Annotated in this window: 48 protein-coding genes and 8 pseudogenes (2 of these 56 cut by a window edge); 17 read left to right on the top strand and 39 right to left on the bottom strand. The window is 59.8% G+C overall.

The window, feature by feature from the left end; all coding sequences use genetic code 11:
* The 8 genes and pseudogenes from metG to AC0L4F_RS04710 all read right to left on the bottom strand — a co-directional run.
* Nucleotides 1–1,256 (bottom strand): annotated as a pseudogene (gene metG / locus AC0L4F_RS04745) (methionine--tRNA ligase) (it extends 462 nt beyond the left edge of the window).
* 132 nt (nucleotides 1,257–1,388) lie between these two features.
* Complete coding sequence (gene trpB, locus AC0L4F_RS04740; RefSeq protein ID WP_244685869.1) at nucleotides 1,389–2,621, bottom strand: tryptophan synthase subunit beta; 1,233 nt, start codon at nucleotides 2,619–2,621, stop codon at nucleotides 1,389–1,391.
* A gap of 180 nt (nucleotides 2,622–2,801) precedes the next feature.
* Nucleotides 2,802–3,240 (bottom strand): annotated as a pseudogene (locus AC0L4F_RS04735) (F0F1 ATP synthase subunit epsilon).
* A gap of 72 nt (nucleotides 3,241–3,312) precedes the next feature.
* Nucleotides 3,313–4,736: pseudogene (gene atpD, locus AC0L4F_RS04730) on the bottom strand (F0F1 ATP synthase subunit beta).
* Between the two features lie 17 nt (nucleotides 4,737–4,753).
* A complete protein-coding gene (locus AC0L4F_RS04725; RefSeq protein WP_244685867.1) occupies nucleotides 4,754–5,635 on the bottom strand; it encodes a F0F1 ATP synthase subunit gamma in 882 nt (293 codons plus the stop codon).
* Between the two features lie 12 nt (nucleotides 5,636–5,647).
* Entirely contained in the window at nucleotides 5,648–7,186 is a 1,539-nt protein-coding gene (atpA, locus tag AC0L4F_RS04720) for a F0F1 ATP synthase subunit alpha (RefSeq protein ID WP_244685864.1), read from the bottom strand.
* Entirely contained in the window at nucleotides 7,187–7,753 is a 567-nt protein-coding gene (locus AC0L4F_RS04715; RefSeq protein WP_244685862.1) for a F0F1 ATP synthase subunit delta, read from the bottom strand.
* A 305-nt stretch (nucleotides 7,754–8,058) separates the two neighbouring features.
* Nucleotides 8,059–8,804: pseudogene (locus AC0L4F_RS04710) on the bottom strand (methyltransferase domain-containing protein).
* 63 nt (nucleotides 8,805–8,867) lie between these two features.
* Here AC0L4F_RS04710 and gloB point away from each other — a divergent pair.
* From gloB to AC0L4F_RS04695, 3 genes are all read left to right on the top strand, one after another.
* Nucleotides 8,868–9,638: a hydroxyacylglutathione hydrolase gene (gene gloB, locus AC0L4F_RS04705; protein ID WP_244685860.1), complete on the top strand. Its 771-nt coding sequence runs from the start codon at nucleotides 8,868–8,870 to the stop codon at nucleotides 9,636–9,638.
* Between the two features lie 175 nt (nucleotides 9,639–9,813).
* Complete coding sequence (clpA, locus tag AC0L4F_RS04700) at nucleotides 9,814–12,144, top strand: ATP-dependent Clp protease ATP-binding subunit ClpA (protein WP_244685857.1); 2,331 nt, start codon at nucleotides 9,814–9,816, stop codon at nucleotides 12,142–12,144.
* Nucleotides 12,141–13,091 carry a M23 family metallopeptidase gene (locus AC0L4F_RS04695; protein WP_244685855.1) on the top strand — a complete coding sequence of 317 codons (951 nt, stop codon included), beginning with the start codon at nucleotides 12,141–12,143 and terminating at the stop codon, nucleotides 13,089–13,091. The genes clpA and AC0L4F_RS04695 overlap by 4 nt, the downstream gene beginning before the upstream one ends.
* A gap of 68 nt (nucleotides 13,092–13,159) precedes the next feature.
* Here the strand turns inward: AC0L4F_RS04695 and AC0L4F_RS04690 are convergent, their stop codons facing one another.
* From AC0L4F_RS04690 to AC0L4F_RS04670, 5 genes and pseudogenes are all read right to left on the bottom strand, one after another.
* The gene (locus AC0L4F_RS04690) at nucleotides 13,160–14,686 is read right to left on the bottom strand and encodes an ATP-dependent DNA helicase (protein WP_244685853.1); all 1,527 of its coding nucleotides are present in this window, start codon (nucleotides 14,684–14,686) and stop codon (nucleotides 13,160–13,162) included.
* 61 nt (nucleotides 14,687–14,747) lie between these two features.
* A complete protein-coding gene (locus AC0L4F_RS04685; protein WP_244685851.1) occupies nucleotides 14,748–15,380 on the bottom strand; it encodes an acyl-homoserine-lactone synthase in 633 nt (210 codons plus the stop codon).
* Nucleotides 15,381–15,464: 84 nt separating this feature from the next.
* A complete protein-coding gene (locus AC0L4F_RS04680) occupies nucleotides 15,465–16,193 on the bottom strand; it encodes a helix-turn-helix transcriptional regulator (protein ID WP_244685849.1) in 729 nt (242 codons plus the stop codon).
* Nucleotides 16,194–16,603: 410 nt separating this feature from the next.
* Nucleotides 16,604–17,895, bottom strand: a pseudogene (gene ccrA, locus AC0L4F_RS04675) (crotonyl-CoA carboxylase/reductase).
* 132 nt (nucleotides 17,896–18,027) lie between these two features.
* Nucleotides 18,028–19,401, bottom strand: a complete 1,374-nt coding sequence (locus AC0L4F_RS04670) for a 1-acyl-sn-glycerol-3-phosphate acyltransferase (protein ID WP_244685847.1) — start codon at nucleotides 19,399–19,401, stop codon at nucleotides 18,028–18,030.
* Nucleotides 19,402–19,537: 136 nt separating this feature from the next.
* On the opposite strand from AC0L4F_RS04670, the pseudogene AC0L4F_RS04665 reads away from it, so the two are divergent.
* A pseudogene (locus tag AC0L4F_RS04665) lies at nucleotides 19,538–21,509 on the top strand (methylmalonyl-CoA mutase family protein).
* A gap of 14 nt (nucleotides 21,510–21,523) precedes the next feature.
* On the opposite strand, the gene AC0L4F_RS04660 reads toward AC0L4F_RS04665, so the two are convergent.
* Nucleotides 21,524–22,969 carry a bifunctional diguanylate cyclase/phosphodiesterase gene (locus AC0L4F_RS04660; protein WP_244685845.1) on the bottom strand — a complete coding sequence of 482 codons (1,446 nt, stop codon included), beginning with the start codon at nucleotides 22,967–22,969 and terminating at the stop codon, nucleotides 21,524–21,526.
* Nucleotides 22,970–23,129: 160 nt separating this feature from the next.
* Between AC0L4F_RS04660 and deoD the strand changes: the two genes are divergently transcribed.
* Nucleotides 23,130–23,837: a purine-nucleoside phosphorylase gene (gene deoD / locus AC0L4F_RS04655; protein WP_244685843.1), complete on the top strand. Its 708-nt coding sequence runs from the start codon at nucleotides 23,130–23,132 to the stop codon at nucleotides 23,835–23,837.
* 68 nt (nucleotides 23,838–23,905) lie between these two features.
* Here the strand turns inward: deoD and AC0L4F_RS04650 are convergent, their stop codons facing one another.
* The 15 genes from AC0L4F_RS04650 to AC0L4F_RS04580 all read right to left on the bottom strand — a co-directional run bounded on the left by AC0L4F_RS04650 (nucleotide 23,906) and on the right by AC0L4F_RS04580 (nucleotide 33,956).
* On the bottom strand, nucleotides 23,906–25,090 hold the full coding sequence (locus AC0L4F_RS04650; protein WP_244685840.1) for a type III PLP-dependent enzyme: 1,185 nt from the start codon (nucleotides 25,088–25,090) through the stop codon (nucleotides 23,906–23,908).
* A gap of 164 nt (nucleotides 25,091–25,254) precedes the next feature.
* Nucleotides 25,255–25,491 (bottom strand): hypothetical protein, encoded by a 237-nt coding sequence (locus tag AC0L4F_RS04645; protein WP_280520450.1) that lies wholly within the window; start codon nucleotides 25,489–25,491, stop codon nucleotides 25,255–25,257.
* Nucleotides 25,488–25,814 (bottom strand): hypothetical protein, encoded by a 327-nt coding sequence (locus AC0L4F_RS04640; RefSeq protein WP_244685838.1) that lies wholly within the window; start codon nucleotides 25,812–25,814, stop codon nucleotides 25,488–25,490. Before AC0L4F_RS04640 ends, AC0L4F_RS04645 begins: the two co-directional genes overlap by 4 nt.
* Before the next feature lie 67 nt (nucleotides 25,815–25,881).
* Nucleotides 25,882–26,595 (bottom strand): ZIP family metal transporter, encoded by a 714-nt coding sequence (locus AC0L4F_RS04635; RefSeq protein WP_244685836.1) that lies wholly within the window; start codon nucleotides 26,593–26,595, stop codon nucleotides 25,882–25,884.
* Between the two features lie 18 nt (nucleotides 26,596–26,613).
* Nucleotides 26,614–27,393 carry a succinate dehydrogenase iron-sulfur subunit gene (locus AC0L4F_RS04630; RefSeq protein ID WP_244685834.1) on the bottom strand — a complete coding sequence of 260 codons (780 nt, stop codon included), beginning with the start codon at nucleotides 27,391–27,393 and terminating at the stop codon, nucleotides 26,614–26,616.
* A gap of 10 nt (nucleotides 27,394–27,403) precedes the next feature.
* Entirely contained in the window at nucleotides 27,404–27,856 is a 453-nt protein-coding gene (locus tag AC0L4F_RS04625; protein ID WP_244685832.1) for a hypothetical protein, read from the bottom strand.
* 9 nt (nucleotides 27,857–27,865) lie between these two features.
* Nucleotides 27,866–28,192: a hypothetical protein gene (locus AC0L4F_RS04620; protein ID WP_244685830.1), complete on the bottom strand. Its 327-nt coding sequence runs from the start codon at nucleotides 28,190–28,192 to the stop codon at nucleotides 27,866–27,868.
* Nucleotides 28,193–28,456, bottom strand: a complete 264-nt coding sequence (locus AC0L4F_RS04615; protein WP_244685828.1) for a hypothetical protein — start codon at nucleotides 28,454–28,456, stop codon at nucleotides 28,193–28,195. It abuts the gene before it with no gap.
* A complete protein-coding gene (sdhA, locus tag AC0L4F_RS04610) occupies nucleotides 28,456–30,261 on the bottom strand; it encodes a succinate dehydrogenase flavoprotein subunit (RefSeq protein ID WP_244685826.1) in 1,806 nt (601 codons plus the stop codon). The genes AC0L4F_RS04615 and sdhA overlap by 1 nt, the downstream gene beginning before the upstream one ends.
* Before the next feature lie 16 nt (nucleotides 30,262–30,277).
* Entirely contained in the window at nucleotides 30,278–30,649 is a 372-nt protein-coding gene (sdhD, locus tag AC0L4F_RS04605; protein ID WP_244685824.1) for a succinate dehydrogenase, hydrophobic membrane anchor protein, read from the bottom strand.
* Between the two features lie 12 nt (nucleotides 30,650–30,661).
* Nucleotides 30,662–31,051, bottom strand: a complete 390-nt coding sequence (gene sdhC / locus AC0L4F_RS04600) for a succinate dehydrogenase, cytochrome b556 subunit (RefSeq protein ID WP_244685822.1) — start codon at nucleotides 31,049–31,051, stop codon at nucleotides 30,662–30,664.
* Nucleotides 31,052–31,305: 254 nt separating this feature from the next.
* Nucleotides 31,306–32,337, bottom strand: coding sequence for a MaoC family dehydratase (locus AC0L4F_RS04595; protein ID WP_244685819.1), 1,032 nt, complete (start codon nucleotides 32,335–32,337; stop codon nucleotides 31,306–31,308).
* Complete coding sequence (locus AC0L4F_RS04590; RefSeq protein WP_244685817.1) at nucleotides 32,338–32,541, bottom strand: DUF1737 domain-containing protein; 204 nt, start codon at nucleotides 32,539–32,541, stop codon at nucleotides 32,338–32,340.
* A gap of 7 nt (nucleotides 32,542–32,548) precedes the next feature.
* Complete coding sequence (locus AC0L4F_RS04585; protein ID WP_244685815.1) at nucleotides 32,549–33,094, bottom strand: NnrU family protein; 546 nt, start codon at nucleotides 33,092–33,094, stop codon at nucleotides 32,549–32,551.
* 4 nt (nucleotides 33,095–33,098) lie between these two features.
* On the bottom strand, nucleotides 33,099–33,956 hold the full coding sequence (locus AC0L4F_RS04580) for an HpcH/HpaI aldolase/citrate lyase family protein (RefSeq protein WP_244685813.1): 858 nt from the start codon (nucleotides 33,954–33,956) through the stop codon (nucleotides 33,099–33,101).
* Nucleotides 33,957–34,319: 363 nt separating this feature from the next.
* Here AC0L4F_RS04580 and AC0L4F_RS04575 point away from each other — a divergent pair, with 363 nt between their 5' ends.
* Complete coding sequence (locus AC0L4F_RS04575; RefSeq protein WP_473446070.1) at nucleotides 34,320–34,613, top strand: hypothetical protein; 294 nt, start codon at nucleotides 34,320–34,322, stop codon at nucleotides 34,611–34,613.
* A 78-nt stretch (nucleotides 34,614–34,691) separates the two neighbouring features.
* Here the strand turns inward: AC0L4F_RS04575 and AC0L4F_RS04570 are convergent, their stop codons facing one another.
* Nucleotides 34,692–35,447, bottom strand: a complete 756-nt coding sequence (locus AC0L4F_RS04570; RefSeq protein ID WP_244685811.1) for a sulfite exporter TauE/SafE family protein — start codon at nucleotides 35,445–35,447, stop codon at nucleotides 34,692–34,694.
* Nucleotides 35,448–35,607: 160 nt separating this feature from the next.
* On the opposite strand from AC0L4F_RS04570, the gene mdh reads away from it, so the two are divergent.
* From mdh to lpdA, 7 genes and pseudogenes are all read left to right on the top strand, one after another.
* On the top strand, nucleotides 35,608–36,570 hold the full coding sequence (mdh, locus tag AC0L4F_RS04565; protein ID WP_244685809.1) for a malate dehydrogenase: 963 nt from the start codon (nucleotides 35,608–35,610) through the stop codon (nucleotides 36,568–36,570).
* Between the two features lie 349 nt (nucleotides 36,571–36,919).
* Complete coding sequence (sucC, locus tag AC0L4F_RS04560; protein ID WP_244685807.1) at nucleotides 36,920–38,113, top strand: ADP-forming succinate--CoA ligase subunit beta; 1,194 nt, start codon at nucleotides 36,920–36,922, stop codon at nucleotides 38,111–38,113.
* Nucleotides 38,114–38,207: 94 nt separating this feature from the next.
* Nucleotides 38,208–39,095 (top strand): succinate--CoA ligase subunit alpha, encoded by an 888-nt coding sequence (gene sucD / locus AC0L4F_RS04555; RefSeq protein ID WP_244685805.1) that lies wholly within the window; start codon nucleotides 38,208–38,210, stop codon nucleotides 39,093–39,095.
* Between the two features lie 99 nt (nucleotides 39,096–39,194).
* A pseudogene (locus tag AC0L4F_RS04550) lies at nucleotides 39,195–42,163 on the top strand (2-oxoglutarate dehydrogenase E1 component).
* 3 nt (nucleotides 42,164–42,166) lie between these two features.
* Nucleotides 42,167–43,675, top strand: a complete 1,509-nt coding sequence (odhB, locus tag AC0L4F_RS04545; RefSeq protein ID WP_244685803.1) for a 2-oxoglutarate dehydrogenase complex dihydrolipoyllysine-residue succinyltransferase — start codon at nucleotides 42,167–42,169, stop codon at nucleotides 43,673–43,675.
* A 64-nt stretch (nucleotides 43,676–43,739) separates the two neighbouring features.
* A complete protein-coding gene (locus tag AC0L4F_RS04540; protein ID WP_244685800.1) occupies nucleotides 43,740–44,150 on the top strand; it encodes an MAPEG family protein in 411 nt (136 codons plus the stop codon).
* A gap of 102 nt (nucleotides 44,151–44,252) precedes the next feature.
* A complete protein-coding gene (gene lpdA, locus AC0L4F_RS04535; protein WP_244685798.1) occupies nucleotides 44,253–45,647 on the top strand; it encodes a dihydrolipoyl dehydrogenase in 1,395 nt (464 codons plus the stop codon).
* Nucleotides 45,648–45,771: 124 nt separating this feature from the next.
* Here lpdA and AC0L4F_RS04530 read toward each other — a convergent pair whose 3' ends face one another.
* The 3 genes and pseudogenes from AC0L4F_RS04530 to AC0L4F_RS04520 all read right to left on the bottom strand — a co-directional run bounded on the left by AC0L4F_RS04530 (nucleotide 45,772) and on the right by AC0L4F_RS04520 (nucleotide 48,127).
* Nucleotides 45,772–46,548 (bottom strand): lysophospholipid acyltransferase family protein, encoded by a 777-nt coding sequence (locus AC0L4F_RS04530; RefSeq protein WP_244685796.1) that lies wholly within the window; start codon nucleotides 46,546–46,548, stop codon nucleotides 45,772–45,774.
* Nucleotides 46,548–47,453: pseudogene (locus tag AC0L4F_RS04525) on the bottom strand (cell division protein FtsX). The gene AC0L4F_RS04530 and the pseudogene AC0L4F_RS04525 overlap by 1 nt, the downstream one beginning before the upstream one ends.
* Nucleotides 47,450–48,127 (bottom strand): cell division ATP-binding protein FtsE, encoded by a 678-nt coding sequence (locus tag AC0L4F_RS04520; RefSeq protein WP_244686348.1) that lies wholly within the window; start codon nucleotides 48,125–48,127, stop codon nucleotides 47,450–47,452. The pseudogene AC0L4F_RS04525 and the gene AC0L4F_RS04520 overlap by 4 nt, the downstream one beginning before the upstream one ends.
* Nucleotides 48,128–48,291: 164 nt before the next feature.
* On the opposite strand from AC0L4F_RS04520, the gene AC0L4F_RS04515 reads away from it, so the two are divergent.
* The gene (locus tag AC0L4F_RS04515; RefSeq protein WP_244685791.1) at nucleotides 48,292–49,293 is read left to right on the top strand and encodes a zinc-ribbon domain-containing protein; all 1,002 of its coding nucleotides are present in this window, start codon (nucleotides 48,292–48,294) and stop codon (nucleotides 49,291–49,293) included.
* A gap of 198 nt (nucleotides 49,294–49,491) precedes the next feature.
* Here the strand turns inward: AC0L4F_RS04515 and AC0L4F_RS04510 are convergent, their stop codons facing one another.
* The 5 genes from AC0L4F_RS04510 to argH all read right to left on the bottom strand — a co-directional run bounded on the left by AC0L4F_RS04510 (nucleotide 49,492) and on the right by argH (nucleotide 55,414).
* Nucleotides 49,492–52,158, bottom strand: a complete 2,667-nt coding sequence (locus tag AC0L4F_RS04510; RefSeq protein WP_348524066.1) for a TIGR02302 family protein — start codon at nucleotides 52,156–52,158, stop codon at nucleotides 49,492–49,494.
* 40 nt (nucleotides 52,159–52,198) lie between these two features.
* Complete coding sequence (lysA, locus tag AC0L4F_RS04505) at nucleotides 52,199–53,464, bottom strand: diaminopimelate decarboxylase (RefSeq protein WP_244685786.1); 1,266 nt, start codon at nucleotides 53,462–53,464, stop codon at nucleotides 52,199–52,201.
* A 79-nt stretch (nucleotides 53,465–53,543) separates the two neighbouring features.
* Complete coding sequence (locus AC0L4F_RS04500; protein WP_244686346.1) at nucleotides 53,544–53,861, bottom strand: DUF2834 domain-containing protein; 318 nt, start codon at nucleotides 53,859–53,861, stop codon at nucleotides 53,544–53,546.
* A 12-nt stretch (nucleotides 53,862–53,873) separates the two neighbouring features.
* Entirely contained in the window at nucleotides 53,874–54,026 is a 153-nt protein-coding gene (locus tag AC0L4F_RS04495) for an argininosuccinate lyase (RefSeq protein WP_244685784.1), read from the bottom strand.
* Nucleotides 54,023–55,414 (bottom strand): argininosuccinate lyase, encoded by a 1,392-nt coding sequence (gene argH, locus AC0L4F_RS04490; protein ID WP_244685782.1) that lies wholly within the window; start codon nucleotides 55,412–55,414, stop codon nucleotides 54,023–54,025. Before argH ends, AC0L4F_RS04495 begins: the two co-directional genes overlap by 4 nt.
* Here argH and AC0L4F_RS04485 point away from each other — a divergent pair.
* Both AC0L4F_RS04485 and AC0L4F_RS04480 read left to right on the top strand, forming a co-directional pair.
* Nucleotides 55,413–55,985, top strand: coding sequence for a TlpA family protein disulfide reductase (locus AC0L4F_RS04485; RefSeq protein WP_244685780.1), 573 nt, complete (start codon nucleotides 55,413–55,415; stop codon nucleotides 55,983–55,985). The two genes, argH and AC0L4F_RS04485, sit on opposite strands and share 2 nt — an antisense overlap.
* Before the next feature lie 251 nt (nucleotides 55,986–56,236).
* Entirely contained in the window at nucleotides 56,237–56,578 is a 342-nt protein-coding gene (locus AC0L4F_RS04480; RefSeq protein ID WP_244685778.1) for an antifreeze protein, read from the top strand.
* A gap of 101 nt (nucleotides 56,579–56,679) precedes the next feature.
* On the opposite strand, the gene AC0L4F_RS04475 is transcribed toward AC0L4F_RS04480, so the two are convergent.
* A complete protein-coding gene (locus AC0L4F_RS04475; protein ID WP_244685776.1) occupies nucleotides 56,680–57,324 on the bottom strand; it encodes a hypothetical protein in 645 nt (214 codons plus the stop codon).
* Between the two features lie 269 nt (nucleotides 57,325–57,593).
* Here AC0L4F_RS04475 and AC0L4F_RS04470 point away from each other — a divergent pair, with 269 nt between their 5' ends.
* Nucleotides 57,594–57,671, top strand: partial view of a caspase family protein gene (locus tag AC0L4F_RS04470; RefSeq protein ID WP_244685774.1) — the start only. 1,692 nt of this gene lie beyond the right edge of the window; the window shows 78 of its 1,770 coding nt (coding positions 1–78); its start codon is at nucleotides 57,594–57,596; its stop codon lies beyond the right edge, outside the window.

The raw sequence follows: 57,671 nt of genomic DNA, 5'->3' as shown, positions 1-57,671 counted from the left end.
TTCGCCGAATTTCGAGCGACAGAATTTGGTAACCCGGCTGACAAAGTTGCCAAGCACATCGGCCAGATCCTTGTTCACCGAGGCTTGGAAATTCTCCCAAGTGAATTCGCTGTCCGAACTTTCGGGGGCATGCGACAACAGCCACCAGCGCCAGTAATCGGCCGGCAGGATGGCCAGCGCCTGATCCATGAACACGCCACGCCCCTGCGAGGTGCTGAACTGGCCGCCATCATAATTCAGATAGTTGAACGACTTGATGTAATCGACCAATTTCCATGGCTCACCCGAACCGAGGATCGTCGCCGGAAAGCTGAGGGTGTGGAACGGCACGTTGTCCTTGCCCATGAACTGGGTATAGCGCACGTCGTCTGCGCCCTTGTCGGTGCGCCACCAACGCTCCCAATCGGCGTCGCCCTTGCCGTTGGCCTCGGCCCATTCACCGGCACTGGCGATATATTCGATCGGGGCGTCAAACCAGACATAGAAAACCTTGCCCTCCATGCCCGGCCAGGGCGCATCGCCCTTCTGCACCGGAACACCCCAGTCGAGGTCACGGGTGATCCCCCGGTCCTGTAGACCGTCCCCATCGTTCAGCCACTTCTTGGCGATAGAGGTGGTCAGAACCGGCCAGTCGGTTTTGCCATCAATCCAGGCCTCCAGCTGGCCCCGCATATCGGATTGCCGCAGATAAAGGTGTTTGGTTTCCCGCACTTCAAGATCGGTCGAGCCCGAGACCGCGCTGCGCGGCTCGATCAGGTCGGTGGGATCAAGCTGTTTGGTGCAGTTTTCGCATTGGTCGCCGCGCGCTTTGTCGTAACCGCAGTTCGGGCAGGTGCCCTCGATATAACGGTCCGGCAGGAAGCGGCCATCGGCGTGGGAATAGACCTGTTTTTCGCTGACTTCGCGGATCAGACCGGCCTCGGCCAAACGGCCTGCGAAATGCTGGGTCAGCTTGCGGTTTTGCGGGCTGGAGGAGCGGCCAAAATGATCAAAGGACAGACGAAAGCCTTTGGCGATCTCGGCTTGCACCACATGCATTTCAGCACAGAATTCATCCACCGGCTTGCCGCCTTTGCGGCGGCCAGTTCGGCGGGGGTGCCGTGTTCATCCGTGGCGCACAGGAACATCACCTCGTTGCCGCGGGCCCGTTGGAACCGCGCAAACAGATCCGCCGGCAGTTGCGAGCCGACAAGATTGCCCAGATGTTTGATCCCGTTGATATAGGGAATGGCAGAAGTAATGAGGTGGCGTGTCATGGGCGTCCCCGAAATGTGGTTTCGCCCCGTTTAGCGCAGGGCGACACGCGGGGCCAGTGGTCGTGGGGGCGGGGCAAAAGATTTGCCGATTTCCGCAGTGGGATTAGGCCAGCCGCCCCCGCCCGGAGGATGTTACTCGGCATCATCCATGTCAAAACCCAGATGTTTGGCGACGGCAAAGATGTCTTTGTCGCCACGGCCACACATGTTCATGATGATCAGGTGATCTTTCGGCAGTTCCGGTGCGATCTTCATCACATGCGCCAGGGCGTGAGAGGGTTCCAACGCCGGAATGATGCCTTCACATTCACAGCAAAGCTGGAATGCCTCCAGCGCTTCCTTGTCGGTGATGGCGACATATTCGGCGCGGCCGGTGTCATGCAGCCAGGAATGTTCCGGGCCAATGCCGGGATAGTCGAGACCGGCAGAGATCGAGAACCCTTCGAGGATCTGACCATCGTCGTCCTGCAACAGATAGGTCCGGTTGCCATGCAGCACCCCGGGACGTCCCCCCGTCAGAGAGGCGCAATGTTCCATCTTCTGGTTCACACCTTTGCCGCCGGCCTCGACCCCGATGATGCGCACATCCTTGTCATCAAGGAAGGGAAAGAACAGACCCATAGCATTCGATCCGCCACCGATGGCAGCAATGATCGTGTCGGGCAAACGGCCCTCGGCCTCTTGCATCTGTTCTTTGGCTTCTTTGCCAATGATCGCCTGAAAATCGCGGACCATCGCCGGATAGGGATGCGGCCCCGCCACGGTGCCGATGCAGTAGAACGTGTCGCGCACATTGGTCACCCAATCGCGCAGCGCATCGTTCATCGCGTCCTTGAGCGTGCCACGCCCAGACGTGACCGGCACCACCTCGGCCCCCAGAAGGCGCATGCGGAAGACATTCGGTTTTTGCCGTTCAACATCATGCGCGCCCATATAGACCACGCATTTCAGCCCAAACTTGGCACAGACGGTGGCGGTGGCCACCCCATGCTGTCCGGCGCCGGTTTCGGCAATGATCCGGGTCTTGCCCATACGGCGCGCCAGAAGGATCTGGCCCAACACATTGTTGATCTTATGCGCGCCGGTGTGGTTCAGCTCGTCACGCTTGAGATAGATCTTGGCGCCGCCAAGGCGTTCGCTCAGCCCTTCGGCATGATAAAGCGGGCTGGGACGACCAACATAGTGTTTCCACAGAAACTCCATCTCGTCCCAGAAATCTTTGTCTGTCTTGGCCTTTTCATATTCCTCTTCAAGCGAGAGGATCAGCGGCATCAGGGTCTCGGACACAAAGCGCCCGCCGTAATTGCCGAAACGACCCTTTTCGTCAGGGCCGGTCATGAAAGAATTGAAAAGGTCGTTGGACATGAGGACACCTTTGTCGGTTTTGCCCATCTGAATACCGCCGCAGCCCAGGGAGTAAAAGCACTAATGCCCCCGGAACCAGAGCAATATGGTGCGTTGCGAAGATGCATCCGCCAAAAGAAACGGCGCGCCCCCAAAGGGAGACGCGCCGCATCATAAAGGTTTTGTCGGATCTTCGCCGGATCAGAGGTTGGGCTGGCTGGCCGAAAGGCCAATTTCGCTGCCCATTGCCACCATATCGGCGACCAGCTTTGCAGCATCATCCAACATGCCCTGGGCTGGTTCCTTGGCTTCTTTGGCGGCTTTGTGCACCGAAGCGGCCTCGGCGATCATCGCGTCCAGCAGTTCCTGGGTCATGTCAGTGCGGGCAATCGCCCGTTCCGCCAGAACAGTCACGCCGTCGGAATTGATCTGGGCAAACCCACCGGTCACAACATATTCGGCCGTTGCGCCAGGCCCCATCAACCCGCAGAACGCCGGGACGCAGGGTGGTAATCGTCGGCGCGTGATCGGCCATAGCCGTCATATCGCCGTCCGCACCCGGGATCTGAACCGAAGTCACCTTTTGCGAAGCAAGGCTGCGCTCTGGGCTGACCAGGTCGAATTGCATTTCATCTGCCATCTTCTTCTCCTTTGGAGAGGTTGTTCCCGCGCGGGCCCCGAAGGGCCCGTTTGGAAACAACCGGCCAGTTCATTAGGCCGCGTCGGCAGCCATCTTCTCGGCTTTGGCTTTCACCTCTTCGATGCCGCCAACCATATAGAAGGCGCCTTCGGGCAGGTGGTCATATTCGCCGCCACAACCGCCTTGAACGAAGAGATCGTGTCTTCCAACGGAACCTGCACACCGTCAGAGCCGGTGAACACTTTCGCCACGTCGAACGGCTGGGACAGGAAACGCTGGATTTTCCGGGCGCGTGCCACGGTCAGCTTGTCCTCTTCCGACAGTTCGTCCATGCCGAGAATGGCGATGATGTCCTGCAGCGATTTGTAGCGCTGAAGGATCTGCTGAACGTCGGACGCCACTTTATAGTGCTCGTCACCCACAATCGCCGGATCCATCAAACGCGAGCTGGAATCGAGCGGGTCAACGGCCGGGTAGATACCCAGTTCGGAGATCGCACGCGACAGAACGGTTTGCGCATCAAGGTGGGCAAAGGTGGTTGCAGGTGCCGGGTCGGTAAGGTCATCCGCAGGCACATAGACCGCTTGGATCGATGTAATCGAACCGCGCTTTGTCGATGTAATCCGTTCCTGCATCGCACCCATGTCGGTGGCCAGTGTCGGCTGATAGCCCACAGCGGAAGGAATACGACCAAGCAGAGCCGAAACTTCCGAACCCGCCTGAGTAAAGCGGAAGATGTTGTCGACAAAGAACAGAACGTCGGAACCTGTCGAGTTACGGAATTGTTCCGCCAGTGTCAGACCGGTCAGAGCAACCCGCATACGCGCACCGGGAGGCTCGTTCATCTGGCCGTAAACCAGCGCAATTTTCAACTCGGTCATGTTATCGGGGTTGATAACGCCGGATTCGATCATTTCGTAGTAAAGGTCGTTACCTTCACGGGTCCGCTCACCCACACCCGCAAACACCGAGAGACCCGAGTGCACTTTTGCGATGTTGTTGATCAGTTCCATGATCAGAACGGTTTTGCCCACGCCGGCACCACCGAACAGACCAATTTTACCACCCTTGGCGTAAGGCGCCAGCAGGTCGATAACCTTGATCCCGGTCACCAGAACCTCGGCTTCGGTCGCCTGGTCGGAAAATTCCGGTGCAGGCTGGTGGATCGAACGGGTTTCTGTTGCCTCAACTGCACCTTTTTCGTCAACCGGCTCGCCGATGACGTTGATGATGCGGCCAAGGGTCGCCTCGCCGACGGGAACCGAAATCGGCCCGCCTGTGTCTTCGACCGCTTGACCGCGAACGAGGCCCTCGGTCGCTTCCATTGCGATGGCCCGGACAGTGTTTTCACCCAGGTGCTGGGCCACTTCCAGAACCAGATTGTTGCCGTTGTTGTCGGTGGTCAGCGCGTTCAGAATCGCCGGCAGCTCGTCGTCGAACTGTACGTCGACAACGGCGCCGATGACCTGGGTCACTTTGCCTTGTGCGTTTGCCATTTATAGGTCTCCGGTTCTTAGAGCGCTTCCGCGCCCGAGATAATTTCGATCAGTTCGTTGGTGATGACGGCCTGACGCGAGCGGTTGTATTCGATCGTCAGCTTGTCGATCATTTCGCCTGCGTTGCGGGTTGCGTTGTCCATTGCGGACATCCGCGCACCCTGTTCCGATGCACCATTTTCCAAAAGGCCTGCAAAGATCTGGGTTGCCACACCACGGGGCAGCAGATCGGCAAGAATTGCCTCTTCGCTGGGCTCGTAGTCATAGAGCGTGCTCGCCCCGGCTTCCTCGGCCTCGTCCACATCGAATGTGGCGGGGATGATCTGTTGCGCGGTCGGAATTTGGGTCACGACGTTGACGAACTTCGCATAGAAGATCGTCGCAACGTCGAAATCACCACCGTCAAACCGGCCAAGAACATCCTTTGCGATGTCCTGCGCATTGGCATAGCCGACACGCTTGACGTCGCTCAGGTCGATATGGGCCACAAAATGTGCACCCAAATCGCGTTTGATCGCATCACGGCCTTTTTTGCCGACGGTCAGGATTTTGACAGTCTTGCCCTGGGCAATAAGCTCTTGCGCCTTGGCGCGCGCCAGCTTGGCGATGTTGCCGTTAAAGCCGCCGCAAAGACCGCGTTCAGCGGTCATCACGACAAGCAAATGCACATCGTCACTGCCAGTGCCGGACAAAAGCCGGGGTGCGCTGTCGCTGTCACCCACAGATTTTGCCAGCCCTGCCATCACGGCATTGAACCGTTCCGTATAGGGACGCGACTGTTCCGCAGCTTCCTGTGCCCGCCGCAGTTTTGCGGCGGCCACCATTTGCATGGCCTTGGTGATCTTGCGGGTCGATTTGACCGACGCGATCCTGTTTTTTAGGTCCTTGAGATTTGGCATAGCCCTATCTCCTTATGCGAAGTCAGCGGCGAATTCGTCCAGTGCGGCGCGGATCTTGTCCTCGGCTTCACCTTTGATCTTGGGGTCTTCCTTGGTGATGAAGTCCAGCAGATCGCTGTGCTTGGAACGCAGATGCTGCAGCATGCCCTGTTCGAAACGGCCCACGTCGGACACCGCGATCTTGTCGAGGTAACCTTTGGTGCCGGCGAAGATGACGCAGACGATTTCCGCGTTGGTCAGCGGCGAATACTGCGGCTGTTTCATCAGCTCGGTCAGACGCGCACCACGGTTCAGCAGCTGCTGGGTCGCGGCGTCGAGGTCGGAACCAAACTGTGCAAAGGCCGCCATTTCGCGATACTGCGCCAGTTCCAGTTTCACCGGACCCGCAACCGATTTCATCGAGTTCGTCTGAGCGGACGAACCAACCCGCGACACCGACAGACCGGTGTTCACAGCTGGGCGAATACCCTGATAAAACAATTCGGTTTCAAGGAAGATCTGGCCGTCGGTGATCGAAATCACGTTGGTCGGAATAAACGCCGAAACGTCGCCACCTTGGGTTTCAATGATCGGCAGAGCGGTCAGCGAGCCCGAGCCGTTGTCTTCGTTCAGCTTGGCCGAACGTTCCAGCAGGCGGGAGTGGAGATAGAAAACGTCGCCAGGATAGGCTTCACGTCCGGGCGGGCGACGCAGCAGCAGCGACATCTGGCGATAGGACACGGCCTGTTTCGACAGATCATCGTATACGATCAGTGCGTGACGGCCATTGTCGCGGAAGAATTCCGCCATGGCGGTCGCGGCATAGGGTGCAAGGAACTGCATCGGGGCCGGGTCGGACGCGGTCGCGGCCACAACGATCGAATAATCAATCGCGCCGGATTCTTCGAGACGTTTCACCAGCTGTGCAACGGTCGAACGCTTTTGGCCAACAGCGACATAGATGCAATACAGCTTCTTGTCTTCGTCGTCGCCTGCGGCTTCGTTGTAGGATTTCTGGTTCAGGATCGCGTCAAGCGCCACGGCGGTTTTACCGGTCTGACGGTCACCAATGATCAGCTCACGCTGGCCACGGCCAATCGGGATCATCGCGTCAACCGATTTCAGGCCGGTTGCCATCGGTTCATGAACCGATTTACGCGGGATGATGCCCGGTGCCTTGACGTCGGCGATGCGACGCTCGGAGAATTCAATCGGGCCCTTGCCGTCCAGCGGGTTGCCCAGACCGTCAACAACACGACCCAGAAGACCATTGCCCGCAGGCACGTCCACGATCGAGTTGGTGCGCTTGACGGTGTCACCTTCTTTGATGTCCCGGTCAGAGCCGAAGATCACGATACCGACGTTGTCGGCCTCGAGGTTCAGCGCCATGCCCATGATGCCGCCGGGGAATTCGACCATTTCGCCAGCTTGAACGCTGTCGAGGCCGTGAACACGTGCGATACCGTCACCGACAGAGAGCACGCGGCCCACTTCGGCGATTTCCGCCTCTTGTCCGAAGTTTTGGATCTGCTCCTTTAGGATCGCAGAAATTTCGGCTGCTTGGATACCCATTTATCCGACCTCTTTCATTGCATTCTGGAGGGAATTGAGCTTGGAGCGGATCGACGTGTCGATCATCTTCGAGCCCACCTTGACAACAAGACCACCGATGAGGGTTTCATCAACGGTCGCATTCACTTTTATGTCTTTGCCAATGGACGCTTTCAGCGTCGTTGCCAGCGCATCGGCCTGGGCCGGGGACAGCGGCTGGGCGCTGACCACATCTGCGGTCACTTCGCCTTTGTGGTCTGCAATCTTGGCGCGCAGCTGTTTGATAAGCTGAGGCAACACGAACAACCGGCGCTTGGAGGCCATCAGCCCCAGCGCCTTTGCCAACACCGGGCGCAGCTCCATCTTTTGGGCCAGCGCTGTGATCGCCGCACCCTGGGCCGCGCGCGTGTAGAGCGGGTTGTTGATCAGATCCCGCAAATCGTCGCTCTCATTCAGCGCCGCAGCAAGATCGTCAAGGTTTCCTTCAAGCTCGGCCAATTTGCCGTTCTCGTTCGCGATCTCGAACACCGCTGTCGCATAGCGATCAGCAATGCCAGAGGAAATCGAAGCTGGTTCGGACACGTCCACCCTTCCGACTATCTGGCCCCGGTTCTTCGCAGGATGCGAATTCCGGGGGCGTTTCCCGGCCTTGATGTAGCTCAAAGCGCAAAATCAACGCGGATGTAGCAGAGCCTACCCTACCCCGCAACATGCTTGAAGGCTTTTCCGAACTGGTGTTTTTTGATAAAAACCAGTGACTTAGCTTATATGCGACCGAATGCGGCACCGGAAAGACAACAAAAAACGCGCGAATTTGTGAAGATCCACGATTCCCGTGCCGGTTTTCTGCGCAATTTTGGTGCGATGACCGACCCTGATTTACATGTTAGCGCCTATACTGGTTTGATGCCTTTTGCGGGCGTCGGGCTGAGCACTTCCAACGGGTTTCGCACCCGCACCCGGTTGCCCGGACCCAAAGGTGCCTGCACCCGTTTGGATGCCACAACCATCAACACCCCCGCCGGCAATGGCAAGCCAAATCGCTGGCCCATCCGTTCCCAGACCGGCCGGCCTTGTGCCAAAAGCGGCGGCGCGACGGCGGCTGATAGAGCGCCGCGGCATGGGCCTCTGGCATGAAGCCATGCACGCGCAATTGGGTCTCAAGCTGGCCCTGGCTGTAGGGGCGGCCAAAGCCGAAAGGCGTGGCATCGCTGCGCGACCACAGGCCCGCGCGGTTCGGCACGATGAACATCACCTTGCCCCCCGGCCCCAGCACCCGGTGGCATTCCTCCAGCAGCGCCGTGGGACGTTCTGAGGTTTCCAGCCCATGCAACAGCAAAAGCTTGTCGATACGACCGGTCTCAATCGGCCACAGCGTTTCCTCTGTCAGAACAGACACGTTTGGCGCGCCCGCAGGCCAGGACATCACCCCCTGCGGACCCGGCATCATCGCAATCACCCGGCGCGCGTCCCGCAGATAAGGCCGCAGCAATGGCACGGCAAAGCCATATCCGGCCACGGTTTGGCCCTTGGCCTCGGGCCAGATTTTCAGCATCCGTTCGCGCACGGCCTTTTGCGCCGCACGGCCCAGCGTGCTGCGGTAATAGAAATTCCTCAGATCCTGCACATCAAGGTGCATTGCGGTCCGCGCTCCTTTGGGTCAGACTTGGGGGCCACTCTAGCAACGGAGCCGCGAATTGCCATGCCCCTTGAGCTTGTGACCATCCCGTGCCTGTCGGATAATTACACTTATCTGATGCATGATGCCCAATCCGGCGAAACCGCCGTGTTTGATGTGCCGGAGGCCGGGCCGATCCTGAGCGCATTGGAAACCCGGGGCTGGACGCTCAGCCATATCTTTTTGACCCACCACCATTGGGATCATGTGGACGGCACCGCCGATCTGCTGCGCGCCGCCCCTGCCCGCGTCATTGGTGCCAAGGCGGACGCGCATCGTCTGCCGCCGCTGGACCAACAGGTGGTCGAAGGCGACAGCATTGCCTTTGGCGGCGAGGAGGTGACCGTTTTGGATGTGCCGGGCCATACCATCGGCCATGTCGCCTATCACCTGCCGAAGTCCGGGTTCCTCGTGACGATGGACAGCCTGATGGCGCTGGGTTGTGGCCGGTTGTTCGAAGGCACGCCCGACATGATGTTGGCCTCGATGCAGAAAATGGCCGCCCTGCCGCCGGACACAGTGATTTGTTCCGGTCATGAATACGCGGAAACCAATTTTCGTTTTGCCATGACCATTGAACCGGGCAATAATGATCTTATCTCTCGCGGAGAAGAAATCGCGGCAGCACGCGCAGCGGGGCGTGCCACCGTTCCCACCACGTTAGCACAAGAGCTGGCCACCAACCCATTTTTGCGCGCCGATGTAGCGGCGGTGAAAACGGCGGTTGCACTGGCGGATGGCGATCCCGTGTCTGTCTTTGCCGAGGTCCGAAAACGGCGGGACAGCTTCAAATAACCTCTGCCACATTGCCGCAAATCACGGCGCTGTCTCCACAGTGTTTGGAAATGTGACCAGAAAAATGAAGAAAAAACTTGAAGCTGGTCCCGGATCGACCAAACTTTAACCTTATGAGGCCAAGGTTGTCCCTGCGTTCCGCGCAGGCCGACCCAAATCAGAAGGAGCACGCGCAGTGCCTTCATTCTCGAACACACTTGAACAGGCAATCCACGCGGCCCTGGCCCTTGCCAACAGCCGTTCACATGAATTTGCCACGCTGGAACATTTGCTTCTGGCCCTGATCGACGAACCCGATGCCACCCGTGTGATGAAGGCATGCAGCGTCGATACCGAAGAATTGCGACAGAAACTTGTCGAATACGTCGACAGTGACCTGTCCAATCTGGTGACCGACATCGAAGGGTCCGAAGCGGTGCCCACCGCGGCTTTCCAACGCGTGATCCAACGCGCGGCGATTCATGTGCAATCGTCGGGCCGGACCGAAGTGACCGGTGCCAATGTGCTGGTCGCGATCTTTGCCGAACGCGAATCCAACGCCGCCTACTTCCTGCAAGAGCAGGATATGACACGGTATGATGCGGTGAATTTCATCGCGCATGGTGTGGCCAAGGATCCCGCCTTTGGCGAGGCGCGGTCGGTATCCGGCGCGCAGGACATCGAAGATAAGACCCAGCAGCCCGAAAATACCGCCGAAGCCGACCAAAAAGAGAGCGCGCTTGGCAAATATTGTGTCGACCTGAACGAAAAGTCCCGGCTTGGCGATGTGGATCCGCTGATCGGTCGCGATTCCGAGGTCGAGCGCTGCATTCAGGTGCTGTGCCGCCGCCGCAAGAACAACCCGCTTCTGGTGGGCGATCCGGGCGTCGGAAAAACCGCCATTGCAGAGGGTCTGGCACGTAAGATCGTGTCCGGCGAAACCCCCGAAGTTCTGTCGGAAACCACCATCTATTCGCTGGATATGGGCGCTCTTCTGGCGGGCACGCGGTATCGTGGTGATTTCGAGGAGCGCCTGAAAGCGGTCATGAATGAGCTGGAGGACCATCCCAACGCGGTCTTGTTCATCGACGAAATTCACACCGTAATCGGCGCTGGTGCCACATCCGGTGGGGCGATGGATGCGTCGAACCTGCTGAAACCTGCTTTGCAGGGCGGCAAACTGCGCACCATGGGCAGCACGACCTACAAGGAATTCCGCCAGCATTTCGAAAAGGATCGCGCCCTTGCCCGCCGGTTCCAGAAAATCGACGTGGCGGAACCCTCGGTCGAAGATTCGGTGAAGATCCTGAAAGGTCTGAAACCCTATTTCGAGGATCACCATCACATCAAATACACCGCGGATGCGATCAAGACCGCTGTCGAACTGTCGGCGCGCTATATCACGGACCGCAAATTGCCGGACAAGGCGATTGACGTGATCGACGAAGCCGGTGCCGCGCAGCATCTGCTGGTGGAATCGCGTCGCCGCAAGACCATCGGCACCAAGGAAATCGAAGATGTGGTCGCCAAGATTGCCCGCATCCCGCCGAAAAACGTGTCGAAAAGCGATGCCGAGGTTCTGAAAGATCTGGAGGCCAGCCTGAAACGCGTGGTCTTTGGCCAGGATGACGCCATTGTCGCCCTGTCCAGCGCGATCAAACTGGCCCGTGCCGGGCTGCGCGAACCGGAAAAACCCATCGGCAACTACCTGTTTGCCGGGCCAACCGGTGTCGGCAAAACCGAGGTGGCAAAACAACTGGCGGATACGCTGGGTGTCGAGTTGCTGCGGTTTGACATGTCGGAATACATGGAGAAACACGCCGTTTCGCGTCTGATCGGTGCGCCTCCGGGCTATGTTGGTTTCGATCAGGGTGGCCAGCTGACCGATGGCGTCGACCAGCACCCGCATTGCGTCCTGCTTCTGGACGAGATGGAAAAGGCCCACCCGGATGTCTATAACATCCTGTTGCAGGTGATGGATCACGGCACGCTGACCGATCACAACGGGCGCACTGTGGATTTCCGCAATGTGATCCTGATCATGACGTCCAACGCCGGCGCGACGGAACAGGCCAAAGCGGCTATCGGCTTTGGCCGGGATCGCCGCGAGGGCGAGGATACCGCCGCGATCGAACGCACCTTCACACCGGAGTTCCGCAACCGTCTGGATGCGGTCATCAGCTTCAAACCTCTGCCAAAAGCAGTGATTTCGCTGGTGGTGGAAAAGTTCGTTCTGCAACTGGAAGCGCAGTTGATGGACCGCAACGTCACAATCGAGCTGACGAAACCCGCCGCCGAATGGTTGGGTGACAAAGGTTACGACGACAAAATGGGCGCGCGTCCGCTGGGCCGGGTGATCCAGGAACACATCAAGAAGCCACTGGCCGAAGAGTTGCTGTTTGGCAAACTGGCCAAGGGCGGTGTTGTGCGTGTCTCGGTCAAGGACGGCAAGATCGATCTGCAAATCAGCGGGCCGGACAAACCGCGCCTGACTGGCAAGAAGCCACCGCTTCTGACCGCCGAATGATCAAACGGATCATCGCGATCCTGATGATTGGCTCAGCCGCCCCTGTGGTGGCTGAGCCTTTTTTGTTGGTGCAGCCCGTTGACTGTATCCTTGGGCAATCCTGTTACATCCAGCAATTTGTCGACCACGACCCCGGCCCCGGCGCACGGGATTTCCTCTGCCAGGGTCTGAGCTATGATGGCCACAAGGGCACGGATTTCGCCCTCCCCACACAAGAGGACATGCAGCGCGGGGTGACCGTGCGCGCCGCAGCCCCCGGCGTGGTGCGCGGCACCCGCGACGGAATGGCGGACGAAGTGTATGCTGGGCGCGATCTTGACAACCGCGACTGCGGCAATGGTGTTGTGATCCAACATGCTGATGGTTGGGAAACCCAATATTGCCATTTGCGGCGCGGCTCGGTTCTGGTCCGCTCGGGTCAGGAGGTCGCCGCCGGCACCGCACTTGGGCTTGTCGGCCTTAGCGGCCGCACAGAGTTCCCGCATCTGCATCTTTCGGTCCGCAAGGATGGCGCAGTGATCGATCCCTTTGCGCCAAATGGCGCGGCCTCCTGTGACGCCGATCAAACACTCTGGGTGGATCGGCTGCCCTACGTGCCCGGCGGAGTGATCGACGTCGGGTTTTCCGCCGGTGTGCCGGCTTATTCCGAGGTGCAAATTGGAACCGCCGACGACATTGCGCCACGCCGCGATACCGCCTTGGTGGGATATGGATATGCGTTTGGCGGTCGGGCTGGCGATGTCCTGCGCATTGTGATCGATGGCCCTGACGGGCAGATCACGACCAGCGACACCCAACTCGAAAAACCGCAGGCCACATTTTTCCGCGCCGCTGGCCGCAGGGCCCAACCGTCCGGCTGGCCAAGCGGCACCTATGAACTCATCGTTCAACTCTTGCGCGGTGACGAAATCATCAGCGAGAAAACCGAAACAACAACCCTGCGCTGACACCGCCCCGGACCTGCTCCGGGGCCTCCTGAAACACCCCAGACCACAGGCGTTTCGTGTGAAACGCGTCAGTCTTCCAGAGCCTCCAGTGTCAGGGCCGTTTGTGGCACCGGAAGATCATCGACGCGCAATTCGTACGTCGGGCGCGCCAGCCGGTTGCGCACCACCCAGATCAGACGGTCCTGCGCCCGGGTGATCGCCACATAGGCCAGTCGTTTCCACAGTGGTTGCCCGGCCTCGACCCGGCCCATGCGGGCCGCAACAAACAAATCCGGGGCAAAAACCTGGACGCTGTCCCATTGTGACCCTTGGGCCTTGTGGATCGTCACAGCGGCGCCATGCAAAAATGTCGCCCCCATCCGGGCGGCAAAAGGAATGAACGGCTCCTCCTCGTCCGGCATTTCGATTTTCACGATCGACGCCGCGGACACCCGTGGATCTTCCGCGCCCATCACATGCAAACGGGAAAACCCCGGCTTCTTGCCCGCGCCAAGATAGACCACCTGCGCACCTTTGATCAGGCCCCGCGCCTCCAGATCCAGACGTTTCTTGCGGTGTTTCAATGGCAATTCGATGCCATCACAGATCAACGGCTCACCTTCGAGCAAGCGGTCGTCCGGCGCGTCGTGCACCTTGCGAAAGGCATTGATCAGCCGGATGCGCGTGGCATTTCGCCAGACCAGAACCGGCGAGCGCGCCATCAGATCAACCTCGACCCGCTGGCCCCAGACCACACGGTCATCGGATTTGGATTTTTCTTCCACCATCTGTTCGAAATCGTGGAATTCCAGCGTCGGATCCGCCAGCGCATGGGCCAGATCAAGGATCGGATTGTCCGCTTCTTGCCGGTGAATGCGGCGCAGGGCCAAAACCCGGTCCTCGTCCAGCTTTTCAAACACCATCGCGCCGGATTGATTGACCGGGGCCAGCTGGGCGGGATCGCCAAACATCACCAAGGTCGGGAAAATTTCCCGCAGATCACCATATTGCCGGTCATCCAACATCGAGGCTTCATCGACAAACCCGATATCCAGCTCTTCTTCGCGCCGTTTCCATCCGGTGATGAAATCCGATCCGCGCAGCCCAGCCGCCGCCAGCGCCCCGGGGATGGAATTGTTGGTCTGATAAAATGCATGTGCCCGGTCGAGTGCCGCGTCGGTCAGGCCCTCGATGTCGGGGCGCTCGCCATTGCCCGCCAGCCATTCGGCAATGCGTTCATATTCTGGGTCATACACCGGTGTATAAAGAATGCGGTGAATGGTGGTGGCAGGCACGCCGCGCATGCGCAACACGCTGGCGGCCTTGTTCGTCGGCGCCAGAATTGCCAGCGTGCGCCGATCCTTGCGCTTGCGCCCTTCCCAATCACCGGACACGATGTCGACCCCGGCGTCTTTCAACGCTTTGTACAGTTCGGCCAACAACAATGTCTTGCCCGAACCGGCCTTGCCGGTGATGGCCAGCACGTTGCTGCGGCCATCACGCGGGGGGGACAAAATGGCGTCGTCCAGATTGATGCCAGCAGCGCGCAAAACCGTGCTCACACGGTCAAAGGCTTCGGCCTGATCTTCGGAAAAAGTGAGCGTGGGCACTGTCATGGGCGGACACTATAGGCCCGCCCGAACAAGTGCCAGAGCGTTCAAACGCGATTGCGCCGGATCAGGCTATTTCGGCCAGCTGGTCCGCCGGCGCAAAGGCACGGGTGAACCAATGGCGCGACTGGCTGGCCGGGATTCCGGCGCTGGCAGACACCCGTTGCTGGGCCTCGGGCGAGAACCCCCAAAGTCCGACACTGATCCGGGACCGGCCTTCGCCTTCGCTGCCCAGAACCTCGGGCGAGGCACCGATCCGGCGATAGATCCGCACCATGCGGGCGTCAAACACGCCCACAAAATGTTCGACATCAAAATTCTGCATGATCTCGCCGCCCGCCAACATCAGGGCCGCCGCCACATTACCACCGGCATTGCGCGCCATGCAAAACCGGGTGCATTCCCAGATCAGCGGGCTTTGAATGCGGACACCGTCGGTCAGATGGATGAAGTGGTCATTGACCATGGTGCGCCCAACCGTGGGCAAAAACCGCATCGAGCCGCCATGGCCACCGTCCGGGGTTTGCCAAATGACATAAAGCGGGTTTTCACGGTCATATTCGTCGCGTTCTTCGCCGCGTTCGTCGACCTGAACCTCCCAGCCCAGCCGTGTATGGAACTGATCGGCGCGGTCGCGAAACATGGCACGCGCCAGTGTGGGTTCCTGGGCCAGTTGGTCGGCATAAAGATAACGGATCATGGTGGGGCACTCCTCTCGTGTCGAGAGAGAGGCTGGCCCACAAAGGGTTAAGGCCCGCAGAGCTGAGCGCGCGGGTCTTAACCTTTAGACAACGATCAGCCCGCAACTCAGTGCACGGGCCACTGCGTGAGTGGTGTTCATAGCGCCCAATTTGAAGCGGGCCGATTCAATATAGACCCGCAATGTATGTTCCGAGATCGACAGCTGCTCCGCCGCCTGTGCCCGGCTCAACCCAACCGCCAACAGTGTCATCGCCTCAACCTCGCGCGGGGAGAGGGATTGACCCTGCTCCGGCAAGCGGTCTGGTTCGAATTCCAGCGCCTTTTGGTTGAAATAATGTGCCACCAGGATCAAATCCCGGCGATTGCCGTCACAAAAGCTCTGCCAGGCCGGATCGTCGCATCGGTGGTTGACAGTAAAGAGGGCAAATTGGCCTTTGGGGCCCCGGATCGGGATCGAAAACCCCTGATTGCCAATGCCGTATTCCATTGCCTCCTTCTGAAAGGCCCGCGCCGCACGGGATGACCAATCCAACATTTTCCAATCAACCGGATGAAACCGCTGAAAGCAGCCCAAGACCACCGGATCAATTCGCAAATACCCCTGGTCGAGATAGCGTTCGACCCATTCCGGGGCATAGGTGCCGCATCCGTATTGATCGCCATTGCTGTTGACCCAATGGTAGACCAAATGGTCGACCCCAAAGACATCTCGTAATCCGACAATGATGTCTTGCAGTTCTTCAAGCGCGGCGGATTGCTCCAACCGTGCCAGTATCACATCCAATCGTGGCGTGTTCACCGCGAAGCCCAATCTGCGCCCCTTCCGCGCACGAGGCGACCTCTGCCATTGCGACAACCCGCGCATCATCCAGCTGCTCAGCCAAGGAAGGCAGCCCGTTCGATACAGCGAATTTTTTGAGATCGGCCAGTACGTCGAGTATCCATTCGTGTTTCATAACGACTCTCTCTGCCATTGGTTAACGATAAGTTAATACAACCATAGCATGAGAAGGGTTTCTGGAAAATTCACCTATTTTCCCTCCCCAAAAATAGGGAGGTGGGAAAATGCAAAGGATTGAAATGAAAAAGTTTCGCATTTTGACGTCAAACGGCCCGCCGCACCGTGTCGGGTGCCGCGGGCCGTTGCGAGGTGATTTACACCCTCATCCTTAAGGGCATCTGCCTGTCGAGCGGCAGACCTTGATCGGCCCGTCGGCGATCTTAAGACTTTGGACCGGCTTCAAGCGCGTCTTCGAATGTGCGCAGACCGGTGCGCGGTGCCTGAACCAAAACCGACATATTGCCCGGCTTGTGTTCGTTGCGCAGCATTTTCATATGCGCGGCCGGAGATCCGCCCAGTCGAACACCTCGGACATGCAGGGATCAAGCCGCCGTTCCAGCATCAACTTGTTGGCCGCAGCCGCCTGTTTCAGGTGGGCAAAGTGCGAGCCTTGCAGGCGTTTTTGGTGCATCCACATGTAGCGCACGTCAAACGTCAGGTTGAAACCGGTGGTGCCCGCGCAGATCACAACCATCCCGCCCTTTTTCACCACAAAGGTCGACACAGGGAATGTGGCTTCGCCGGGGTGTTCGAACACCATATCGACGTTCACACCCTTGCCGGTGATGTCCCAGATCGCCTTGCCGAACTTGCGGGCCTCTTTGAACCACTCGGCATATTCCGGGGTGTTCACCGTGGGCAATTGGCCCCAGCAATTGAAATCCTTGCGGTTCAAGACACCCTTGGCGCCCAGCCCCATGACAAAGTCACGCTTGTCCTCGTCCGAGATCACACCAATGGCATTTGCACCGGCTGTATTGATCAGCTGGATCGCATAAGATCCCAGACCGCCCGACGCCCCCCAGACCAGAACATTCTGGCCGGGTTTCAAATCATGCGGCTCGTGGCCGAACAGCATCCGATAGGCAGTGGCCAACGTCAGCGTGTAGCAGGCGCTCTCTTCCCATGTCAGATGCTTGGGGCGCGGCATGAGCTGCTGGGCCTGAACATTGGTGAACTGGGCAAAAGAGCCGTCCGGGGTCTCATATCCCCAGATCCGCTGGCTGGCGGAATACATCGGGTCGCCGCCGTTGCATTCCTCGTCGTCGCCATCATCCTGGTTGCAGTGGATCACCACCTCGTCGCCGACTTTCCAGCGCTTCACCTTGTCACCCACGGCCCAGACGATGCCCGAAGCATCGGAACCTGCAATATGGAACGGCTTGCCGTGGCCATCAAACGGGCTGATCGGCTGGCCGAGGGATGCCCAGACACCATTGTAGTTCACACCAGCGGCCATCACCAGAACCAGCACCTCGTTGCTGTCCAGCACGGGCACATCCACGACCTCCAATTGCATGGCCGTGTCGGGGTTGCCGTGGCGTTCACGGCGAATGGCCCAAGCATACATCTGCTTGGGAACAAATCCCATCGGGGGCATTTCGCCCAATTCATACAGGTCCTTTTCAGGCGCCTCATAAGCGGCGATGCCGCCGTGCGTGTCCAGTGCCATGTGGGCCTCCTTGGCTAAATCATGCCGCAATGCAGAATTCGCGGTGCGTTTGTCTGCAATATCGCCCCAAGCGCAATATTGCAACACACATGATGCCATTTTTGTAATTTTATAACCGAGCCGATGCAGAAATCACCGTGCTTGCGCAGCATCTGAGCGGGCGAGATGCGCAATCGAATTGGCATAGAACGCCACCACCTCTGCTTGATGTGGCAAAATCGCATACCGTCCCGCGGTTTCCGCAATCAGTTCGCGCCGCAACAACCCTTCGATTCCCGCGGCAACCTCCGCCGGTCCGGCGCTTGCACCTGCGTCTGCATCCTTTTCAGGGCAAACGCCGGGGAACGCTTCGGCCAGAGCTTCGATCTCGGCCCGGGTTCGTGCCGTTCCGTCCCGCAGGCAATAGGCCACCAGTGGCACCGGAAGGATCGGCACCGCCGCGCCGATGCGGGTCATCAACTCCTGCGCCAACGCCTCGGGGCGGCGACCCTGAATTTCGACAAAGCCGCGCAGATCCAACGGCATGCCAAAACTGACCGCCGCACAGCCAAAACGGTGAAATTTCCCCATCACCCGCAAGCGGATGTGGCGCAGCAAGAAGATCAAAGCCTCGCCCAGACGACCACGAAACCGCCGCTCACCGGATTTGCCCGCCGCGATCAGCACCCGATCCTCCAGCACGCGGTCATAGTTCAGGGCCACCGGCACAAAGACCACATCACGCCCGGCCGGATCCCAGCCATCCACGATGTATTTCAGCAAACCGACGCGCGGCACCGCCGGTGCGCCCGTCAGGCTGAGACCGCCCTCGGGAAACATGCCCTGGGCCAGCCCCCCGGCCGTGGCCAGCGCCACATACCTTGCCAAGACCCGCCGATAGAGGTCATCGCGGCTTTTGCGGCGAATGAAATACGCCCCCATCGACCGGATCAAGAAAGACAGCGGCCAGACCCGCGCCCATTCCCCCACCGCATAGGCCAGCGCAGAGCGTTCCGCCGCCAGATAGGTGACAAGCACATAGTCCATATTTGACCGGTGATTGATCACATAGACCACCGTGGCCTCGGGATTGATCGCCCGGATGGCCGCGTCGTCCTGATTTGTCAGCCGCACATGATAAAGCGAACGCGACAACCACCGCGCCAGCCGGATCGCCACACCGAAATAGGCGGTGGCGGAAAAGGATGGCACAATCTCGCGCGCGTAACGGCGGGCTTTTTCAAACGCCACATCCTCGCGCACGCCATTGGCCTGGGCATAGGCGACCACGGCCTCGCTCACCTGGGGGTCATAAATCAGCCGCTGGATCATATCGACCCGCCGCGCAAGTTTGAACGGTTCGATCGGCCGCTCGAGCCGTTGATTGATCCGCGCCACCACGCGTTCCATCCGGCGGCGTAAAAACCAGCGCACAGACGGGAACAGGAAATGCGATGCGAATGTGACCACCGCAAAGGCAAGGATCAACAAAAACAGCCAAACGGGGATTTCAATGGTGCCAATCATGGCGCCACGTTTGCATTTTGCTGCAATTGCGTAAACATGGGAACACGCCGCGATGCAGCGAATTGACAACGCCACTTTGTTTCGCATATGACATCATTAACGAAACAAAATTACGTCCAAGAATCACGAGGCTGACATGACCGAGACCCGCAAGGCCGACAAGCCCTGGCTTATCCGTACCTATGCTGGCCATTCCACGGCCGCTGCATCCAACGCGCTCTATCGCAACAATCTGGCCAAGGGCCAGACCGGCCTGTCGGTGGCTTTCGATCTGCCAACCCAAACAGGGTATGACAGCGACCATGTGCTGGCGCGCGGCGAGGTCGGCAAGGTTGGCGTGCCGGTCTGTCATCTGGGGGATATGCGCGCGCTGTTCGACCAGATCCCGCTGGATCAGATGAACACCTCGATGACGATCAATGCCACTGCGCCCTGGTTGTTGTCGCTTTATGTTGCCGTGGCCGAGGAACAGGGCGCGGATATTTCCAAGCTTCAGGGCACCGTGCAAAACGACCTGATCAAGGAATATCTGTCGCGCGGCACCTATATCTGCCCGCCAAAACCCAGCCTGAAAATGATCGCGGATGTGGCGGAATATTGTTATTCGCATATCCCGAAATGGAACCCGATGAACGTCTGTTCCTATCATCTGCAAGAGGCGGGCGCGACGCCGGAGCAGGAGTTGGCCTTTGCGCTGGCCACCGCCACCGCTGTTCTGGATGAACTGCGCCCGCGTGTGCCAGAGGCGGATTTCCCCGCCGTGGTGCAGCGGATCTCGTTTTTCGTAAATGCCGGCATCCGCTTCGTGACCGAGATGTGCAAGATGCGCGCCTTTGTCGATCTGTGGGATGAAATCTGTGAAACGCGTTATGGCGTGACCGACCCGAAACAGCGGCGGTTCCGCTATGGCGTCCAGGTCAACTCGCTTGGCCTGACCGAGCAACAGCCGGAAAACAATGTCTATCGCATCCTGATCGAAATGCTGGCGGTGACGCTGTCGAAAAACGCCCGTGCCCGTGCGGTGCAATTGCCCGCCTGGAACGAAGCACTCGGCCTGCCTCGCCCCTGGGATCAGCAATGGTCGATGCGGATGCAACAGATCCTGGCCTATGAAACCGACCTTCTGGAATTTGACGACCTGTTCGATGGCAACCCGGCGGTGGACCGCAAGGTCGAGGCGCTGAAGGAAGGCGCACGCGCCGAGCTGGCGAACCTCGACTCCATGGGCGGCGCGGTGGCCTCGATCGAATATATGAAATCACGTCTGGTGGAATCCAACGCCGACCGTCTGAACCGGATTGAACGCAACGACACCACGGTTGTTGGCGTCAACCGCTGGACCGAGACCGAGCCGTCGCCCTTGATGACCGAAGATGGCGGCATCATGACCGTCGACCCGGCGGTAGAAAAGGACCAGATCAACCAGTTGGCAAAATGGCGGGACAGCCGCGATGCCGCCGCCGTTGCGGCAGCTTTGGCCGATCTGCGCGCCGCCGCGCGTGACGGCGCCAATATCATGCCGCCGTCCATTGCCGCCGCAAAGGCCGGGGTCACCACCGGCGAATGGGCCGCCGAGATGCGCAAGGCCTTTGGCGAATATCGCGGGCCGACGGGTGTGTCGCCTTCGGTGTCGAACCGGACCGAAAACCTCGACGAGTTGCGCCAATCGGTGGATGCGGTCAGCGACCGTCTGGGCCTGGCGGTTGAAATTCCTGGTCGGCAAACCGGGGCTGGACGGCCATTCCAATGGTGCAGAGCAGATCGCCTTTCGTGCCCGTGATTGCGGCATGGATATTTCATATGACGGTATCCGCCTGACCCCCGAAGAGATTGTCACCGCCGCCGTCGAAGACAAGGCACATGTGGTTGGTCTTTCGATTTTGTCGGGCTCACATATCCCGCTGGTCGAGGATATGATGGAACGTATGCGCGCGGCGGGGCTGGGTAATGTGCCGGTGATTGTCGGCGGGATCATCCCGGACGACGACGCGCGGCGGCTTCTGGCGATGGGCGTGACACGGGTCTATACGCCCAAGGATTTCGAATTGAACACCATCATGGCCGACATCGTGACCCTGGCAGATTCGAAATCGGTGGCGGCGGAATAACCCGCCGCCCACGGTCAGGCCGACTTCTTCACGCAGAGCGCTGGTGGAAGCGGCTTGGCAATTCGGTTCTGCCAATAGCTGACGCGTTCCGGCCGCCCCAGAAGATAGCCTTGGGCGTTATAGATCCCGATGTCTTGCAGCGCGGCAAGTTCCTGTTCGGTTTCCACACCTTCGGCAATCACCATGAACCCCATGCTACAGGACAGGTCGTATAGCGCGCGCAGAATCCCGGAATCCACCCGCGCGCTGCCCAACCCCTGAACAAAGCGGCGGTCGATTTTGACAATATCCACCTGATATTGCTGCAAACGCTCCAGGTTGGAAAACCCGGTGCCAAAATCATCCAACGCAATGCGAATCCCCTGCGCGCGCAGTTGCTCCAACAGATCGCGGGTCCGTTCGGGGTTGCGAATGACCGAGCTTTCGACAATTTCGAACACAAATTTCGATGGGTCGAACCCTTTGGTCAACTTGTTGGCAAACCGCAGGTTGGCTTCTATCGACCGCTCCAAAAATCGCGAGGAAATGTTGAACGCGCAATAGACCCCGGTATTGGCGGCACTAAATGCGTTGACCACCTGTGTTGCGGCCCCCGGCGGTGCGGCCAGATTGCTGTGATAGTTTCCGGCCATGACGTCGATGAATTTTTCCGGCAACAAGACATCACCATCGGCGCGCACCCAACGGATCAGCGCCTCGACCCCGATGGCACGCCCGGCCAATGTGTCAAACACCGGCTGAACGAAATAGGTGATTTCCTCTTTGCGGATCGCTTCGGCCACATCTTCGGCCCGCGGACCGGTGCGCCGGGCAATCATGGATTTCAGGGTTTCGCCTTCGGTGACCTTGACCAAATTGCCACCCGCCTGCTTGGCCGCATAAAGCGCCTCATCCGCATAATAGAGCGCGCCCATCATATCCTGACCGGCGTCGATCCGGGCCACCCCGGCGCTGGCGGTCCGACGGACCTTGACCCCGTCGATGGCCACAATTGTATCGGACACGGTTTTGACGAAATCCCGCGCACGTGCCACCGCCACATCCATTTCAACCTGTTCCAGATAGATGCAGAATTCATCGCCGCCGTGACGAAAAAGCGTCTCGCGTTCACGGCAAGCCCCGGTCAACGCCTGGGCGACCTGACGCAGGAACACATCCCCTGCCCGATGGCCAAAGCCGTCGTTCACGCTTTTGAATTCATCAAGATCGACAAAGATCATGGCATTGGTGCCATCCTGGCGGCTGCGCGAAAACAAAACGCGCAGATACCGCCGCGACCGGGCGGCGGTCAGGTCGTCGAATTCAACCATATGCAGCAAACGTGCGTTTTCGGCCGCCATCACGGTCACCCGCTCGTTCAACGCGGCGAGCTGTTTGTTTTGGCGTCTGACGTGCCGAACGGCCAGGGTCACCCCACAGAGCAGGCACACCCCCAACGCCAAACACAGTCCTATTATCAAGGTCGACACCCGGTCATGCCTTCCGAAAAACCCACTAAAATCAACCATAGGGGTATTAGTCCCGATTTCAAAGGCCCGGAATGCACAGCGGAGGCGGGTTGTGATCCATTGGACCCAATGCCAAAGTCAAACCCACATCATTGCCCCATCGGAGATTGCCATGACCGTCCATATCGGTGCCAAACCCGGCGAAATAGCTGAAACCGTTTTGATGCCCGGCGATCCCTATCGCGCGCGTTGGGCGGCCGAGACATTCCTTGACGATGTGCGTCTGGTGAACGAAGTGCGCGGCATGTTGGGATACACCGGCACATGGAAGGGCCACCCGGTTTCGATCCAAGGCTCGGGCATGGGCATGCCATCGCTGTCGATCTATGCCAACGAATTGCTGCGCGATTATGGTGCGAAAACCCTGATCCGCATTGGATCCTGTGGCGCGATGCAGGACCATGTAAAGGTGCGCGATGTCATTATCGCCATGACCGCCACCACCCTGTCCACCCCGTCGCGCGGCATTCTGCGCGAGTTGAATTTTGCCCCCTGCGCCGATTATCCGCTGTTGAGCAAAGCCGTCCAGGCGGCCGAGGCCCGCGGCACCACCTGTCACGTTGGCGGCATCTATTCATCGGATGTGTTTTACGATGAACGCCCGGACCTCAATGAACAGATGACCCGCCACGGTATCCTCGGGGTCGAGATGGAGGCCGCCGAACTCTATATCCTGGCCGCGCGGCACAAGGCGCGTGCATTGGCGGTTTTGACCGTGTCGGACCATCTTCTGACGGGCGAAGCGCTACCCAGTGAGCAACGCGAAACCAGCTTTGGCGACATGGTGGAAATCGCGCTTGAGGCCGCATTCGCCAAGTAAACCGGAGCATGGACGGCAAAGGGGCGCGCCAATGGCACGCCCCGTTTTTACCGTTCGACAGGTCGATTTCAGATCGCGATCACATCCAGCGGCGGGAAGCCGTTGAAACCAACGCTGGCATAGGTCGAGGTATAGGCCCCGCAGGCCCGGATCATCACACGGTCACCGGCGCGCAGGCCAACCGGCAATTGCACCGGCTGTTTTTCATACAACACATCAGCGCTGTCACAGGACGGACCGGCCAGAATGCAGGCGCCGGTTGTTTCATGATCGCGGTCGGTGACGAATTGATAGCGGATTGCTTCGCCTTCGGTTTCGGCCAGACCAGAGTAACGGCCAATGTCGAGATAGACCCAACGATGCAGATCGTTTTCGGATTTACGCGACACCAACAGGACCTCTGCCGCAATCATACCGGCCTCGGCCACCAGCCCCCGGCCCGGTTCCGCCATGATTTCCGGCACGTCGCCAAACCGCTCTTGCACCAATCGCATGACTTCGGCGGCATAGAGCGCCGGTGCGTCGATTTCCTTGCCATAAAAGGCCGGGAAACCACCGCCGATGTTCAACAGGGTCAGCGCATGCCCTTCGGCCTTTGCCGCGTGCCAGACCGCCGCAACCTGATCAAGGATCGGTGCCCACATCGCGGCGCGACGGGTTTGCGACCCGACATGGAACGACAGACCAACCGGGTTCAACCCATGTGCCTTGGCATCCGAAATCAGCGCCAGCGCCTTGTCACGCGCAGAGCCGAACTTGCGGGTCAGCGGCCATTCCGCTTCGGTCGCTTCGACAATGATCCGCAGATAGACACGCGCGCCGGGCGCATTTTCGGCAATCTTTTCAATCTCTTCTTCGGCATCCACCGCGAACAGGTCAATACCGACGCTATGCGCCCAAGCAATGTCAGATGCGCGTTTGATGGTGTTGCCAAACGACAGCTGATCCGGGCGTGCACCGGCATCCAGGCACATTTGCAGCTCGACCCGCGACGCCGCGTCAAAGTTCGAACCCAGCTCGCGCAGGGTGCGCAGGATTTCCGGGGCCGGGTTGGCCTTGACCGCATAATGGATGCGCGCACGGCCCAGACCTTGTGACAGGGCGGCGTATTGGCGGGCCACGGCCTGGGTGTCGATCACCAGGGTCGGACGGGCAAAGATATTGTCACGGATGAAGGCTTCGGTACGGGAAAAATCGCTGCCGGATACAACAGCGGCATCGCAGGCCGAAAGCCCGGTTACATATGCGTTCATGGTCATCTCCAAAAGACTCGGCCATTCCGGTTTTCCGGCTCAGACCGCTCAGTTCCAAGGGAGACGTTACCGTCGCTACGTAACCGCGTGGGTGCTTGCCCACCTCGACAGAGGCGCGTGCGTTGGCGTCTTGAAGCCGCATATGAGGTTATTCGCGGATTCGATCAAGCCAAAAAATCATGCCAGCCAAAGAAATTTTGCGGCTTTCGCCTAAGGCTTTGTTCGCATGCAATTTTTCGGGATTCCCGATCGCTGCCCGGGGTTTTTGCGCCACAATATGCACAGGTCCAAACCACCTGCCCATCTTCCCTGCCCCGTCGCCAGCGGCAATTGCGCGTCGCCGGGCGGGAAAAGATCATCACCAGCACAAAGGCGATCAGCAGGCCGACGAACACAATCAAGGGTCAGGCCGACCGTCATGTTGCGGCACCGGGGTATTGGGATCTTCCAGTATCAATTTAGATAGAAAGGCGATCTTTTCCGCATCGCTCATTGTGCCCTGGGTCCAGCCATCGCCGAATGCGCGTGAAACCTCCGGGTCTTTCGCGCGCAACTCAAATGCCTTGCAAAGATTGCGCATTGCTTCGGCCACTTGCGAGGCAAAAACACTTTCCCCCATCGCCACACGATTGAGATAATGCATGCGGGCCGATAATGCGCGCCCCGCGGCAGCAAACGCCTCAGGCGAGTCGAAATTGATCAGATCATCGGAATCTTTGGTCATTACAGCCTTCTCACTTTCGTGGCGTGGGGGCATTTCCGTCGATCAGAGCCATGCGATGCAAGCAATGTCAAAGCGTGGCGAGATGCCCGGCCAGCCCCAAAGCAAATCCCGCAACAGCGCCCAACGGTGGGCCGCCAGAACCGCCAAGTTTTGCCTGTGGTGCGACGTCCTGAAACAACAGATAGAGGATGCCGCCCGAAGCAAAGGCCATCACCCCGCCCAAAACAGCGGGCACATCCGCCAATACGAAAAACCCCATCGCCGCCGCCGCCGGACCGACCGGCACCATCAGAGCAAACAATAACAACAGCTTGTTGCGGCTGGCATGGCCGGCGGCGATCATCTCGCGGTAGGCCGAAAATCCTTCGGGCACGTTTTGCAGGGCGATCAATCCAGCGGTCAGCATCGCCACATCGGCCCGCCCAACGACCAAAGCGCCCAGCGCCATGGCCTCGGGCACGTAATCCAGCATCATCGCCAGAAACTGCGCGCCGCCGCCGCCCATGCGCGACAGCATGGCATCGACGCCGTAAAACACCAGCCCGCCCGCCAGAAACAGCCCCATCAACGGAACCGCGGACAGCCGGTCAATGGCCTCTGGCAGCAGCACAAAAGCAATGGCAGAAAACAGCGCGCCGCCACCAAAGGCGGCCACCGTATGGGTCGCCCGGTCCTGCCACTGTGGCTTGAGCCGATCCTCGAGCGCGGCCAGAACCGCCCCGACCGGGATGCTTGCCCCGGCCAGCGCTGCAAGGATCAGACCGGCGACGATACCCTCCACCGGGCCGCCCCCGAACGATTAAACCGTGCGGTCCACGATCATTTTCTTGATTTCGGCAATCGCCAGCGCCGGGTTCAACCCCTTGGGACAGGTCTTGGCGCAGTTCATGATGGTGTGGCACCGGTAGAGCTTGAACGGATCTTCCAGTTCATCCAAACGCTCGCCGGTAGCTTCGTCGCGGCTGTCGATGATCCAGCGATAGGCATGCAACAGCGCTGCGGGTCCGAGATAGCGATCGCCGTTCCACCAGTAAGACGGGCAGGACGTCGAACACGACGCGCACATCACGCATTCATAAAGCCCATCAAGCTTCTTGCGGTCTTCGATCGACTGCTTCCATTCCTTGGCCGGGCGGTTGGTCTTGGTTTCCAGCCACGGCATGATGGACGCGTGTTGCGCATAAAAATGCGTCAGGTCGGGGATCAGATCCTTGACCACCGGCATATGCGGCAGCGGATAGATCTTTACGTCGCCCTTCACCTCGTCCAGACCATAGATACAGGCCAGCGTGTTGATGCCGTCGATGTTCATCGCGCAGGATCCGCAAATGCCTTCGCGGCAGGAGCGGCGGAAGGTCAGGGTCGGATCAATCTCGTTCTTGATCTTGATCAGCGCGTCCAGGATCATCGGCCCGCATTTGTCCATATCCAGGAAATAGGTATCGACCGATGGCTGTTTGCCGTCATCCGGGTTCCAGCGATAGATCTGGAATTGGCGCACATTGGTCGCGCCCTCGGGCTTGGGCCATGTCTTGCCCTTGGTGATGCGGGAATTCTTGGGAAGGGTCAGTTGTACCATGTCGTTGCTCCTAGCGGATATGAGTTTCTAGCCGCTCGTCTAGCTCTTCTATTAGTTTGTTAAGCTCGATAACAACCTTCATCATTGCATCCCTCTTAGCAGCCCGCTTGTGCGGACTATAAAGCGCATTACCAATTTGGCCTCTAAGTCCAAGTTTGTAATCGCTGATTGTATTCGCTATTCGTGCTGTCCGAATGGAAGTGCAATGTTTTTCAGCGAACGCATGCAATACCTCTAACGCAACGCTCACTTCTTGCGACAAGTCTCGCTGTGTGATGGCAATGTACTCGAAATCATCATGGGTCGCACCGCTTATCCGCGAGATAGTAGCATTTGAAAATTTAAGAACCTTCAACGCACGTCGAACTTGGAGTGCTTCTTTAACCGTCAGACTCTTTTCGTAATTGGACCACTCACTTCTAAGCGAGCCAACGATGTCTATGATGTCTACCAAAAGGCCCATGCAGCCCTCCTATTGCAGCAAGGCGCTGACACCATTGGTCAGCAGGCATTGGAGGGTCTCGGGTTTGCGCGCAATCCCGGTGATGATTTCCCAGGTCGAGGCGGTCGGCCCGGTCACGGCATCCGCCGCAAGCGTCAGGATCTGCTGGGAACTGGCATTGTCGATGATGCAGTTGGTATAGGGCTCGACCGGCACACCAGGAAGGCGTTCTGTCGCGGCACGCGCGACCACCGATTTCGCCGCGTTACGCGCCAGCAAATCCTGCGAGGCAGGCGTACATGCCGCCAGCGACAGGGCAGCCACCGCAACGCATATGATGGATCGCGTGCCGAACATTCAGTGCCCCGGACAGATCAAAGTGCCGCGCTGCATGACGCCAAGGCCCATGACACAGCCATAAGGGACATAAGGCGCAGCATGCTGCACCTCTGCCTGGACATAGACCTCGGGTGCGGTCGCGATATATTGCGCTTCCTCCGCCACGTAGGATTTTGAACCCTCGTCCCCGGTCCAGCCCTTTTCGCCATAATATTCCTGCGCCATGGCCGGTGCCGCACAGAAGGCCAGCGCCACCAGAGAGGCACGTTTGATCAGCGGCATCAGAACGTCCTTTCTTTCGGGGCGATCCGTTTGAGCGAAATGCCACCTTCGGCTTCGGTCGACAATGGATCGGTGACCACCGGGCGGAAGCTCAGATCGACCTTGTTGCCGTCAATGCGACTGATGGTGTGCACACGCCATTTGTCGTCATCACGCTTGGGGAAATCCTCATGCGCATGTGCGCCGCGGCTTTCCTCACGCGCTTCGGCGCCAACGATGGTGGCCAGTGCGTTGGGCATCAGGTTGGTCAGCTCCAGCGTTTCCATCAGATCAGAGTTCCAGACCAGCGATGTATCCGTCACTTTCAGATCGTCCAGCTTGGCGGCAATGGCGGTCATCTTCTCGACACCTTCGGCCATTGTCTTGGCGGTGCGGAAAACAGCAGCATCGGCCTGCATGGTTTTCTGCATTTCCAGACGCAGCTCTGCGGTAGGAATGCCGCCTTTGGCATTGCGCAGCCCGTCAAAGCGGTCGAACGCCTTGTCGATCTGGCTCTTGGGGGCGGTTGGCACGGCGCTTTCGGCGTCGACAACCTTGCCCGCACGGATCGCAGCGGCGCGGCCAAAGACCACAAGGTCGATCAGAGAGTTCGACCCGAGGCGGTTGGCCCCGTGCACCGAGGCGCAACCGGCCTCGCCCACGGCCATCAGGCCCGGCACGATGCGGTTGGGATCATCGGCGGTGGGGTTCAGAACCTCACCCCAATAGTTGGTTGGAATGCCGCCCATGTTATAGTGCACGGTCGGCAGAACCGGGATCGGTTCCTTGGTGACATCCACACCGGCGAAAATGCGCGCGCTTTCCGAAATACCGGGCAGACGTTCGGCCAATGCCTCGGGTGGCAGATGCGACAGGTTCAGGTGGATGTGATCACCTTCGTCACCGACACCGCGGCCTTCGCGGATCTCCATCGTCATCGAGCGCGAAACATAATCGCGCGGGGCGAGGTCCTTGTACTGGGGCGCATAGCGCTCCATGAACCGCTCGCCTTCGGAGTTGGTCAGGAACCCACCCTCGCCGCGTGCACCCTCGGTGATCAGACAGCCAGAGCCATAGATGCCGGTCGGGTGGAATTGCACGAATTCCATGTCCTGCATCGGCAGGCCCGCCCGTGCGACCATGCCGCCACCGTCACCGGTGCAGGTATGGGCCGAGGTGGCCGAGAAATAGGCGCGGCCATAACCGCCGGTGGCCAGCACCACGGTCTTGGCGTTGAAGACATGCATGGTGCCGTCGTCGAGCTTCCAGCAGAGCACACCCTGACAGGAGCCATCATCGGCCATCAACAGGTCGATGGCAAAATATTCGACGTAGAATTCCGCCTGTTGCTTCAGCGACTGGCCATAAAGCGTGTGCAGGATGGCGTGGCCGGTGCGGTCAGCAGCGGCACAGGTCCGTTGCACGGCGGGGCCTTCACCGAATTCGGTGGTATGGCCGCCAAACGGGCGCTGATAGATCTTGCCTTCTTCGGTCCGCGAAAACGGCACGCCATAGTGTTCCAGCTCGTAAACCGCCTTGGGCGCTTCGCGGGCGAGGTATTCCATCGCGTCGGTATCGCCAAGCCAGTCGGAACCTTTGACCGTGTCATACATATGCCACTGCCAGTGGTCCGGCCCCATGTTCGACAGCGAGGCCGCGATGCCGCCCTGTGCTGCCACGGTATGCGACCGCGTCGGGAAAACCTTGGTCACGCAAGCGGTGCGCAGACCCTGTTCCGCCATGCCCAGCGTCGCGCGCAGACCGGCACCGCCAGCCCCCACAACCACGACGTCATAATCATGCGTCTCGTAGGAATATTCAGCCATTGTCAGCTCCGGTCTCTTAAAGCGCGATCTTGACGACGGCGTAAACGCCGGTCGCAGCCGCAGCATAACTCAAACAGATCACCCCGATAATCAGGGCCTGGCCCAATGTGCCGTGCACATAGTCCTCGATCATTACCCGTGCGCCATCCTTGAAGTGCATGAAGCCGACGACGATGGTCAGGATCGCGACGATTGCGGGGAATGGCCGGGAATAGGCGGCGATGACCTCTTCATAGGTGCCGCCAAGGATAGAGCCGAAGGAAAAAACGAAAAGCGGAACCAGGATCATCAATGCGATCGAGGACACCTTCATCGACCAGAAATGATCAACGCCGGTCTTGGCGCTGCCACGGCCTACGGCGCGTTTGCGGTCAGTTAGAAATGCCATGTGTCAGCCCCCTCAGACGATGATGATTGTAAGGATGGTCAGGATCGCCGACCCATAGATGATGCCCCAGCCAAGCTTGTCGGCGACGGCAACATCAAGGCATTTGCCCTGATCCCAGATCAGATGGCGCACACCGGCCAGCGAATGGAACCACAAGGCCCAGACCGATCCGAACATGATCAGGTCGCCGACATAGCTGGTCACGATCCAATCAACGGTGGCGAAATAGTCCGGCCCACTTGCCGCAGCCAGAAGCCACCACACCACCAGAAGCGCGCCCAGAAGCAGCGCATTGCCGGTGATCCGGGTGAGGATCGAGGTCACGGAGTTCAGCTGAAACCTGTAATACTTGCCCAGCATAAAGGGCGAGAGCGGTCGGTTGCCGCGATTTACATCGGCCATGGCATATCCTTTCGGTTCACTTGCCTCCTTTGATAGTGATTTTTACGCGTCTGTCACGCGCCGCACCGCCGCATAGAGGCGGTTTTTTGTCTCAATCGGCGGTTTTTCCACATTTGTGATCACAGCCGCAAAGCCAGTGATCACAAAATTCCGACACTGAGTTGGCATTGCCAACTCAGCTTATTATTGCGGGTCAAAATCCCGTCTAAAACAGTCAGGAATTTGTTAGCGATCACGAAACCCCGCCAATGTGATCACATTGGCATCAGCGCCCAATAATCCAGATCCAGCAGCACATGCGGCAGATATTTGCCGTCCTCACCCCGGAGCGTGAATGCCTCGCCGCCGGATGTCGCCACCAGACGCAGACGGATTGCGCCAACGCCCGGCGCAGATGTTTCGGCCTTGTCCAGAACCTCGGACCAGGCTTTGACCGTCAGGCCGGAGAAACACGGATTGGCATGGGCACCGCCATTCAGCCCCACAATCATCTGCGCATTGGCCAGCCCGTTAAAGGACAACGCCCGCGCCATGGAAATGATATGGCCGCCATAGATCAGCCGCTGGCCGTCTGGTCGGAAAGTGGCGTCGAAATGCACCTTGGCGGTGTTCTGCCACAGGCGGGTGGCGAGCATATGTTCTGCCTCTTCGATGGTCACGCCATCCACGTGGTCAATGACCTCGCCAATGTCATAATCGCCCCAGCGATGCGGCTCTCCGGCCAGTGCAAAATCGTAAGCGCTGAAATCCAGCCCCGCCGGGATCACCAGATCTGAGGCAGGAATGACCTTTTGCAGATCCGGGATCACCATGTCCGGCGCAGGCGCATCAAGATCGCCTTTGCGCACCATAACCCAACGGACATAATCCATCACCACTTCGTCACGCTGGTTCAGACCACGGGTGCGCACATAGACCACACCGCTTTTGCCGTTGGAGTTCTGCTTGAGGCCAATCACCTCGGATTCGGAACGCAGGGTATCGCCGGGATAGACCGGCAGCCGCCAGTTGCCCTCGGCATAGCCGAGGTTGGCCACCGCATTCAGCGAAATATCAGGCACCGATTTGCCAAACACCACATGAAACGCCGCCAGATCATCAATCGGCGCCGCCGCCAGTCCAGAAGCGCGAGCAAATTCATCAGAAGAATACAGCGCATGCCGGGCGGGATAGAGCGCATGATAAAGCGCACGTTCGCCGCCGGAAATCGTGCGCGGCACCGCATGGGGGATCACCTCTCCCAGCGTGTAATCCTCGAAGAACCGGCCCGGATTGGTCTTTGCCATTCACTGCGCTCCCAGTTTCATGTCGGGGGTATAGGTGCCGTCGGCCTCTTTGGTGACGGCCTGACCACAGCGCATCACGCCATTGGCATGGTCATAGGCATAGGTCGGCGACCCATGCAGAACCCAACCCTTGTTCAGGGCCTCGGTGACTTTGTGGCAAAAGGCGGATGTGTCATCCGCGGACAGAAAACGATAAAGTTTCATGATCTCATCATCCAAAGGGTGATGGGCCAACCAGCCCGTGAATAAAACCGATCACCCCGAACAGGATGACGGATATGGCGGCAAACATCCCGTCCTTGGCATAACTTCCGCCTGCGGGGGCGGTCCAATTGGGTTCTGCCCGGTTGATCACCGCTATCTGCACCACGGCCCACACCAGCAATCCGCCAAACAGAATGACCGAGGCCAGATCGCCATTGACCAACAAATGCGCGATTGCCCAAAGACTGAACCCGATCAACATCGGATGGCGCATACCAGAGAGAAGACGCCCCTTCTTGGGCGCAGGTGACGTCATGAACAGCGCGGCAAGCACCAACAGATAGTTCACATGGCGCGCCCAATCCGGCGGGAACCACACGTCAATGAACGGCGCGGCGCGGTAGCCCAGAACCATCAAAACGACAGAGACAACAATCGCCAGCGCAACAATGCCCTTGCCCTTGTCGCCCAGGGCGGCACGGCGCTCTGGCGATATGCGTTTAAAGAAATGTGCCAGCACCCAGAGGGCGAGGCCGAGGATCAGGACAAACATTGGCTTACTCCGATGAAAGGGCGGCTATCATCTCGGCTTTTGCCAGAGTTTCCCGTGCGGTGGCAACGTGAAGGTTTTCAACAATGCGCCCGTCGACCACGGCAACCCCCTGCCCTTTGGCCTCGGCCTCTTCAAAAGCGGCGATCTGACGCCCGGCCAGGTCGACCTCGGCCTCGGACGGGGCAAAGGCCGCATTGGCGATATCGACCTGCGCCGGATGGATCAGTGTCTTGCCATCCATGCCCATGTCACGCCCCTGTTCGCATTCCGCGCGCAGGCCTGCGTCATCCTTGAACGCATTATATACGCCATCCACAATCACCACCCCATGCGCCTTGGCCGCCAACAGGCACAGCCCAAGCGAGGTCATCATCGGCAGGCGATCCGCCCGGAACCGGCATTGCAGGTCCTTGGCCAGATCATTGGTGCCCATGACAAACCCGGCCAGCTTTGGATGTGCGGCAATTTCAGCGGCATTCAGCATCCCCAGTGGCGATTCCATCATCGCCCAGATCGGCAGGTCGCCGGTGATGTCCGCCAGAGCATCAAGATTAGCGGCGGAATTCACCTTGGGCAGCAACACCACATCAGGAGCCATATCCGCAACCGCGCGGGCATCGTCAGCCCCCCATTCGGTATCCAACCCGTTGATCCGGACGATTTTCATGCGCTGGCCATAGCCGCCCTGACCCAGCGCCGCCGCCAGTGTGGCACGCGCATTGACCTTTTCCTCAACCGCAACAGCATCTTCGAGATCAAAAATGATCGCATCGACGGCCAAAGTGCGGGCCTTGGCCAACGCCCGGTCCTTGGAACCGGGAATATAGAGAACAGAACGATAGGGGCGCGCGCGCATATCCATGGGTCGGATCCTTCTGAAAACGTGCCAGTTGCTGGCCTGCTTAATTCGCCGTGTAACATTGTTGCGCGAATAAGGGGCATTAATTTGCAAAAAGTTCAAGACCGAAATCGCCGCGGCGCAGCAAAAACCGGGCGCAACACCCATCGCGCGCCCGGTTTACCCAGGAATTAATCCTTTTGCGGCACGGTATCCTCAGGGCTGACCAACAGGGTTCGCCCAATTTCCAGGCACTGGCCGATGCGGCCACATCCAATGGAGGGTTAGTTATGAGGAATTTTCGGGACGTGGTTCTGGCACTTGGGGCCAGGCACGCTGGTGTTGGCGGCCACACAGGTACAGGCGCAAACTCAGGCGCAAACTCAGGTGCAAAACCCACAGAGCCAAAACCAGCTGGAAGTCCAAGGCCAACGCCCCGCCGGCCAAAATTGTGCACCTCGGCCAAAAGTCATCGCACGGCTGGCGGAAAAATACGGCGAGACCCGGCAATCCATCGGCCTGGGCAGTCAAAACGCCGTGGTCGAGGTGTTTGCCTCTCAGGAAACCGGCAGCTGGACGATCATCGTCACCATGGCCAACGGCGTCACCTGTTTGCTGGCTTCGGGGCAAGCCTTTGAAACCCTGGCGGAAACACTTCCGGTGGCGGGCACGGATGCCTGACCCGTGAATGGCGGTCACGTGATCCAACCGTGACCCATTGTCTTCGTTTTCGTTCAGGCCGATTTCAATCCGGCCCCATCAGTACAGCGCATCCCAGATCAGTTTGACCCCGGTGCACGACAGCAAGATGTAGGTCAGGGTGAAAAACACCTGCTGCGGGATCATGTGATGCGCCTTGACGCCGAGCCACGCGCCAAACAACGCCGCCAGCACGAGATAGAGATCGGCGGTAAAGGTCTGCAGCGTAAAGATTCCAAGAAAGCTGTACGGCACGAATTTCAGCAGATTGATGGCCCAGAACACAAGCACCGTCGTCGCCTGATACGGGGTCTTGTCGAGATTTCGACCCAGCAGATACACCGCCGCAGGCGGGCCGCCCGCGTGGCTGACAAAGCTGGTGAACCCCGCGACCAAACCGGCCCAATATCCCCCGCGCGCCGGCATCCCGTTCCGGCCCAGCCTGATCCAGCCCAGTTTCACGCTGACCTGCCAAATTACAAAAACAATTGAAATCAGGCCGATCAGGAACCGGATCATGTCGTCATTGGTGACCTGATAAAGCGCGGTGCCCAACGCCACCCCGGGCAGCGCCCCAAGCATCAACCGGCGCGCTTCTGGCCAGGACCAGCGTTTCCAATAGGGCCGCAGACTGGCGACATCGACCAGCATCAAAAGCGGCAGCATGATGCCCAATGCCAGCCCCGGCGGCAGCACAATTGCCAGAATCGAAGAGCTTGCAAAAGCGGCACCAGAGCCGAATCCGGACTTTGACATGCCTGCAAAAGCGACAGCGGGCAATGCAATCGCGAAAAATCCCGGTGTAAATTCCAACATCCAAATGCCGCCTAACTGCCCTAGTTCTTGGGTCTTTAGCGTTAACTTGGCACGCCTGCCAGCCCCGCCACCGTGACACGCCGCAGCGCGGCGCACTTGCGTCGGGACCAAAAGCGCACTACCCAAATTGCCAATTCCAACCCTGACCGGAGAAAATTCCATGGCCAGACCCAAGATTGCCCTTATCGGCGCGGGACAAATCGGTGGCACCCTTGCTCATCTCGTCGCGCTCAAGGAATTGGGCGATGTCGTCCTGTTTGACATTGCAGAAGGCACACCCGAAGGCAAAGCGCTCGACATTGCGGAATCCGGGCCTTCAGAAGGCTTTGACGCCACACTGAAAGGCACCCAGGATTACGCCGACATCGCTGGCGCAGATGTTTGCATCGTGACCGCCGGCGTGCCGCGCAAGCCGGGCATGTCGCGTGATGACCTGCTGGGTATCAACCTGAAGGTCATGAAATCCGTCGGCGAAGGCATCCGCGACAACTGCCCCGACGCATTCGTGATCTGCATCACCAACCCGCTGGATGCGATGGTCTGGGCGCTGCGTGAATTTTCCGGCCTGCCCCATGCCAAGGTTTGCGGCATGGCCGGCGTGCTGGACAGCGCGCGGTTCCGTCACTTCCTGGCGTCGGAATTCGACGTGTCGATGAAAGACGTCACCGCCTTTGTTCTGGGCGGCCACGGCGACACCATGGTGCCGTCGGTGCGGTATTCCACCGTTGCGGGTATCCCGCTGCCCGATCTGGTTGCGATGGGCTGGACCACACAGGAAAAACTGGACGCCATCGTTCAGCGGACCCGTGATGGCGGTGCGGAAATCGTTGGCCTGTTGAAAACCGGCTCGGCGTTCTATGCCCCGGCGACCAGCGCGATCGAAATGGCCGAAGCCTATCTGAAAGATCAGAAACGCGTTCTGCCCTGCGCGGCATATTGCGACGGCGAATTCGGCCTGAACGGCATGTATGTCGGCGTGCCCACCGTGATTGGCGCGGGTGGCATCGAAAAGATCGTCAACATCAAGCTCAACAAAGAAGAGCAAGAGATGTTTGATACCTCGATCAAGGCCGTCAAAGGTCTGGTCGAAGCCTGCAAGGGTATCGACAGCTCGCTGGCATAAGCGACTGCACCGACAAGTATTGGAAGGGGCGTCCGATTTCGGGCGCCTTTTCTTTTGGGGTCAGGGGGCTTTCCATTCGCCACAACAGATCCCGCAACAGAAACCGGGTTTGGCGGCCTTTGCCGGGATCGCAAAACCCCGCTTTTTCCCGCGATTTCATGTCAAGTGATTCGCTTTGCCGATAGCATCTGACCACCTGCCACAAATTTTGTGATCACAGCAGAAAATCGTGTGATCACAAATGTCGGAATTTCGGCGCTAACACCGTTCTGTGGCAAATTACCGTTTAGCTACGTCACCCCATTATGCCAAAGGTGGTGCAATTGCAGCAAGACGGGACAGATGATCCATGAACATTCATGAGTATCAGGCGAAGGCACTGCTTCGCTCTTACGGCGCACCGGTTTCTGACGGGCGGGTCGTACTGAAAGCGGAAGAAGCCAAGACCAAGGCTAGCGAAATGGACGGCCCATTGTGGGTGGTCAAGGCCCAGATCCACGCAGGTGGACGCGGCAAAGGCTCTTTCAAAGAAGAGAGCGCCGGCGAAAAGGGCGGTGTGCGCCTGACCAAATCGGCGCAGGAAGCTTCGGAAGAAGCGAAAAAGATGCTGGGCCGCACATTGGTCACGCATCAGACCGGCCCGGCGGGCAAACAGGTCAACCGCATCTACATCGAAGACGGTTCGGGCATTGAAACCGAATTGTACCTCGCCCTGCTGGTGGATCGCCAGACCAGCCGCGTGTCGTTTGTCTGCTCGACCGAGGGCGGCATGGACATCGAAGAGGTCGCCGCGTCGACCCCGGAAAAAATCCTCAGCTTCTCGGTTGATCCGGCCACCGGTTACCAGGCGTTCCACGGCCGCCGCATCGCTTTTTCGCTGGGTCTGACCGGCAAGCAGGTCAAGCAATGCGTTGTGCTGATGGGCCAGCTGTACCAGGCCTTCATCGAAAAAGACATGGAGATGCTGGAAATCAACCCGCTGATCGTGACCGATGGCGGTGATCTGAAAGTGCTCGATGCCAAGATCAGCTTTGACGGCAACGCGATCTATCGCCACCCCGACATCGCCGAACTGCGCGACACCACCGAAGAAGATTCCAAAGAGCTTGAGGCGTCCAAGTACGACCTGAACTACATCGCTCTGGACGGTGAAATCGGCTGTATGGTGAACGGCGCGGGCCTGGCCATGGCAACCATGGACATCATCAAACTCTACGGTGCAGAGCCTGCCAACTTCCTTGACGTGGGCGGCGGCGCAACCAAAGAGAAAGTGACCGAAGCGTTCAAGATCATCACGAGCGATCCGCAGGTCAAAGGCATTCTGGTGAACATCTTCGGCGGCATCATGCGCTGTGACGTCATCGCCGAGGGCGTGATCGCCGCGGTGAAAGAGGTCGGTCTGAAAGTGCCGCTGGTTGTACGTCTGGAAGGTACCAACGTTGAACAGGGCAAGGCGATCATCAACAATTCCGATGTGGATGTGATTGCCGCTGACGACCTGAAAGACGGTGCCGAGAAGATCGTGAAAGCGGTCAAAGGCTGACGCCGAAGGGTGCGCACTCATTGCGCGCCTATCCCCGGAATTCTGGTGCGCAATGAATGCGCACCCAACGTGATAAATTCAGGAGACTCCGAAAATGGCAGTCCTCGTAGACGAAAACACCAAAGTGATCTGTCAGGGCCTTACCGGCTCGCAGGGCACATTCCACACCGAACAGGCCATCGCCTATGGCACCAAGATGGTCGGCGGCGTGACCCCCGGCAAAGGTGGGCAAACCCATCTTGACCTGCCGGTCTTCAACTCGGTGCATGAAGCGATGCATGTGACCGAAGCCAATGCATCGGTGATCTATGTCCCGCCGCCCTTTGCTGCGGATTCGATCCTCGAAGCGATTGATGCGGAAATGCCGCTGATCGTCTGCATCACCGAAGGCATCCCGGTGCTGGACATGATGAAGGTGCAGCGCGCCCTGGAAGGCAGCAAAAGCCGCCTGATCGGCCCGAACTGCCCCGGTGTCATCACGCCGGATGCCTGCAAAATCGGCATCATGCCCGGCCATATCCACAAACGTGGCACCTGTGGCGTTGTCAGCCGCTCCGGCACCTTGACATACGAAGCCGTGAAGCAAACCTCGGACCTGGGTCTTGGCCAGTCTTCGGCGGTTGGCATCGGTGGCGACCCGATCAAAGGCACCGAGCATATCGACGTGCTGGAAATGTTCCTGGCCGATGACGAAACCCAGTCGATCATCATGATCGGTGAAATCGGTGGCTCTGCCGAAGAAGAAGCGGCACAGTTCCTGGCCGATGAAAAGAAAAAGGGCCGCTGGAAACCGACCGCGGGCTTTATTGCCGGGCGCACCGCCCCTCCGGGCCGTCGCATGGGCCATGCCGGCGCGATTGTGGCCGGTGGCAAAGGCGGCGCAGAAGACAAGATCGAAGCCATGCGCGCCGCAGGCATCGTCGTCGCCGACAGCCCGGCAACGCTGGGTGAAGCGGTCAAGGAAGCTATCGACAAGGGCTAGGCCCCTGTTCAAACGGCCAAAATAACCTAAGGTAAGGCGGGGTTATCCCCGCCCTACCCATTGAATGACAACCGGTTCACGTCCGCCAAAGGTGCCAAGATGACCGACCAAAGCCCCAACGACCTTTTCCACGCCTCCAGCTTCATGCAGGGGCACAATGCGGAATATCTGGAACAGATATACGCCCGCTATGCCAATGATCCCACGTCGGTTGATCAGGCCTGGCAGGAGTTTTTCCATCAGTTGGGCGATGCGGACCTCGACGTCAAGAAAGAGGCACAGGGCCCCAGCTGGGCACGTGCCGATTGGCCGCCGGTGCCCGGCGATGACCTGACAAGCGCGCTGACCGGCGAATGGCCGCCCCGCCGCCGGAAGAAACAAAATCGGCGGGCAAGAAGATTGCCGCCAAGGCCAGCGAAAAAGGCATCGAGCTGACCGATAACCAGATCCAGCGCGCGGTGTTGGATTCGATCCGGGCGCTGATGCTGATCCGGGCCTATCGGATCCGGGGCCATCTGGCCGCCGATCTTGATCCTCTGGGCCTGCGCGAAGAGACTTCCCACCCCGAGCTTGACCCCAAAACCTATGGTTTTACCGGCGCGGACATGGACCGGCCGATTTTCATCGACAACGTTCTGGGGCTGCAAATCGCTTCGATGCGTCAGATCGTGGAAATCGTCAAACGCACCTATTGCGGCACTTTCGCGCTGCAATACATGCATATTTCCGATCCCGAACAATCAGCATGGCTGAAAGAACGGATCGAAGGCTACGGCAAGGAAGTGAAGTTCAGCCGTGAAGGCCGCAAAGCCATTCTGAACAAGATGGTCGAAGCCGAGGGTTTCGAAAAATTCCTGCATGTCAAATACATGGGCACCAAGCGCTTCGGCCTTGACGGCGGCGAGAGCCTTATTCCCGCGATGGAACAGATCATCAAACGCGGCGGCGCGCTTGGGGTCCAGGAAATCGTGATCGGCATGCCGCACCGTGGACGTCTGTCGGTGCTGGCCAATGTGATGAACAAACCCTATCGGGCGATTTTCAACGAATTCCAGGGCGGCAGCTTCAAACCTGAAAGCGTCGATGGCTCTGGCGATGTGAAATACCACCTCGGGGCCTCCAGCGACCGGGAATTCGACGGCAATACCGTGCACCTGTCGCTGACTGCCAACCCCAGCCACCTCGAGGCGGTGAACCCGGTGGTTCTGGGCAAGGCCCGCGCCAAACAGGACCAGAAAAAAGATTTCGAGCACAAGACCGTCATCCCTGTGCTTCTGCATGGCGATGCCGCCTTTGCCGGTCAGGGTGTGGTCGCGGAATGTTTTGCCCTGTCAGGCCTGCGCGGTCACAAGACCGGCGGCACGATCCATGTGGTGGTCAACAACCAGATCGGCTTTACCACGGCGCCGCATTTCTCGCGCTCGTCGCCCTATCCGACCGACAACGCATTGGTGGTGGAAGCGCCGATTTTCCACGTCAACGGCGACGATCCCGAGGCCGTGGTCCACGCCGCCAAGGTCGCAACCGAGTTCCGTCAGAAGTTCGCCAAAGACGTGGTGATCGACATTTTCTGCTACCGCCGGTTCGGTCACAACGAGGGCGATGAACCGATGTTCACCAACCCCGTGATGTACAAAAAGATCAAAGGCCACAAAACCACGCTGTCGCTTTATACCGAACGTCTGGTCAAGGATGGCCTGATCCCCGAAGGCGAAATCGAGGATATGAAAGCCGCGTTTCAGGCCCACCTGAACGAGGAATTCGAAGTCGGCAAGGATTACAAACCCAACAAGGCCGACTGGCTGGATGGGCGTTGGTCCCATCTGGATCGCCAAAGCGACGACGACTACCAGCGCGGCGAAACCGCGATCAAGCCCGAGACCTTTGACGAGGTCACCACCGCATTGACACGGGTGCCGGATGGTTTCCCGCTGCACAAAACGGTGGGCCGTATTCTGGAAGCCAAGAAGAAGATGGCGGAAACCGGCAAAGGCTTTGACTGGGCCACAGCCGAGGCGCTGGCCTTTGGCTCACTTGTCACCGAAGGTATCCCGGTACGTCTGTCGGGCCAGGATTCCGCGCGCGGCACGTTTTCACAACGTCACTCGGCGATCATCAATCAAAACACAGAAGAGCGTTACTATCCGCTCAACAACATCCGCGAAGGTCAGGCCCGTTTCGATGTCATCGACAGCGCCCTGTCGGAATATGCGGTCAGCGGGTTCGAATATGGCTACACATTGGCCGAACCCAACGCGCTGGTGATGTGGGAGGCCCAGTTCGGCGATTTCGCCAACGGTGCCCAGATCATGTTCGACCAGTTCATCTCTTCCGGCGAAAGCAAATGGCTGCGCATGTCCGGGCTTGTCTGCCTGCTGCCGCATGGTTTTGAAGGTCAGGGACCAGAACACTCCTCCGCACGGTTGGAACGCTTCCTGCAAATGTGTGGTCAGGACAACTGGATCGTGGCGAATTGCACCACCCCGGCCAACTACTTCCACATCCTGCGTCGCCAGATTCACCGCACCTTCCGCAAACCTCTGATCCTGATGACGCCGAAATCGCTTTTGCGTCACAAGCTGGCGATCTCGGAAACCGAAGATTTCACCACCGGGTCAAGCTTCCACCGGGTGCTGTGGGATGATGCCGAAAAGGGCAATTCCGACACCACCCTGCAATCGGATGACAAGATCAAGCGCGTGGTGATGTGCTCTGGCAAGGTCTACTATGACCTGCTTGAGGAACGCGATGCCCGTGGCATCGACGATATCTATCTCTTGCGGTTCGAACAATTCTATCCCTTCCCGGCGATCTCTGCCGTCAAGGAACTGGAACGCTTCAAAGACGCCGAAATGATCTGGTGTCAGGAAGAACCCAAAAACCAAGGCGCCTGGACCTTTATGGAACCAAACCTTGAATGGGTTCTCAACCGGATCAAAGCCACCCACAATCGCCCGATTTATGTCGGGCGCGCCGCCAGCGCCTCCCCGGCCACCGGCCTCGCCTCGCAACACAAAGCCCAACAAGCCGCCCTGATTGATCAGGCGCTGACGATCGAAGGAAAGTAAGTTATGGCAACCGAAGTACGCGTCCCCACACTCGGCGAATCCGTGACCGAGGCCACTGTCGCCACATGGTTCAAGAAACCCGGCGACACCGTCGCGGTTGACGAAATGCTGTGCGAATTGGAAACAGACAAGGTAACGGTCGAAGTGCCGTCGCCTGCGGCTGGCACCTTGGCGGATATTGTCGCGAACGAGGGCGAGACCGTGGGCGTTGACGCCCTGCTCGCCAATATCTCGGAAAGTGGCGAGGCCGCCGCACCCGCGCCTGCAAAAGCACCAGAGGCCACAGCGGAAACCCCGGCCGATGCCGGCGGCAAATCCGTTGATGTCATGGTCCCGACCCTGGGCGAAAGCGTCACCGAGGCCACTGTGTCGACCTGGTTCAAAAAGGTTGGCGATACCGTGGCCCAGGACGAAATGCTCTGTGAGCTGGAAACCGACAAGGTCAGCGTCGAGGTTCCGGCCCCCGCCGGCGGCGTCCTCGCCGAAATCACGGCGCCCGAAGGCACCACCGTCGATGCCACCGCCAAACTCGCGGTGATCTCCTCCGAAGGTGGCATTGTCACACCCAGCGAAGCAGACATGCACCCCGCCGCCGCCCCGGCCGCAACCGGCAAAGACGTCGAAGACGCCCCCGCCGCGAAAAAAGCCATGGCCGAGGCTGGCGTGTCGCGTGATCAGGTCCAGGGATCGGGCCGGGATGGCCGCGTGATGAAGGAAGATGTGGCCCGTGCCGTGGCCGCCGCCACCTCTGCGCCCGCAGCCGCTGCGGCCCCTGCCGCCGCACCACGCGCGCCGGTCGCAGCGGAGGATTCGGCCCGCGAAGAACGGGTCAAGATGACCCGCCTGCGCCAGACCATCGCCCGCCGTCTGAAAGACGCGCAAAACGCCGCCGCGATCCTGACCACCTATAACGAGGTCGACATGACCGAGGTCATGGCGCTGCGGAATGAGTACAAGGATCTGTTCCTGAAGAAACACGGCGTGAAGCTCGGCTTTATGTCCTTCTTCACCAAGGCCTGCTGCCATGCATTGAACGAAGTGCCTGAGGTCAACGCCGAAATCGACGGCACCGACATCGTGTACAAAAACTTTGTCCACATGGGCATCGCGGCTGGCACGCCGCAGGGCCTCGTCGTTCCGGTCATCCGCGACGCCGACCAAATGTCCTTTGCCGACATCGAAAAGGCGATCGCCGAAAAAGGCAAACGCGCCCGCGATGGCAAGCTGTCGATGGCGGAAATGCAGGGCGGCACCTTCACGATTTCGAACGGCGGCGTCTATGGCTCGCTGATGTCCTCGCCGATCCTCAACCCGCCGCAATCCGGCATCCTCGGCATGCACAAGATCCAGGACCGCCCAATGGCGATCAACGGCAAGGTCGAAATCCGCCCGATGATGTACCTCGCCCTGTCCTACGATCACCGCATCGTCGACGGCAAAGGCGCGGTGACCTTCCTTGTCCGCGTCAAGGAAGCGCTGGAAGACCCACGCCGGTTGCTGATGGATCTGTAACGGCAGATTACGCCACCCATTGGGGTGCGCAGTCGCTGCGCACCCTACCCCAAAGGCGGACACAATGACCCCCGAACTCACCGCCCTCACCCTCGCCGCATTGCTCCAGATCGGCCAGATCGTCCTTATGGCGGTCCCGGCCAACCTCGAGCTTGGCACCGGCAAAACCCTGTCGCCCCGCGACCGGGACCGGCTGGGCGGGTCATTGGAAGATCAGATGAGCCTGCGCACCGCCCGCCTCTGGCGCGCGATGAACAACCACTTCGAAAGCCTGCTGCTTTTTGCCATCGCCACCCTCATCGTCACCTTCGCCGACAAGGGCAGCGCCGTGACCGCCGCCGCCTGCGGCCTCTACCTGCTGGCCCGCCTCCTCTACATCCCGGCCTACGCCTTCGGCTGGGTGCCCTGGCGCAGCATCTTCTGGGCGCTCGGCCTGCTCTCCATTCTCATCCTGCTCGGCGCGGCCCTCCTATGACCGCAGCCCACTCTTTCATCTGGCCAAAAATATCCCGGGGGACGTCGCCAAAGGCGACGGGGGGCTGGCCCCCCTCCCCGTTCTCAAGAAAGGACCATCCCAATGGCAAGCTATGACGTCATCATCATCGGTGCAGGCCCCGGCGGATACGTCGCGGCCATCCGCTGCGCACAACTGGGGCTGAAAACCGCCTGTGTCGAAGGCCGCGAAACGCTCGGCGGCACCTGCCTCAACATCGGCTGCATCCCGTCCAAGGCGCTGCTGCATGCCAGCCACCAGCTGCATGAAGCAGAGCACAACTTTGCCAAGATGGGCCTCAAAGGCAAATCGCCCTCCGTCGACTGGCCCCAGATGCTGTCCTACAAGGACGATGTGATCGGCCAGAACACCAAAGGCGTCGAATTCCTGTTCAAGAAGAACAAGGTCGACTGGCTCAAAGGTTGGGGTTCGATCCCCGAGGCCGGCAAGGTCAAGGTCGGCGACGAGATCCACGACGCCAAGAACATCATCATCGCCTCCGGCTCTGAGCCGTCGCCGGTGCCGGGCGCAGATGTGACCGTGGATGAAAAGGTTGTTGTCACTTCCACCGGCGCGCTGGAACTGGGCAAGGTGCCAAAGAAACTGGTCGTGATCGGCGCAGGCGTGATCGGGCTGGAAATGGGCTCTGTCTATGCCCGCCTCGGCTCTGAGGTGCAGGTGATCGAATTCCTCGATCACATCACGCCTGGCATGGACAGCGACGTGCAGAAGCAGTTCAAGAAAATGCTTGAAAAGCAGGGGCTGAAATTCACCCTCGGCGCAGCTGTGCAAAAGGTCGAGGCAACCAAAACCAAGGCCAAGGTCACTTACAAGCTCCGCAAGGACGACAGCGAAGAGACCATTGATGCCGATGTGGTGCTCTGCGCCACCGGCCGCCGCCCCTTCACCGATGGTCTGGGGCTTGAGGCCCTGGGTATTGAGACCACCAAGGGCGGACAGGTCAAGGTCGACGGCCAGTGGCAGACCAACGTCAAAGGCATCTATGCCATTGGCGACGCCATCGAAGGCCCGATGCTGGCGCACAAGGCCGAAGACGAAGGCATGGCCTGTGCCGAGGTTCTGGCCGGTAAACATGGCCATGTGAACTATGGCGTGATCCCCGGCGTGATCTACACCCACCCCGAGGTCGCCACGGTCGGCAAGACCGAGGACCAGCTCAAGGAAGAAGGCCGCGCCTACAAGGTTGGCAAGTTTTCCTTCATGGGCAACGGGCGCGCCAAGGCGATCTTTGCCGGTGACGGTTTTGTCAAACTGCTGGCCGACAAGGACACCGACCGCATTCTGGGCTGCCACATCATCGGCCCGGCAGCGGGTGATCTGATCCACGAGATCTGTGTGGCGATGGAATTTGGTGCCTCTGCCGAAGACGTGGCGCTGACCTGCCACGCGCATCCGACCTTCTCCGAAGCGGTGCGCGAGGCCGCGCTGGCCTGTGGCGACGGCGCGATCCACATGTAATCGACTTATCGACAATCTGGCCGGTGGCATCGCAATGATGCCATCGGCCGCCCAAAAGCTATGAATAGCTTTTGCAATTTCCATCCATGGAAATGCGCCCGCCGGAACTTCTCGGCCCCGAAACTCAGGACGGAGGTACGTCACCCGTCTTGGCGCGTTTTCTGTCGCGGCGTTTCTCGGTCGGGAAATCGCTGAACCCCGCTTCCAGCATCAGCGCCTGCGACGCCGCTTCGACCCGGTCTTCCAGCTCGATCATGAAATCCACCCGATCAATGCCCGGTGCAATTGGATCAAGAAATTCCACCACCGCCAACCCCGGTTTGCGCAGGATGCCCGTGCGGGGCCAGAACACACCGACATTGGTCGCTACAGGCACCGCAGCCTGGCCCAATTCGGCATAAAGCACATGGCTGCCCACCTTGTACGGCAGATAAGCGCCGGGGCCGACCCGCGTGCCCTGGGGGTAAATGACCAATTGGCCGGGATTGGCCAGCCCCGCCGCCACATCAGAAACCATCTTCTGGATCGCCGCACCGCGTTTGCCACGTGCCACCGGCACACAGCCGATGCGTTTGGCGTATTGGCCGATCACCGGGGTATAGAGCAGTTCTTGTTTCATGATGAACTTGGCACGCGGCAGCGCGTGATAGATCATGATGATATCGAGAAAGGATTGATGTTTGGCCGCGACCAGGACCTCGCCAGAGGGCACTGTTCCACGCACCTCGCAGCGCAAGCCAAGCATGATCCGCGCGGTCCACATCACCCATCGGCAATAGGTTTTACAGGCCAGCACCGCGCCGTTCCGGCTTAGCAGCGCATAAGGCAGGAACACGATCCCCATCAGGGCCATCATCAGGTACATTTGCACCACAAAGACCAGCGACATCACGAATTGCATTATCTCAGCCCCTCCAGCACCCGCAACGCCGCCCAGCGCGTGGCGGCAAAAGCAACGATGGCGGCCAAAACAGGCACCAGCAGCGGCCACAGCCAATGCAGGCCCTGAAACCGCAACCCGGTCAGGATATTCGCCTCGGCATTGGCCGAGGGCAGCAACAGCACCGCGACCAGGCCAACCAGCATGCCAATCGTCGCGCCCGAAGCCGCGCGCAGGGTGAACCGGCGCACAAAGGCCCGTGCGATATAGGCATCCGTCGCCCCCACCAAACGCAAGACCTGGATCACCGCCTGCGAATTGGCCGCCAGGGCCGCATTGGCCGCCAGCGTGATCATCGCACCCATCGCGCCAAAGATCAGCAGGATCGCCATCCATCCCAGAAATTTCAGCCGCCCCGCCGCCTGAACCAGCGGTTTGCGCCAACGGGTGTGGTCATCCAGCACCGCGCCCGGCAGTTCCGCCTGAAGCCGCAGTCGCAGACCGTCGCGATCATAGCCGGCACCGGTCTCGCGCACTTCGATCAACTGCGGCACTGGCAGGCTCTCGACCGGTAGGTCAGGGCCGAACCAAGGTTCCAGCAGCGCGCGTTGTTCATCCGGGTCAAGTGCACGCGCCTCGGACACACCGGGGGTTTCCGACAGGATTTTCAATGCCCGCTCGGTCTGGGCCGCCATCTGGGCCGCGGGGCAGAGATCCGCAAGGTGGCTGATCCGGCAAGCGCGTCCCGCCAATTGCCGGCGACGCCCCGAAGCCAGCGACAAGGCCAGCGCAAAAACCGCAAGAAAGGCCATCGCCCCCGCCGTGAACAGGGTCAGCCGCGCGGTGAACCCGGTCGGCGGCACCACCCGGTCCGCCCCGGCGTCGACCGACAGAAGCGACGTGATAATCGACAGGTCCACCTTCACAGATCTGCCCCCGCCAGCTGAAGCTTGCGTCCCGAAATGCGCAACACACGCGCCTGCACATGGCTTTTCGCGGCTCGAATCAGGCTGAGGTCATGGGTAGCGATCATGATCGTCTTGCCCATCTTGTTCAATTCGACCAGCAATTGCAGCAGACGCTGCGACATTTCCCAGTCGACATTGCCGGTGGGTTCATCCGCCAGGATGACATCCGGCGACAGGATCAGCGCCCGCGCCAGCGCGGCACGTTGGCGTTCCCCGCCCGACAATTCCGGCGGCAACGCCCCGGCCCGTGCGGACAACCCGACCCAGGTCATCAATTCCTTCAGGTTGGATTGCGCCGCCAATTTGTCCTGTCCGGTGACGGCCAGCGGCAGGGAAATGTTCTCTGCCAGCGACAGATGATCCAGAAACTGGCAATCCTGATGCACAACGCCAATCCGCCGCCGGGCATAGGCCACCTCGTCCCGGCTCAGACTGCGCACATCACGGTTGAACAACCGGGCCTGACCGCCGGTCGGCACAAGCGCGCCATAACACAATTTCAAAAAGGTGGTTTTGCCCGCGCCCGACGGTCCGGTCAGAAAGTGAAAAGACCCCGGCGCCAAACGCAGCGAAATATCAGTCAGCAATTCGCCGCCACCGTAGCTATAGGCCACTTCATCAAGCTCGATCACGCTGCGCACTGCCCCCGAAAACATGCTGTTGCACTTTGGATGACCTGTATTGCATCAGCAATGGTCTGGTTGCAATCCGCGCGTCCGGCTCGGTTGCGCTTTTCCTTGCCGATCCGTTCACTTATGGTGCAAAGCTGAGGTGAGGTGAGAAATTGGTGAGTAAAATGCGGCTGATTTGCCCGAATTGCGATGCCCATTACGAAGTCCCCGACGATGTCATCCCGCCGGAAGGCCGGGATGTGCAATGTTCGAGCTGTGGCAATACCTGGTTTCAACCGCCCGCCGGTGTCGAGGACCCAGAGGAAATCGCGCCTGCGCAAGATCGCGGGCCGGATGATGACCCCGTTGGCGCGCCCGTCGATGGCCCGGAAGACATGCCGGAGCGTCAGCCCGACATTAACCATGATGAAGCACCGGAACCGCAGCAGGACCCTGCCACCGATTTGGCAGATGACGACATGCGCGCCGCCCCTGCGCCCTCCGCCCCCGAAATGGCCGATCCCGCTCTGGACGATGAACTGGACGACGAAGACGGCCCCGCCTCACCGCCGCCCAACCCCGCGCTTCAGCCCAATCTTGAACCGCGCCAATTGGACCCTGACATTGCAAGCGTTCTGCGCGAAGAGGCCGCACGTGAAACCCGTGTGCGCGCCGCGGAAATGGGTGCCGTAGAGAGCCAGCCGGACCTCGGCCTTGACGATATGGGCGGATCCGTGCGCCGCGGCGATATCAGCGCCAAAGACGTGCCCGGCCCCGCCGCACACCTACGCGGCCCGAATCTGGCGGCCCCGGCGATGGCTGCCGCGGCTGCCACCAGCTCGCGTCGGGAATTGCTTCCAGATATCGAAGAAATCAATTCCACCCTGCGGTCGACCGATCAACCGCGACACAGTGAAATCAGCGAAGAAATCGCCGCAGAGCCAACCCGCCACGCCCGCAGCAGTTTCAGGCGCGGATTGATGTTGGTGCTTCTCAGCATGACGTTGGCCGTTCTTGCCTATGTCTATGCCGATGTCATTGCCACCAAAGTGCCCGGTATGGCAGCGACGCTGACGTCTTATGTTGACTGGGTTGATGGGCTACGCGGCTGGCTGGATCAAAAGGTTCTGGCCGGGTTGCAATGGCTTGACGGGATAAGCGCAGAAAGCGCCACCCCGACGGAATAATCCCCGACCGTCCTGCACGCCCCGATCATCCTGCGCGCCAATGTCGCTGGTTTCAGGCAACGGCAGGGGATGCCAGATCGACAGGCTTCGGGCGCGATACGCTGTGCGGCATCGGCCAAATGCTCTGACCCCGCACCAAGCTCCAATGCCCTGCCCCCTGACGTGCCGGGGGGCATTTGCGCCGATCATTTGCGATTGTCAGAACCGGTCGAGCAACCGTTCCAGATAGTTGCGTTCGATTTCCGGGCGGTCGCCATCACCGGAACGGCGCCGAATTTCGTCTAACAGCTCACGGGCCCGGCGATAGACATCTTCGCCCTGCAACAGATCTTCGTTGCTGTTGATCGTACCGGAATTGCCAGGATTGCGGCCCAATGGATCCCGCTGCTCCCCCTCGCGCGCACCGGCGGTATCACCCTGCCCGCCCTGTTGGCGCTGTTCCTCGGCCATGGCCTCCCCCAGATTGCGCATGCCTTCGCGCAGGGCCTCCATCGCTTCGGCCTGTTTGTCGAGCGCCTCTGCCAGATCATTGCCGCGCAGCGCCTGTTCGGCACCGTCCATGGCCCGTTCCGCGTCGCGCAGCGCCTGATCCGCCCGTTGGCCCGCTTCACTGCCTTGCCCCGGCAGGCTGCCGCGCTGGCGCTCCAACTCACGGCGCAGGGCCTCTTGCCGGTCGGCAAGCCCACCTTGACCGGGATTTTGACCAGATTGTTGACCGGACTGCCCCTGCTGTTCACCGGATTGACCGCCGTCTTGCTGGCCTTGGCTCTGACCGGGATTCTGGCCGGGGTTCTGGCCCTGCCCCTGACCTTGGCCCTGTTGTTGATGCTGCTGGCCCTGGCCCATTCCGCCGTCGCGGCCTTCATTGCCTTGGCTCTGGCCCTGATTGGCACCGGGGTTGAACTGTTCTTGCAGGTCACGGAAGGCCTGATCCGACAACCCCTGTTGTTCGCGCAGGGTTTCGGCCAGATCATCCATCGCCTGTTGCCCCGGCGATTGCTGGCCCTGTCCCGGCTGGCCCTGGGTGACTTGCATGTTTTCCAGCAATTCCTGCAACTCGCGCATCGCCTGTTCGGCCTCGGCCATGCGGCCCTGCTCCATAAGCTCCTGGATCCGGTCCATCATCGCTTGCAGGTCGTCCTGCGTCATCTGCATCATGTCGTCGGGGTTTTGCGCGGTATCTTGCCCGTCTTCGCCGTTTTGGCGCTGTTCCTGGGCCAACTGCCGCAGATAATCCTGGGTGGCGTCGCGCAGCTCCTGCATCAATTCTGCAATTTCCTGATCCGAAGCGCCGTTTTTCATCGCCTCTGACAGGCGTTCCTGTGCCCGCCGCAATCGTTCCAGCGCATCCGACAGGTCGCCATCTTCCAACAAAACCGCAAGATCCCACATCGCCGCCGCCAATTCGTCGCGCTGGGCCTCTGTCAGGCCCGCCTCGGCATAGGTCTCAAGCTGCCGCTGGATCGTGCGCATCCGCAGATATGGCACCGCAGAGCGGAAAAGTTCGTCAGGCCGATGTGTCACCGCCCGCAGGATCGTCGCGACATCCCCGGCATTTTCACGTGACCACAACAGGGCGCGGCGCTGATCAATGATGGCCGCTGCAAACGGGTCAAAGAAGCGACGGCCGGGCAATGGCAGCGTCAGCACTTCGGGCGCGCTGACCTGATCGAGGTCATCCATGACCCGCAATTCGATGGTCACCGGCAGATTGGCCCAGGCATGTTGCGAGAAGTCTTCGATTAGGGTTTCGCGGAACTCTGCCCGTGATCCGGCGATCGGCAGCGGCAGTGGCACAACCACGGAATCCCGCGGTTCCGGGTCGCGGGCCAGACCATAGCGGCGATCCACCGCCGGCAAATTCAGGGAAATCACTGCCTCGCCCGAGCGCACGCCAAAATCGTCGCTGGCCGCAAAGGGCAAAGACATCTCGCCGCGCGCGGCGCTGGTCATCTCTTCGGTCACCTGAACGCTGGGCGCGACATCTTCGATCAGGGTCACGTCCCAGCTGCGCCCGCCGGGGCCCTCAATGGTCAATGTCCCGCCTTGGAGCACCTGAAAACTTTGCGATGCATCGGCGGCGTCAGGTGATGTCGCATCTGCACCGTCCTGAGACGAGGCAATGGCACGCCCCGACAAGGTCTCTGTCACGGTCAAAGCCCCTGTTTCACCATAAAGCCGCAGTGTAATGCGGCTGCCCTCGGCGACATCCAGCTTCTGCGCCTGCTGATCCGCCAAATACAGCGAGGGCAATCCGGTATAGGCCGGTGGTTCAATCCACCCTTCCCATGTCGGCCCGCCTGCCAGCGCCGCAGCGCCCGGCGCAATTGCCGCCACAGACGACACTTTCCAAAACGATCCGAACAACAGCGCCACCGCCAACCCCAGCACCGCCACATACCGCAGGGCAAAGGGATCACGTTGCGACACCCGCAGGTCCGGCGGCACTGCCCGCGCCTGGGCCGCAAGCTGCGCCATCCGCGCCTGATGCGCCTGCCAGACAGCAACCGATGCGGCATCCCCGCCGCCAATGACCTGAGCATCACGCAGACTTTGCAGGGGGCGCCCCGGCAGCTTGTCATCCAACCGGAGGACCGCCTCTTCCCGGCTGGGCCAGCGAAAGCGCCGCAGTCCAAACCCAAGACAGACCACCCCGGCCAGGGCAAACCCTACGATCAGAACCCAGACCATGGCAGTCGACACCAGGTCCTGTATCCCCAGCATCAACAGCGCCAATGCCACCAAAGCCACAGACCAGAAGGGCCAGAACGCCCGCGTCACCCGCTCCGCCAAAAGGCCGAGATGGGTGAGCGTCAGAGCACCGCGAATATGACGTAGGGACTGAAGATAGCGCGACTGAGGGATGGCATCACTCCGATTTTACCAGCCCCGGCGCACCATAACGCTAGAGCCACTCGGGAATGCTATCCCGATTTATCATTTCGTCAAAGGTCGGACGCGCCCGGATGACAGCAAATTTATCATCCCGGACCAGAACCTCGGGGATCAGGGGGCGTGTGTTGTATTCACTAGCCATCACCGCGCCATAGGCCCCGGCGGAGCGAAATGCCACCAGATCACCGGCCACAAGCGGCGGCATCATCCGGCCCTTGGCAAATGTATCACCGGATTCACAGACCGGACCGACAATGTCGAACGCTGTTTGCTCGACACCCGGCTCCGGCTCGATCACCGGCACGATATCGTGCCAGGCTTCATACATCGCCGGGCGAATCAGATCGTTCATCGCCCCGTCCAGGATCAGAAACTGGCGATCTTCACCCTGTTTCACATAGATCACCTTGGACACCAGAATACCGGCGTTGCCGGCAATCAACCGCCCCGGCTCGATCTCGACCTCACAGCCCAGATGCCCCAATGTATCCTTGATCATCGCGCCATATTCCACCGGCAGCGGCGGGGCCTCGTTCGACCGGGTGTAAGGAATGCCAAGCCCCCCGCCGAGATCCAGCCGCTGGATGTCATGGCCATCGGCGCGCAGCGTCTCGGTCAACTCAGCCACCTTTTGATAGGCCAGCCGGAACGGCGCCAGATCGGTCAGCTGGCTGCCAATATGCACGTCGATGCCAATCACCTTGATCCCCGGCAGGGATGCAGCATGGGCATAGACCTCGCGGGCGCGGCTGATCGGAATGCCGAACTTGTTCTCTGACTTGCCGGTCGCAATCTTGGCATGGGTCTTGGCGTCAACATCCGGGTTGACCCGCACGGTGATCGGCGCCTCAACGCCCAAAGATGTGGCAACCTCGGAAATCACCGCCATTTCAGGCTCGCTCTCGACGTTGAACTGGCGAATCCCACCGGTCAGCGCGGTCCGAATCTCCTCATGGGTCTTGCCAACACCGGAAAACACGATGCGCTCGCCCGGCACACCCGCCGCCCGCGCCCGGGCATATTCACCGCCCGACACCACATCCATGCCCGCCCCGGCTGCGGCCAGGGTCTTGAGGATCGCCTGATTGGACGCCGCCTTCATCGCGTAACACACCAGATGTGGCAGACCGTCCAAAGCCTCATCAAACAGCCGGAAATGGCGCAGCAACGTCGCCGTTGAATAGAGATAGAACGGCGTGCCAACCTCGGCCGCGATATCCGCCACTGGCACATCTTCGGCAAACAATGCGCCGTCACGATAGAGAAAATGATCCAATCTCAGCCTCCGAACGCCACTTGGGCTTCTTCTGTTCAAAAATATCCCGGGGTCCGGGGCAGAGCCCCGAATCCGAACCCTATTTCACGGGCGCCGTTCTCAGAAACAGATAGAGCGGCAATCCGCAAGAAACCCCAATCAAAAAGGTGGCAGGAATCGCCAGAAGCGCGATCCAATTGCGCCGCACCGCGACTTCGGCCAGACACCAGACCGTCAGGGCAACCGCCGCAATCAGCAGATCCCAGGCCAGACCGGTTGTGGCGGCATTGACGGTCCAGGCCGCCGTCAGCCCGCCCAGATCAAACCCATGCGCAACACCCCACTGACCAAGGTACAGCATCGGATGCACCGCGCCCCAGACCGCCAGCGCCAGATAGATCCAGCGCAAAGGAGAGATCCCGCGCATCTGCTAGCCCGCAGAACCGCCGGTCACACCGACCGAGGCCGTGCCTGTCACCGATATGGACACAGGGCCGTCATCCTTTGGACGTTCCGGCGCGCCATCCACACCACAAGCGCCCAGCGCGGCCAGCGCGCCAATCAAAACCAGAACCCGCATCATGCCAAAGCTTCCTTCCAGCGGGCCACCTGTTCGCGCACCCGCACAGGGGCAGTTCCGCCATAAGAGGTCCGCGAGGCTACAGAATTATGCACGCCCAGAACGGCAAACACATCGTCGGTGATGGCCTTATGCACCGACTGCATATCCTCCAGTGACAGATCCGGCAGGTCACAGCCCTTGGACTCGGCCATGCCAACCAAGGCGCCCGTCACATGATGCGCATCCCGGAACGGCATGCCCAGCACCCGCACCAGCCAATCAGCCAGGTCCGTGGCGGTGGAAAACCCGGTGGCCGCAGCAGCCTCGAGACTTTCGCGATTGGCGGTCATATCCTTGACCATGCCCTCCATCGCGGCCAAGGCCAGCATCAGGTTGTCGGCGGCGTCGAAGACCTGTTCCTTGTCTTCCTGCATGTCCTTGGAATAGGCCAGCGGCAGGCCCTTCATCACGGTCATCAGCGCCACATTTGCCCCGAAAATCCGCCCGATCTTGGCGCGGATCAGTTCCGCCGCATCGGGGTTCTTTTTCTGCGGCATGATCGACGAACCGGTGGAAAACCGATCCGACAGCGCCACAAAGCGGAATTGAGCAGAGGACCAGATCACCAGCTCTTCGGCCATCCGGCTAAGATGCATGGCGCAAATCGAGGCCGCACCCAAAAATTCCAGCGCAAAATCCCGGTCGCTGACCGCATCCAGCGAATTGGCCGCAGGCCGGTCAAAGCCCAGCGCCTTTGCCGTCGCATCGCGGTCAATCGGAAAAGAGGTGCCAGCCAACGCCGCGGCGCCAAGCGGGCTTTCATTCATCCGGTTCCGCGCGTCGCGCATGCGCGAACGGTCGCGGGCAAACATTTCGACATAGGCCATCATGTGATGCCCCCATGTCACCGGCTGCGCCACCTGCAAGTGGGTAAAGCCCGGCATCACCCAATCTGCCCCGGCCTCGGCCTGCGCGAGAAGCGCTTGCAAGAGCGCGCCGAGCGCCTGGTCCACGGCATCAAGCTGATCGCGCACCCAAAGTTTGAAATCGGTGGCAACCTGGTCGTTGCGCGACCGCCCGGTGTGCAGCCGTCCGGCAGGTTCGCCGATCACCTCTTTCAGCCGCGCCTCGACATTCATGTGAATGTCTTCCAGCGCGGTCGAAAACGCGAATTCTCCGGCCTCGATCTCTGACAAGATCGTGAGAAGGCCTTCCCGAATTGTCTCTGCATCTTTACCGTCAATGATACCCTGTGCGGCCAGCATCGCTGCATGGGCGCGCGACCCTTCGATATCTTGGGCTGCCATCCGCTGGTCATATCCGATCGAGGCATTGATCGCCTCCATGATCGCATCGGGTCCAGCGGCAAAGCGGCCGCCCCACATCTGGTTTGAGGATTTGTCTGACATGAAGTTCACCCGCCGCGGATTAAATGCACTGATTGTTGGGGGTGCTCTGTATATGGGCTTGGGGGCAAGCGCAAATGCTGCTGACGTCGCCGCGCTGGAAAATCTGCGCACCGGCGACATGAAAAAACTGGTTCTGCACCCCACTCCGGTGGATGTTGCGGTCACCGATTTCACCGATTTCGACGGCGCGCCGCTCAGCCTGACCGATTATCACGGCAAGATCGTCCTGCTGAATTTCTGGGCGACCTGGTGCGGGCCCTGCCGCAAGGAAATGCCGATGCTGTCCGCCTTGCAGAGCGAAATGGGCGGCGATGATTTCGAAGTGGTCACATTGGCGACCGGGCATAATCCTGCACCGGCGATGACGCGCTTCTTTGACAAGATCGGCATCGACAATCTGCCGCTGCACCGCGACCCGAAACAGGCCATTGCCAGAAACATGGCGGTTCTTGGCCTGCCCACCACGGTGATCCTGAACCGCGAAGGCCAGGAAATCGCCCGTCTGACCGGCGATGCCGAATGGGACAGCGAGAGCGCCAAGGCCATTTTGACCGCGATCATTGCCGGGTGAACCACCCGCAAGGGCCACTTTTTTCAGCATTGCGATTTCCTCTGACCGTGCCAATCGGCAACAATTCACCCATTTTTGCCGCAGCGCAGCATTGCTGCACTGCATCTGCAGAAAAATCTGCTATAAATGATGCCAGACCGGTGGACCCGGCCTGATCCAGTCACGCCAACCGTTTGGCGGATTTAGGCAAAACCGGGGAATCGCCCAGGGCACTTGGTATCGGTGTCATGGGCAGCAAAAGGAAAATCGCCATGCGTGTCTCTCTGCAACACGCGCTGGAGACTTGGAAAACTTGTCTCGACGTCGGATCTTTGTCCGCACAGGCGCAAAACGTCATCACCTACCGCAGCCTCGGAATGTTCGGGGGTTGGTCGGTGGCGGATGACGAAGATCAGCGCATGATCACGGAAAAGCCGATGGCATTTTTCAAAGCGAATATCGCGGCCATCCGCGCGCTTCAGGATGGTCAACGCGCCGATCAGGTGACCCAGGCCTGGATCGCCCCCCTGGCCGATGTTGTCGGATCAAATCACACGCGCCTGCAAAACAGCGGCCCCTCGGGCCCCGGCGCGATGTTTACTCTTTCTCGTTAGAACAGGAAAATAACGATGAATCTGCTTGTCAAACAATTCGAAATCTCTGCCGCCTGCATGAAGCTGGCCAATCAGTCGCTGAACAACAACATGCGCCTCGCTCAGGTTCTGATGACCTCGGCGATCGAACAGGCGGCAATGTTTTCGCCGACCCGATTTGCCGTGACAGCACCGGCGAACGTCACCGCCAAAGCGCCTGCCAGCGCCCCGGTCAAAACCGCGACCAAAGCCCCAACCAAGGCGCCGGCGGCGAAACCGGCCGCGAAAACAGCGACCCCCGCGGCCAAACCTGTCGCCAAACCCGCAGCCAAGAAACCGGCGCCTGTGGCGAAAACCGCCGCCGCCCCGGCAGCGAAAGCCCCGGAAAAACCCGCAACGGCGCCCGTCGCCAAGACAGCCACTCCGGCGGCGACACCTGCACCGGTTGCAAAGCCTGTCGAAAAAGCTGCGCCCACGCCTGCGGCGTCCCCTGCCGCTGTCGCCGCGCCAAAACCGGCCACAGCGCCAACCGCCGCGCCAGTTGCGAAAACCACAGCAAACACCACCACAAACACCACAACAAAGGCTGCCACGGACACGGCCCCCAAAGCAGCGCCCAAGCCCGCAGCCAAACCGGCCGCAACAGCGTCGGCAGCCACGACCTCGACGTCCAAAACGGCAACGCCCCCCGCAGCGGGTGCAAAACCGGCGACCCCCAGCCGCAGAACGCGGACACGTCGACCCGCCGCCACATCGACAACAGCCAAGAAAACCACTCCGCCGACAGGTAAATAACCTTTCGGATTTTGGCTTCGGTCACATGGAACGGCAGCTTCACAGAGGCTGCCGTTTTTTGTGGCCTGCTCGGATTTGCCCGGCCCGACGCCGCTGTGTCCCGCCCGCAGACAATGCACCATGGGCAGACGCCTCTCGCGCGGCTCACAAAAGCTTGCACGGCCCCTTCACCGGGGCACACTTGCCCAGATGCCCCTGCGTCACTAAGCTGTCTCATTACATGGGATAGGTTTGGTGCGTGATGCCATTACCCCTACATATCGCTGCCCCCGACAGCGCCACACGTGCTATCGGCCAGGCAGCCCCGCTGCGCCCCGTT

The organism is Marinovum sp. J2-8, from assembly GCF_055808435.1.
Note: the sequence above shows the minus strand (reverse complement) of the source record. Positions and strands in the feature narration are given on the sequence as shown.

Bases quoted from the DNA above. Each gene is read 5' to 3' on its own strand.
- AC0L4F_RS04495 (WP_244685784.1), bottom strand. From the start codon at position 54,026: ATGATGCGGGTTCTGGTTTTGATTGGCGCGCTGGCCGCGCTGGGCGCT.
- AC0L4F_RS04570 (WP_244685811.1), bottom strand. From the start codon at position 35,447: ATGTTGGAATTTACACCGGGATTTTTCGCGATTGCATTGCCCGCTGTC.
- sdhA (WP_244685826.1), bottom strand. From the start codon at position 30,261: ATGGCTGAATATTCCTACGAGACGCATGATTATGACGTCGTGGTTGTG.
- mdh (WP_244685809.1), top strand. From the start codon at position 35,608: ATGGCCAGACCCAAGATTGCCCTTATCGGCGCGGGACAAATCGGTGGC.
- odhB (WP_244685803.1), top strand. From the start codon at position 42,167: ATGGCAACCGAAGTACGCGTCCCCACACTCGGCGAATCCGTGACCGAG.
- sucC (WP_244685807.1), top strand. From the start codon at position 36,920: ATGAACATTCATGAGTATCAGGCGAAGGCACTGCTTCGCTCTTACGGC.
- sucD (WP_244685805.1), top strand. From the start codon at position 38,208: ATGGCAGTCCTCGTAGACGAAAACACCAAAGTGATCTGTCAGGGCCTT.
- sdhD (WP_244685824.1), bottom strand. From the start codon at position 30,649: ATGGCATTTCTAACTGACCGCAAACGCGCCGTAGGCCGTGGCAGCGCC.
- argH (WP_244685782.1), bottom strand. From the start codon at position 55,414: ATGTCAGACAAATCCTCAAACCAGATGTGGGGCGGCCGCTTTGCCGCT.
- AC0L4F_RS04485 (WP_244685780.1), top strand. From the start codon at position 55,413: ATGAAGTTCACCCGCCGCGGATTAAATGCACTGATTGTTGGGGGTGCT.
- AC0L4F_RS04615 (WP_244685828.1), bottom strand. From the start codon at position 28,456: ATGCCGCTGATCAAACGTGCCTCTCTGGTGGCGCTGGCCTTCTGTGCG.
- AC0L4F_RS04515 (WP_244685791.1), top strand. From the start codon at position 48,292: ATGCGGCTGATTTGCCCGAATTGCGATGCCCATTACGAAGTCCCCGAC.
- gloB (WP_244685860.1), top strand. From the start codon at position 8,868: ATGCCCCTTGAGCTTGTGACCATCCCGTGCCTGTCGGATAATTACACT.
- AC0L4F_RS04590 (WP_244685817.1), bottom strand. From the start codon at position 32,541: ATGAAACTTTATCGTTTTCTGTCCGCGGATGACACATCCGCCTTTTGC.
- trpB (WP_244685869.1), bottom strand. From the start codon at position 2,621: ATGTCCAACGACCTTTTCAATTCTTTCATGACCGGCCCTGACGAAAAG.
- AC0L4F_RS04585 (WP_244685815.1), bottom strand. From the start codon at position 33,094: ATGTTTGTCCTGATCCTCGGCCTCGCCCTCTGGGTGCTGGCACATTTC.
- AC0L4F_RS04530 (WP_244685796.1), bottom strand. From the start codon at position 46,548: ATGCAATTCGTGATGTCGCTGGTCTTTGTGGTGCAAATGTACCTGATG.
- atpA (WP_244685864.1), bottom strand. From the start codon at position 7,186: ATGGGTATCCAAGCAGCCGAAATTTCTGCGATCCTAAAGGAGCAGATC.
- AC0L4F_RS04650 (WP_244685840.1), bottom strand. From the start codon at position 25,090: ATGAACGCATATGTAACCGGGCTTTCGGCCTGCGATGCCGCTGTTGTA.
- AC0L4F_RS04620 (WP_244685830.1), bottom strand. From the start codon at position 28,192: ATGTTCGGCACGCGATCCATCATATGCGTTGCGGTGGCTGCCCTGTCG.
- AC0L4F_RS04480 (WP_244685778.1), top strand. From the start codon at position 56,237: ATGCGTGTCTCTCTGCAACACGCGCTGGAGACTTGGAAAACTTGTCTC.
- AC0L4F_RS04670 (WP_244685847.1), bottom strand. From the start codon at position 19,401: ATGATTGGCACCATTGAAATCCCCGTTTGGCTGTTTTTGTTGATCCTT.
- AC0L4F_RS04725 (WP_244685867.1), bottom strand. From the start codon at position 5,635: ATGCCAAATCTCAAGGACCTAAAAAACAGGATCGCGTCGGTCAAATCG.
- AC0L4F_RS04630 (WP_244685834.1), bottom strand. From the start codon at position 27,393: ATGGTACAACTGACCCTTCCCAAGAATTCCCGCATCACCAAGGGCAAG.
- AC0L4F_RS04640 (WP_244685838.1), bottom strand. From the start codon at position 25,814: ATGACCAAAGATTCCGATGATCTGATCAATTTCGACTCGCCTGAGGCG.
- AC0L4F_RS04690 (WP_244685853.1), bottom strand. From the start codon at position 14,686: ATGACAGTGCCCACGCTCACTTTTTCCGAAGATCAGGCCGAAGCCTTT.
- sdhC (WP_244685822.1), bottom strand. From the start codon at position 31,051: ATGGCCGATGTAAATCGCGGCAACCGACCGCTCTCGCCCTTTATGCTG.
- lpdA (WP_244685798.1), top strand. From the start codon at position 44,253: ATGGCAAGCTATGACGTCATCATCATCGGTGCAGGCCCCGGCGGATAC.
- AC0L4F_RS04595 (WP_244685819.1), bottom strand. From the start codon at position 32,337: ATGGCAAAGACCAATCCGGGCCGGTTCTTCGAGGATTACACGCTGGGA.
- AC0L4F_RS04695 (WP_244685855.1), top strand. From the start codon at position 12,141: ATGATCAAACGGATCATCGCGATCCTGATGATTGGCTCAGCCGCCCCT.
- AC0L4F_RS04580 (WP_244685813.1), bottom strand. From the start codon at position 33,956: ATGGATATGCGCGCGCGCCCCTATCGTTCTGTTCTCTATATTCCCGGT.
- AC0L4F_RS04685 (WP_244685851.1), bottom strand. From the start codon at position 15,380: ATGATCCGTTATCTTTATGCCGACCAACTGGCCCAGGAACCCACACTG.
- deoD (WP_244685843.1), top strand. From the start codon at position 23,130: ATGACCGTCCATATCGGTGCCAAACCCGGCGAAATAGCTGAAACCGTT.
- AC0L4F_RS04625 (WP_244685832.1), bottom strand. From the start codon at position 27,856: ATGGGCCTTTTGGTAGACATCATAGACATCGTTGGCTCGCTTAGAAGT.
- AC0L4F_RS04540 (WP_244685800.1), top strand. From the start codon at position 43,740: ATGACCCCCGAACTCACCGCCCTCACCCTCGCCGCATTGCTCCAGATC.